The sequence below is a fragment of the Tessaracoccus sp. MC1679 genome, from assembly GCF_014164775.1.
In the GTDB taxonomy this organism is placed as follows: domain Bacteria; phylum Actinomycetota; class Actinomycetes; order Propionibacteriales; family Propionibacteriaceae; genus Arachnia.
Genome location: NZ_JACJGB010000004.1, coordinates 227,634 through 285,304, shown reverse-complemented (window position 1 = coordinate 285,304; position 57,671 = coordinate 227,634). Strand labels below are relative to the sequence as shown.

At 66.5% G+C, this 57,671-nt stretch carries 36 protein-coding genes, 1 tRNA gene and 1 other RNA gene (2 of these 38 cut by a window edge); 14 read left to right on the top strand and 24 right to left on the bottom strand.

Features of this window, described 5'->3' with window-relative positions; all coding sequences use genetic code 11:
• The 8 genes from pglX to H5398_RS08480 form a co-directional block, all read left to right on the top strand.
• Positions 1 to 2,419, top strand: partial view of a BREX-2 system adenine-specific DNA-methyltransferase PglX gene (gene pglX / locus H5398_RS08515; protein ID WP_220489261.1) — the 3' portion only. 1,142 nt of this gene lie to the left of the window's left edge; 2,419 of the gene's 3,561 nt are visible here — the last part of the coding sequence; its start codon lies beyond the left edge, outside the window; it ends in the stop codon at positions 2,417 to 2,419.
• The gene (locus tag H5398_RS08510) at positions 2,416 to 6,159 is read left to right on the top strand and encodes a DUF6079 family protein (RefSeq protein ID WP_182799709.1); all 3,744 of its coding nucleotides are present in this window, start codon (positions 2,416 to 2,418) and stop codon (positions 6,157 to 6,159) included. The genes pglX and H5398_RS08510 overlap by 4 nt, the downstream gene beginning before the upstream one ends.
• Positions 6,156 to 8,828: a BREX-2 system phosphatase PglZ gene (pglZ, locus tag H5398_RS08505; RefSeq protein WP_182799708.1), complete on the top strand. Its 2,673-nt coding sequence runs from the start codon at positions 6,156 to 6,158 to the stop codon at positions 8,826 to 8,828. The genes H5398_RS08510 and pglZ overlap by 4 nt, the downstream gene beginning before the upstream one ends.
• Before the next feature lie 89 nt (positions 8,829 to 8,917).
• Positions 8,918 to 9,313, top strand: a complete 396-nt coding sequence (locus H5398_RS08500; protein WP_182799707.1) for a hypothetical protein — start codon at positions 8,918 to 8,920, stop codon at positions 9,311 to 9,313.
• A gap of 36 nt (positions 9,314 to 9,349) precedes the next feature.
• A complete protein-coding gene (locus tag H5398_RS08495; RefSeq protein WP_182799706.1) occupies positions 9,350 to 9,808 on the top strand; it encodes a helix-turn-helix domain-containing protein in 459 nt (152 codons plus the stop codon).
• A gap of 8 nt (positions 9,809 to 9,816) precedes the next feature.
• Complete coding sequence (locus H5398_RS08490; protein ID WP_182799705.1) at positions 9,817 to 10,266, top strand: hypothetical protein; 450 nt, start codon at positions 9,817 to 9,819, stop codon at positions 10,264 to 10,266.
• Positions 10,263 to 11,603, top strand: a complete 1,341-nt coding sequence (gene brxD, locus H5398_RS08485; RefSeq protein ID WP_182799704.1) for a BREX system ATP-binding protein BrxD — start codon at positions 10,263 to 10,265, stop codon at positions 11,601 to 11,603. The genes H5398_RS08490 and brxD overlap by 4 nt, the downstream gene beginning before the upstream one ends.
• Entirely contained in the window at positions 11,603 to 13,738 is a 2,136-nt protein-coding gene (locus tag H5398_RS08480) for a DEAD/DEAH box helicase (protein WP_182799703.1), read from the top strand. Before brxD ends, H5398_RS08480 begins: the two co-directional genes overlap by 1 nt.
• A 61-nt stretch (positions 13,739 to 13,799) precedes the next feature.
• On the opposite strand, the gene H5398_RS08475 is transcribed toward H5398_RS08480, so the two are convergent.
• The 5 genes from H5398_RS08475 to H5398_RS08455 all read right to left on the bottom strand — a co-directional run bounded on the left by H5398_RS08475 (position 13,800) and on the right by H5398_RS08455 (position 23,835).
• The gene (locus H5398_RS08475; protein ID WP_182799702.1) at positions 13,800 to 14,219 is read right to left on the bottom strand and encodes a hypothetical protein; all 420 of its coding nucleotides are present in this window, start codon (positions 14,217 to 14,219) and stop codon (positions 13,800 to 13,802) included.
• A gap of 7 nt (positions 14,220 to 14,226) precedes the next feature.
• Positions 14,227 to 15,228, bottom strand: a complete 1,002-nt coding sequence (locus H5398_RS08470; RefSeq protein ID WP_182799701.1) for a hypothetical protein — start codon at positions 15,226 to 15,228, stop codon at positions 14,227 to 14,229.
• Positions 15,229 to 15,261: 33 nt separating this feature from the next.
• A complete protein-coding gene (locus H5398_RS08465; RefSeq protein WP_220489260.1) occupies positions 15,262 to 19,686 on the bottom strand; it encodes a DEAD/DEAH box helicase in 4,425 nt (1,474 codons plus the stop codon).
• Positions 19,687 to 19,922: 236 nt separating this feature from the next.
• On the bottom strand, positions 19,923 to 23,144 hold the full coding sequence (locus tag H5398_RS08460; RefSeq protein WP_182799699.1) for a hypothetical protein: 3,222 nt from the start codon (positions 23,142 to 23,144) through the stop codon (positions 19,923 to 19,925).
• 373 nt (positions 23,145 to 23,517) lie between these two features.
• On the bottom strand, positions 23,518 to 23,835 hold the full coding sequence (locus H5398_RS08455) for a hypothetical protein (RefSeq protein ID WP_182799698.1): 318 nt from the start codon (positions 23,833 to 23,835) through the stop codon (positions 23,518 to 23,520).
• Between the two features lie 459 nt (positions 23,836 to 24,294).
• Between H5398_RS08455 and mobF the strand changes: the two genes are divergently transcribed.
• Positions 24,295 to 29,985, top strand: coding sequence for a MobF family relaxase (gene mobF / locus H5398_RS08450; protein WP_182799697.1), 5,691 nt, complete (start codon positions 24,295 to 24,297; stop codon positions 29,983 to 29,985).
• A gap of 1,353 nt (positions 29,986 to 31,338) precedes the next feature.
• Here mobF and H5398_RS08445 read toward each other — a convergent pair.
• The 5 genes from H5398_RS08445 to H5398_RS17770 all read right to left on the bottom strand — a co-directional run bounded on the left by H5398_RS08445 (position 31,339) and on the right by H5398_RS17770 (position 34,785).
• Entirely contained in the window at positions 31,339 to 31,941 is a 603-nt protein-coding gene (locus H5398_RS08445; protein WP_182799696.1) for a phosphoribosyltransferase family protein, read from the bottom strand.
• Positions 31,942 to 32,308: 367 nt separating this feature from the next.
• Complete coding sequence (locus tag H5398_RS08440) at positions 32,309 to 32,899, bottom strand: hypothetical protein (RefSeq protein ID WP_182799695.1); 591 nt, start codon at positions 32,897 to 32,899, stop codon at positions 32,309 to 32,311.
• Positions 32,900 to 33,264: 365 nt separating this feature from the next.
• Positions 33,265 to 33,789, bottom strand: coding sequence for a hypothetical protein (locus H5398_RS08435; protein WP_182799694.1), 525 nt, complete (start codon positions 33,787 to 33,789; stop codon positions 33,265 to 33,267).
• Positions 33,786 to 34,424, bottom strand: coding sequence for a bis-aminopropyl spermidine synthase family protein (locus H5398_RS08430; RefSeq protein ID WP_255443644.1), 639 nt, complete (start codon positions 34,422 to 34,424; stop codon positions 33,786 to 33,788). The genes H5398_RS08435 and H5398_RS08430 overlap by 4 nt, the downstream gene beginning before the upstream one ends.
• Positions 34,425 to 34,455: 31 nt before the next feature.
• Positions 34,456 to 34,785, bottom strand: a complete 330-nt coding sequence (locus tag H5398_RS17770; RefSeq protein ID WP_182799757.1) for an S-adenosylmethionine decarboxylase — start codon at positions 34,783 to 34,785, stop codon at positions 34,456 to 34,458.
• 712 nt (positions 34,786 to 35,497) lie between these two features.
• Here H5398_RS17770 and H5398_RS08420 point away from each other — a divergent pair.
• Positions 35,498 to 36,777 (top strand): IS3 family transposase gene (locus tag H5398_RS08420; protein WP_182799692.1). Its coding sequence is split into 2 segments (ribosomal slippage): positions 35,498 to 35,771 and positions 35,771 to 36,777, totalling 1,281 coding nucleotides; the frame shifts between segments, so codons are not numbered across the junction.
• A 160-nt stretch (positions 36,778 to 36,937) separates the two neighbouring features.
• Positions 36,938 to 37,489 carry a hypothetical protein gene (locus tag H5398_RS08415; protein WP_182799691.1) on the top strand — a complete coding sequence of 184 codons (552 nt, stop codon included), beginning with the start codon at positions 36,938 to 36,940 and terminating at the stop codon, positions 37,487 to 37,489.
• Here H5398_RS08415 and H5398_RS08410 read toward each other — a convergent pair.
• The 11 genes from H5398_RS08410 to prfB all read right to left on the bottom strand — a co-directional run bounded on the left by H5398_RS08410 (position 37,486) and on the right by prfB (position 52,218).
• Positions 37,486 to 41,115: a hypothetical protein gene (locus tag H5398_RS08410; RefSeq protein ID WP_182799690.1), complete on the bottom strand. Its 3,630-nt coding sequence runs from the start codon at positions 41,113 to 41,115 to the stop codon at positions 37,486 to 37,488. The two genes, H5398_RS08415 and H5398_RS08410, sit on opposite strands and share 4 nt — an antisense overlap.
• 2,106 nt (positions 41,116 to 43,221) lie before the next feature.
• Entirely contained in the window at positions 43,222 to 44,406 is a 1,185-nt protein-coding gene (locus H5398_RS08405; protein WP_182799689.1) for a Fic family protein, read from the bottom strand.
• Between the two features lie 129 nt (positions 44,407 to 44,535).
• Positions 44,536 to 44,715 (bottom strand): helix-turn-helix domain-containing protein, encoded by a 180-nt coding sequence (locus tag H5398_RS17765; protein WP_370586097.1) that lies wholly within the window; start codon positions 44,713 to 44,715, stop codon positions 44,536 to 44,538.
• A gap of 112 nt (positions 44,716 to 44,827) precedes the next feature.
• Positions 44,828 to 46,075 (bottom strand): site-specific integrase, encoded by a 1,248-nt coding sequence (locus tag H5398_RS08395; protein WP_182799688.1) that lies wholly within the window; start codon positions 46,073 to 46,075, stop codon positions 44,828 to 44,830.
• Between the two features lie 153 nt (positions 46,076 to 46,228).
• Positions 46,229 to 46,596, bottom strand: a transfer-messenger RNA (tmRNA) gene (gene ssrA / locus H5398_RS08390).
• A gap of 14 nt (positions 46,597 to 46,610) precedes the next feature.
• Positions 46,611 to 47,204, bottom strand: coding sequence for a DUF1707 and DUF4870 domain-containing protein (locus tag H5398_RS08385; RefSeq protein WP_182782889.1), 594 nt, complete (start codon positions 47,202 to 47,204; stop codon positions 46,611 to 46,613).
• A gap of 64 nt (positions 47,205 to 47,268) precedes the next feature.
• The gene (gene smpB / locus H5398_RS08380) at positions 47,269 to 47,751 is read right to left on the bottom strand and encodes an SsrA-binding protein SmpB (RefSeq protein WP_182782890.1); all 483 of its coding nucleotides are present in this window, start codon (positions 47,749 to 47,751) and stop codon (positions 47,269 to 47,271) included.
• Between the two features lie 19 nt (positions 47,752 to 47,770).
• Positions 47,771 to 49,213 (bottom strand): M23 family metallopeptidase, encoded by a 1,443-nt coding sequence (locus H5398_RS17760; protein ID WP_182799687.1) that lies wholly within the window; start codon positions 49,211 to 49,213, stop codon positions 47,771 to 47,773.
• Positions 49,214 to 49,234: 21 nt separating this feature from the next.
• Positions 49,235 to 50,137 carry a permease-like cell division protein FtsX gene (gene ftsX, locus H5398_RS08370; RefSeq protein WP_220489258.1) on the bottom strand — a complete coding sequence of 301 codons (903 nt, stop codon included), beginning with the start codon at positions 50,135 to 50,137 and terminating at the stop codon, positions 49,235 to 49,237.
• 12 nt (positions 50,138 to 50,149) lie between these two features.
• Positions 50,150 to 50,836 carry a cell division ATP-binding protein FtsE gene (gene ftsE / locus H5398_RS08365; protein WP_182782892.1) on the bottom strand — a complete coding sequence of 229 codons (687 nt, stop codon included), beginning with the start codon at positions 50,834 to 50,836 and terminating at the stop codon, positions 50,150 to 50,152.
• Positions 50,837 to 51,105: 269 nt separating this feature from the next.
• On the bottom strand, positions 51,106 to 52,218 hold the full coding sequence (gene prfB, locus H5398_RS08360) for a peptide chain release factor 2 (RefSeq protein WP_182782893.1): 1,113 nt from the start codon (positions 52,216 to 52,218) through the stop codon (positions 51,106 to 51,108).
• 73 nt (positions 52,219 to 52,291) lie between these two features.
• Here prfB and H5398_RS08355 point away from each other — a divergent pair, with 73 nt between their 5' ends.
• From H5398_RS08355 to H5398_RS08345, 3 genes are all read left to right on the top strand, one after another.
• Positions 52,292 to 52,747, top strand: coding sequence for a GatB/YqeY domain-containing protein (locus tag H5398_RS08355; RefSeq protein WP_182782894.1), 456 nt, complete (start codon positions 52,292 to 52,294; stop codon positions 52,745 to 52,747).
• Positions 52,748 to 52,825: 78 nt separating this feature from the next.
• Positions 52,826 to 52,902, top strand: a tRNA-Val gene (locus H5398_RS08350).
• Between the two features lie 183 nt (positions 52,903 to 53,085).
• On the top strand, positions 53,086 to 53,784 hold the full coding sequence (locus tag H5398_RS08345) for a hypothetical protein (RefSeq protein ID WP_182799686.1): 699 nt from the start codon (positions 53,086 to 53,088) through the stop codon (positions 53,782 to 53,784).
• 21 nt (positions 53,785 to 53,805) lie between these two features.
• On the opposite strand, the gene H5398_RS08340 is transcribed toward H5398_RS08345, so the two are convergent.
• The 3 genes from H5398_RS08340 to aceE all read right to left on the bottom strand — a co-directional run.
• Positions 53,806 to 56,016 (bottom strand): 6-phosphofructokinase, encoded by a 2,211-nt coding sequence (locus tag H5398_RS08340; RefSeq protein WP_182782896.1) that lies wholly within the window; start codon positions 56,014 to 56,016, stop codon positions 53,806 to 53,808.
• Positions 56,013 to 56,408 carry a DUF3052 domain-containing protein gene (locus H5398_RS08335; protein WP_182783108.1) on the bottom strand — a complete coding sequence of 132 codons (396 nt, stop codon included), beginning with the start codon at positions 56,406 to 56,408 and terminating at the stop codon, positions 56,013 to 56,015. The genes H5398_RS08340 and H5398_RS08335 overlap by 4 nt, the downstream gene beginning before the upstream one ends.
• A 102-nt stretch (positions 56,409 to 56,510) precedes the next feature.
• Positions 56,511 to 57,671 carry the final stretch of a pyruvate dehydrogenase (acetyl-transferring), homodimeric type gene (aceE, locus tag H5398_RS08330; RefSeq protein WP_182799685.1) on the bottom strand. It continues 1,632 nt past the right edge of the window, so the window shows 1,161 of its 2,793 coding nt (coding positions 1,633-2,793); the start codon falls outside the window, past its right edge — the gene reads right to left on this strand; the stop codon is at positions 56,511 to 56,513.

Below are 57,671 nucleotides of genomic sequence, written 5' to 3'. Positions count from 1 at the left end.
CAAGTACCAGCTCACCGCCCCCTTCATGGAGCTGCTGTTCGCGCTCGCCAAGCGAGGCGACGGCGCTGCTCAGGCTGGATGGGTGGGCCAGATCACGTCGAACGCGTTCATGAAGCGTGAGTTCGGCACACCGATGGTCGAGGACCTCCTTGCCGCTCTCGATCTCAGACTGGTCATCGACACATCGGGGGCATACATTCCTGGCCACGGCACGCCGACGGTCCTTTTGGTCGGCCGTAACGACTCACCCGTCCTATCCTCGGTGAGAGCGGTCCTGGGGGTCGAAGGAGAACCGGGCCGTCCCGGCAAGCCTGACGACGGCTTGGTGTGGCGCTCGATTGTGAGAGGCCTCGACCAGCCCGGTTACGCTGACCGGTGGACCAACGTGGCCGACCTTGAAAGACGCTCGTTGGATCGACATCCCTGGAGCCTGTCTGGAGGTGGTGCTCTATCACTACTCGAGCGTCTGGAGAGCAATCCGCGCGGACGCCTAGGCGCGTTCGCTCTTCGAATTGGCATCTTCGGCGTAATGGGCAGTGATGACTCGATGATGTTGCCGGGCCACGTGAAGGGACAGTTGCGCCTGGAATCAGCGGCGACAGCTCCATTGGTGCTCGGCGAGGCCGTGCGGGACTTTCGAGTTGCGGCAACTACCCAAGCGTGGTTTCCATACAGCGAACAGAACGAATTGTTGCCCATGGACAGGTTCCCGGCGTGGGCCAAACGCCTTTGGAGTACGCGGACTGAACTGGGTAACCGTGCCACGTTCTCCAAAGGAACGTACTTCACCGACGGGCGGCCCTTCTACGAGTGGCACCAGCTGCCTAGAGACAACGGCTCTCACGCCTGGACCATCACGTTCGCCGAAGTCGCCACGCACAACCATTTTGTCCTCGAGCGCAACCGCGTTGCCATTGGGAGAACCGCTCCCGTGATCAAGCTGCCGGCCGGCGCCACTGAAGGCGACCACCTCGAACTTCTGGGTGTCCTGAACTCTTCGACGGCGTGCTTCTGGCTCAAGCAGAAGTGCTATCCCAAGGGTGGCGACCCAGTTGGCCAGGATGGTGCGCGCGTGTCGCAACAGCCCTGGTCCGACCGCTACCAGTTCAACGGGGCGAACGTTCAGGACTTCCCACTCCCCAAGACGCTGCCACTCGACCGTGGCCGGGTGCTGGACGACCTGGCGCAGGAGCTGTCCAGGAACCAGGTAGAGGCGCTGATCGCGTCGAACTCACCCACCGCCGACCTGCTGGGCGAAGCGGGGGCGGCGCAGTCCTCGCTTCGCGGGCGGATGATCGCGCACCAGGAGGAGCTGGACTGGGAGGTGTATGCCTCGTACGGGCTGCTGGACGAGGCGATCGTGTACGCCGGGGAGCCGCCGGAGGTGAGGCTCGGGGAGCGGGCGTTCGAGATCGTGCTGGCCCGGAGGATTGCGGCGGGCGAGGATGAGACCACGTGGTTCTCCCGGCACGGCTCCACCCCCATCACCGAGATCCCCGGCCACTGGCCGGCCGCCTACCGCGACCTGGTGCAGCGGCGGATCGATGCGATCGAGCAGGTTGACGCCATCCGGCTGTTGGAGACCCCCGAGTACAAGCGGCGGTGGGCTACCGAGCCGTTCGCCAAGCAGGCGGACCGGGCACTGCGCGGCTGGCTGCTGGACCGGTTGGAGGAGCGGTCGTTATGGTTCACGTCGCAGGGGCAGGTGCGTCCGCAGTCGGTGGGGCAACTCGCCGACGCGCTGGGTCGGGATGCGGAGTTCGTCTCGGTCGTCGACCTGTGGCAGGGGCGGCGCGATGCGGACCTGGTCGCGGCGCTGACGTCGCTCGTCGAGAGTGAGGCGGTGCCGTACCTGGCGGCGTACCGGTTGAAGGATTCGGGGCTGCGGAAGTTCGCGGAGTGGCAGCGGACGTGGGAGCTGCAGCGTCGCGAGGATGCGGGTGAGAGTGTGGGGGCGATCCCGGTGCCGCCGAAGTACTCCACGGCCGACTTCCGCAAGACCGCCTACTGGTCCGACCGCGGCAAGCTGGACGTGCCGAAGGAGCGCTTCATCCTCTACCCCGGCGCCGGGCGTGAGACCGATCCCACGCCGCTGCTGGGTTGGGCGGGGTGGGACCACGCGCAGCAGTCGCTGGCGTTGGCCACCATCCTCGCCGAGCGCACGGCTGAGGGCGTCGACGACGCCGCGCTGGTGCCGTTGGTCGCGGGGCTGGCGGAGGTGCAGCCGTGGGTGGAGCAGTGGCACTCGGCGATCGATCCCACGTTCGGGGTGAGCCCGGCGCAGTTCTCGGGTGAGCAGCTGCGCGACCATCTGGCGTCGCTCGGCCTCACCGTCGATGACCTGGCTGCGTGGCGGCCGGCGGCGGCCACGCGCGGACGCCGCGCAACCAGCGGTAATGAGAGGGAGGGAGCGCGATGAGCGCCCTGTTGCGGGACATCTTCACCATTCCGGAGACCACCAGCACTGCCGATTACGTGTTGCGGCTCACCGAGAGCGTCGACGAGGCTCACCTCGCCCGAACCCTGGACGATTACGTGGTCACCGAGGAGCTCGCCACCGCGTTCGACAGGGCGCTGGGCGTGGTCAGCGACGCGATCTCCGCCAACACCAGCAAGGGCGCGTTCCTGACCGGTTCGTTCGGCTCGGGCAAGAGTCACTTCATGGCCGTGCTCTACGCGCTGCTTCGGCAGCACCCGAAGGCGCGGGCCATCCCGGAGTTGGCGGGCCCCGTCGCCCGGCACGACCCGCAGCTCCAGGGGCGGAAGGTGCTGCCGCTGACGTTCCACCTGCTGGGGGCGCAGTCGTTGGAGCAGGCGCTGTTCGACGGCTACCTCCGCCAGATCGACGAGCTGCACCCCGGCTCCACCCCGCCGCTGCTGCACCAGACCGCCAAGCTGCTGGAGGACGCGGACTCGCTGCGGGCCCGGATCGGCGACGAGGGGTTCTTCGGTGGCCTCAACGAGGGCACCGAGACGGCGGACGTCTGGAGCGGGGTACTCGGCGGTGCCGCCACCTGGGACGCGGACAGCTATGATGCGGCTCGCGCGGCGTCCGCGCAGGACCGCCGTCGGGCGGAGTTGGTGAGCGCCCTGCAGGAGCGCTACTTCGCCTCCTACAGCCGGCACGCCTCCCACATCGGGCTCGACGAGGGCCTCACCGCCATCTCCGCGCACGCCCAATCGCTGGGGTACGACGCCGTGGTGCTGTTCCTCGATGAGCTGGTGTTGTGGCTGGCGTTCCGGATCCGCGACCACGCGTTCTTCGGCGCCGAGGCGCAGAAGATCAGCAAGCTGGTGGAAGGCGGGCAGGGCGGGCGCCGCATCCCGTTGGTGTCGTTCATCGCCCGCCAGATGGACCTGCGGCGGTGGCTGGCCGATTCGGGCGCCAGCGGTGCGGAGCAGCAGGCGCTGGATCAGGCGTTCCGGTTCCAGGAGGGCCGCTTCCCGGAGATCCGGCTGGGCGACGACAACCTTCCCTTCGTGGCCAACAAGCGCCTGCTCACGCCCCGCAGCGACGAGGCGGCGCGCGAGATCGACCGCGCCTTCGCCACGCTGGACCGTCAGGCCGAGTCCTGGGACGTGCTGCTCGACGGCGTCAACACCAGCGACCGGCACCGCGGCGCCGACGCCCGGCAGTTCCGGCTCACCTACCCGTTCTCCCCCGCCCTGGTCTCAACGCTGCGGTCCCTGGCCGGGGTCATGCAGCGGGAACGCACGGCGCTGAAGGTGATGCAGCAGCTGTTGGTGGACCGCCGCGACGCGCTCACCATCGACGACGTCATCCCCGTGGGCGACGCTTTCGACCACCTGGTCACCGGGGCGGCGGGCGATCAGCCTCTCGACGAGGCCTCGGCCGCCCTGTTCCGGGCCGCGAGCACGCTGTATCAGGAGCGGCTGCTGCCGATGATCCTGGAGCAGTACTCGCTGACCCCGGCGGACTTGGCCGATTCCGCGCCGCTGCCTGCGGGCGCCGTCGGGGATCTACGGCTGGCGAAGACGCTGCTGCTCAGCGCCGTGGCGCCCAACGTGCCCGCGTTGAAAGGGCTGACGGCGGGGCGGTTGGCGTCGCTCAATCACGGCTCCATCCGCTCCCCCCTGCCCAACGGTGAGGCCGCCGTCGTGCTGTCCAAGGTGCGGCTGTGGGCGGGGCGGGCCCCTGAGATCCGGGTGGAGACGGAGGGCCGCAACCCGCTCATCACGGTGGGGCTCTCGGACGTGGACTACGAGTCGGTGGTGGACCGGGCGCGCGGCGAGGACAACGACGGGCGCCGTCGGGACCTGATCAAGAAGCTGGTGGCCGAGGGCTTCGGGCTGGGCTCGCTCGGGCAGCAGGACCTGCTGGGCGCCCACGCGCACCGGGTGGTCTGGCGCGGCACCCCCCGCACGGTGGACCTGGTGTTCGGCAACGTCCGTGACGCCGGCTGGCTGAGCGACGACCACTTCCGCGCCCGCCCCGACACGTGGCGGTTCGTCATCGATCACCCCTTCGACGAGCCCGGCCACTCCGCCTCCGAGGACCTGGCCCGGATCGATTCGATGCGCGCCCGCAACTGGGACGAGCGCACGATCGTGTGGCTGCCGCGGTTCTTCAGCCAGGAGCGGATGCGAGACGTCAGCCGCCTGGTGAAGCTCAACTACCTCCTCGACGGCGCCGGCGACCGGTACGCCCAGCACGCCGACCACCTCTCCGAGATGGGCCGCATCCAGGCCAAGACCATCCTGCAGTCGCAGCGTGATTCGCTGGCCCACGCCCTGCGCCGGGCCATCCAGGTGGCCTACGACCTGGAGTCGCCGCTCGGCGCGAGCGACGTCGTCGGCGACGCGTCGCACCCGGAGGTGCTCGCGTCGCTGACGCCCAGCTTCACCCCGCGCCCGCCCGCCGGGGGCACGCTCAAGCAGGCGTTTGAGCACCTGGTGCGCGAGGCCTTCTCCGCCACGTACCCGGCGCACCCGCGCTTCGAGCCCGGCGACGAGGAGATCCGCGTCCGGGAACTGGCCGCCACCTACGGCTACATCGAGCAGGCTCTGGCCGACCGGGAGAACCGGGTGCCGCTGAGCTCCGACGCGGCGGCGGCGCGGAGGATCGCCAACCCGCTGGGCGTCGGGAAGGCCGCCGAGACCCACTTCCTCATGGGGGACGAGTACTTCTCCGCCTGGGGGCCGGAGTTCGAGCGGCGCCTCGGCGCCCGCGACGCGGACAACAACGGGCCCGTCCAGGTGGGCGAGGTGCGCGGCTGGATCTCCGCGATGGAGCCGCAGGTGGGCCTGACGCGGGAGGTGGCGGACCTGGTGATCCTCGCCTGGGCGGCGCTGCGCCGTCGGGCCTGGTTCCACCACGGAGCCGCGATCCCCGCGCCCAAGCCGGGTGCGGTGCGCGACGAGATGGAGCTGCGCGTCCAGCCGATGCCCACCGAACAGGAGTGGGCAGACGCCACCCGCCTGGCGGGGGCAGTGTTCGGGGTGCCCGCCACCGCCCACGCCACGCCGGTGGCAGTGGCCAACCTCGCCGACGCGGTGCGGGCAAAGGCCCTGGAACTCTCCGACCCCGCCGCGCGCCTGGTCACCGCCCTGGAGGGCGCCGCGGGCAAGCTGCGGATCGACGGGGGCCGCCCGGCCCACCGGTTGGCCACGGCGCGGGCGGCGGCGGAGCTGTGCGACGCGCTGCGCGGCCTGGGCGGGCTGCCGCTGATTCGCCGGCTCGCCGCCGCGGAGGTCGCGGAGCCGACGACGATGGGGCGGTCGCTGTCCTCCGCTTCTGCAGTGGCGGGGAGGGTGGGGGCGTACGAGTGGTCGCGGTTCGAGCCGCTCAACGCGGGTTCCTACGGCGAAGGCCCGCGGGCCGACGACGCAGCCGCGATCCTCGGCCGGCTGCACGGGGCGCTTCGCGCGGACGAGTTCGTCACCCCGCTGGCGCCGGCGCTGCAGAAGGCCGAGAGCGACCTGTTCCGGTGGCTGGCGGATGGCTCTCCCGTCCCCGCCCCGGCCCCCACTCCCGTCCCGGCGCCCGAGCCCAGCCCGGAGCCGGCACCTCGGAGGCCCGCCGCGGGGCGGGCGCGGATCCGCGGGTCGCGGGGGCTGCGTGAGGTCTCCGAGGAGCTACAGAAGTTCGCCGCTGAGCACCCCGAGGCGGACGTCGTCGTCGAGTGGCGGCTCGAGTGAGCGTCGAGGTCGCGGCGAGCGCGCCGGTCACCCCGGCGATCGCCCGCGCCTTCGTCGACTACGCCCGCCAGAAGAACTACTCCAAGGGCGTGATCGGCGTGCGGGCACGGCCCGAGGCCACCCGCGAGGCGAGCTTCCAGCACGGCGCGCAGCAGGTGCGGATCGTGCCCGCGGGCTCCGCGCTGGCCATCCGCGAGGCCATTCGGGCCGCCGACCCCGACGGCTGGCTGGTGGTGGTCACCGACCGCAGCGACGCCGACCTCGGCGCCGGCCTGCTCGCCCACTTCCTCTGGCAGCGCCTCCGCCACCCCGACCCCTGGCAGGCCGTGCAGCAGGCGTTCGCCGCGCACAGCGTCGACGCCCGCCTCCTCCAACTGCCCAACGCCCGCGAAGTGGCCTCCGGGCTGCTGGAGCTGGCCCCCGTCGACGGCTGGCCGCCCGCCCCCGCCGGTGTTCTCACCCGCGACCACGCGCTGGCCTCCGCCGCCCGCGCCGAGCTGGGGTTGCCGCCGGGGCCGGTGGATCTGATCGCGGTCCTGCACTGGTCCACCGACCCGGGGCTGCCGTCGCAGATCGCCCGGCTGCGTCCGCGCGCCGGGGAGGCCACCGTCGATGCCCTGCTGGAGTGGGTGGCCGACTCGTCCGGCGAGGCGAAGCCCGTGGTGGCGTCGCTGCTGCGGAGCGGGACGGTGACGGATCTGGTGCCGTTGGGTGTCGCGGTGGACTGCCTGCTGGCCGCCGACGCGCGGCACGACGCCGAGCTGGCGCTCGCCCGGCTGCAGCACCGCTGGGGCGACGTGCCCCGGGGCGCGCTGGCGGCGGCAGGGCGATTGTCGCGGATCGTGCTGTCCGGGCTGCTGGGCGGCCGGGCATCAACGGAGTCCGCCCGGCGGCTGCTCGCCCACGCCGACGACCTCATGGCCGAGGCGCAGGCCCAGCACCTGGCGGAGGGGTCGCGGCTGCTGCGCTCCGGGCTGACCCGCCGGCTGCGGGCCTTGGCCGCGGTGCTGGACCGCGGCGCGGGGGCTGACTCGGCCGAACTGGGGAACGCGTGGGCGCGGGTGACCGAGCACGAACTGGTCGACGACGACGTCCGCGTGCCGCCCACCCGGGCGGCGGTGCGGTTGGCGCGATGGCTGGAGGCGGCTTCGTCGGAGCTGGCTCCGGAGGGGCTCGCTGGGCTGGCCGGGCGGCATCTGCGCGTGGACGCATGGGTGGACTCGGCGGTCAACGACGCCGAGACCGGCGTGGACGAGCCGGTGCTGGCGGCGGCGCTGGAATCGGTGCTGGCGGCGGTGCAGGAGCGGCGAGACGCGCACGATCTGCAATTCGCCGCCTCGCTGGCGCGGGACGGCTGCGAGGAGCAGCTCACCGGGGTGCTCGGCCTGGAACAGGTGCTGCCGAGCGTGGTGGTGCCGCTGGCCAGGCAGTACCCCACGCTGCTGCTGGTGCTCGACGGCATGAGCGCCGGCGTGGCCACCGAGATCATCGCGCACGCCACCTCCGAGCTGGAGTTCGGGATGGTGGAGTGCCTGGTGCCCGGCTCGACGGCGCGGCAACCCGCGCTGACCGTCCTGCCGAGCGTCACCGAGTTCAGTCGGGCGTCGCTGCTGGCCGGGCGGTTGACGAGCGGGCAGCAGGACGCCGAGCGCCGCACGTTCGCCCAGCACGCGTCGTCGTTCGGGCTGGGTGAGGCGCCGCTTTTCCACAAGAAGGGCCTCGACACCGGCCGCCAAGGCTTCGCACTGGCGGACGACGTGCGCCTGGCCATCGGCGAGGTGGAGCGGTTCCGGCTGGTGGGCTGCGTGCTCAACACCATCGACGACGCCCTCGACCGCACCGACCCCGGCGGCACCGACTGGACCGCCGAAACGGTCAAACACCTGGGACCGCTGCTGCGCGCGGCCCGCGCCGCGGGGCGGCTGGTGGTGCTGACCAGCGACCACGGCCACGTCGTCGAACGCCGGCGCGGCACCCAGCGCGGCGTCGGGATCGGTGGTCGGTACCGGGCAGCCGGTTCGCCGGCGGAGGCGGACGAGGTGCAGGTGTCGGGGCCGCGGGTGCTGACTCCGGATCACCGGGCGGTTCTGGCCGTGAATGAGCGGCTTCGGTACGGGCCGCTGAAGGCCGGCTACCACGGGGGTGCCGCGCCCGCGGAGGTGGTTGTCCCGGTGGCGCTGCTGGCGCCGTCGACCCTGACCCACTCTCTGACCGCCGCCCCCGTGGCCGAGCCCGAGTGGTGGGAGGTCACCGCGCCCGTGCGGGCCGAGGTCGTCGCGGCGGTGGTGGAGCCGGTGCCGGCGGACGTGCCCCAGCCCGACCTGTTCTCGGCGGTGCCCGAGCCCCCGTCGCCCGGGGGTGCGGGGCGCGCACTCGTGTCGTCGTCGACGTACAAGGCCCAGAAGAAGCTCGTGGGCCGTCTCGCGGTATCCGATGACGCGGTGTCGACGCTGGTCGAGGCGCTGACCGCGGCCCCGGACCACCGCCTGAGCGCCACCCGCGCGGCCGCCCTGATGAGCGTGCCGCCGAACCGGGTGCCCATGGTGATGAGCCAAGTGGGGAAACTGCTGAACGTGGAGGGCTACCCGGTGGTGGCCACCGACCCGACCACCCAGGCGGTCACCCTCGACGTCGCCCTCCTGGCCGAGCAGTACGGAGTGCGCGCGTGACAGGGCCCCAGCCGGACTCGAAGCCGGATGCCGCGTCCGGAAAGGCGCGAGTCTGGCATCCCCTCTGCGAGTCTGACGGGACGGACCTGGTGACCCCAGAGATCGTGCGCCTGATGAAGGCAAGCGACGCCGACGCACTGACCTCATCCGAGATCCAGATGCGCTACGCGGAGTTCAAGGCAATCCTGAGGCGGGCGAGCGCCGGGACTCTGCGCGGCGACGAGTGGAAGCCGGTGTCACGGGACCCGCTGCTCTGGGAACTGCGGTGGTCCTGGGATGGGAGTCATCTGCGCGGCTACTTTCATGAGCCTCCATTGGAGCCCGATTCAACGATCCTGGCCAAAGTGCACGAGAAGCAGATCGTGCAGGGGGATGACCGCGCCACGAAGCAGCACCAAAACGCGGCCATCGATACCGCCGGGACGCGCATTCGGCGCTGCCAAACTCATCGGTGGGGGTTGGGCTTCAGCAAACCGCTCTTCTAGGCACTTCAGCTTGACACCAGTTATAGACTCAAGTCTATGAGCACGCTAGACGAGCTACTCGGCCTCGACCCCACGTCGCCCGAAGCCCTCCGCGCCGACCTGCTGGTGGAGAACGACCAAGAGCTTCTGGACGCGCTGGTTCGCGTCCGGAAGGATCGCGGGCTCAGCCAGGCCGACGTCGCCAAGATCTTGGGCGTGAAGCAGCCGACCGTTGCGGACTTCGAAGCTCACGACAGCAACCCCACGCTCTCGCGGATTCGTCGGTACGCCCACGCCGTCGGGGCGCTCATCTCCCACAGGGTGGAGCTCGATTCAGGGCAGCTGCTGGACCACCGCCGAGACGAGTGGGTACCCGCATCCATCACCGTGAAGGTGGCGGCATCGCCGACCCGCCAGAGGCCCGTGGGGGTGACGCGGTCCCCGGGAGTCCGCCTCGGCACCTTTCGCTCCGCGGAGGTGGGGCACCGCGACCACCAGTTCACACCGGCTGCCTGAGGCTACGCATGGACGTCGTTGAACTCCTAGGCGCTGTCCGCCTCGTCGATGTACGCACCATCCAAGAGGTTGCTGAGCTCAAGCTCGATCCAGCTCAGGGGAATGGCCTCTCGGCGCTCGACGAAACGAGCACGGACGGAGAACTCACCATCGACATCAACCCCGTGCACTGGGGTGCTCGGATAGAGATCTGGTTCCGCGCTCGATTTGAGACTCCATCAGCGAATCTCGTCGCGGCGGTTGCTGTCATCTACGAGCGCGACATCGACGATGAGGTCCCAGAGGACACGCGAACCGACTTCATCGAGAAGGTCGCCATCATGGCCGCGTACCCGTATCTCCGCGGAGCCCTGCAAGGGCTCGCCGGCAAGATGCGGATGGGGACCTTCACCCTCGACGTCCTCCGTCAGGGGGAGTTCACCATGGCCGCGTCCGAAGCGGACGACTCGGGCCAATGAGCACCGCCGTCTCGCCGCGACGTCGGCGTGAGGTGATCGATGCCCTCCGCCGCGGGACCGTGCCCGCGAACGGGCTGGACCTCCTCGCCGTCGGGCTCGACCGGTTCGGGTCCGCCCTCGACGCGGAGCTCGCGGCCGTGTCCGGCGGCTCCGCGACATTTAAGGCCGTCCGCGGCGAGTACGGCTCCGGCAAGACGTTCTTCACCCGGCACCTGGCCGAGCGGGCGCTGAGGCTCGGCTGGGCCACGGCCGAGGTGCAGATCAGTGAGACCGAGACGCCCCTCCACCGCTTGGAGACGGTCTACCGACGGATCACCGAATCTCTGCGGACGGCTACCGTGCCGCCGAGCGCGTTCCGCTCGGTGCTGGATGGCTGGCTGTTCACGCTGGAATCTGACGCGGTGGACGCCGATCCATCGCTGGCGTCCGCCTCCGATGTAGAGCTGTCGGCCGCCGTCGACCGGCTGATGGAGGGGCGGCTGGCTGCGGTGTCGAGTAAGACCCCGGCCTTCGCGCAGGCCTTGCGGGCCTACCGGGGGGCGTCGCTGACGGGCGATGCCGCCACCGCCGATGGGCTGGCCGCCTGGATCGGCGGGCAGCCGCACGTGGCGGCCTCCGCCAAGCGGGCCGCCGGCATCAAGGGTGACCTCGACCACTTCGGTGCTATGGCGTTCCTCCAGGGGCTGCTCACTGTGCTGAAGGACGCCGGCCACCCGGGGCTTCTGGTGGTGCTCGACGAGGTGGAGACTCTGCAACGCGTCCGTGGAGACGTCCGCGACAAGGCCCTCAACGCGCTGCGCCAGCTCATCGACGAGGTGGACTCCGGCCGCTACCCCGGCCTTTACCTGCTCATTACCGGCACGCCGGCGTTCTTCGAGGGCCCGTCCGGCCTGAGCCGCCTCCCACCGCTGGCGCAACGCCTCCACGCCGACTTCACCACCGACACGCGTTTCGACAACCCCCGCGCGGTGCAGGTGCGGCTGCCCGGGTTCACCCGCGACAGCCTCGTCGAGCTGGGCGGCAAGGTCCGCGACCTCTACGCCGACGGCGCCGCCTCAGGTGGGCGGGTCCGAGCCGTCGTCGACGATGGGTACATCGGTGCGCTGGCTGATGCTGTCGCGGGGTCGCTGGGCGGGCGCATCGGTGTCGCGCCGCGGGTGTTTCTCAAGAAGCTGGTGGGAGACGTGCTGGATCGCGTGGACCAGTTCCCCGACTTCGATCCCCGCGCCCACTACGCGCTCACCGTCGGCGACGGCGAGCTGACGGCCGTGGAGCGCAACGCCGCCCGCGGCGCGGCGTCCCTGGACGACATCGAGCTCGACACCTCCTCCGGGTGATGGCCGGCTTCGACGCCCTGCACCCCGTGGTGCAGCACCACATCGTCAACACCCTCGGCTGGCGCGAGCTGCGCCCGCTGCAGGAGCAGGCCGTGGGCCCTGTGCTCGCCGGCCATGACGCCCTGCTGCTGGCACCGACGGCCGGCGGCAAGACGGAGGCGGCCCTATTCCCGATGCTGACCAGGATGGCCGAGGGGTCGTGGAGCGGCACGTCGGTGCTCTACGTGTGCCCGTTGCGTGCGCTGCTCAACAACCTGGAACGAAGGGTCGACACCTATGCGGCCTGGCTGGGGCGCGCGGCGGCTGTCCGGCACGGCGACACCCCCCAGGGGGTGCGCCGCCGGATCGCGGTGGAGCGGCCGGACATCCTGCTGACCACGCCCGAATCGCTCGAGGCAATGCTCGTCTCCGCGACCCTCGACCCCCGCGTCCTGCTCGGCGACGTGCGCGCCATCGTCGTCGACGAGGTGCACGCGTTCGCCGGCGACGACCGCGGCTGGCACCTGCTGGCGGTGCTGGAGCGGCTCGGCGTGATGACCGGGCGACGGCTTCAGCGGGTAGGACTGTCGGCCACCGTCGGTAACCCCGACGAGCTCCTCGCCTGGCTGCAGGGCTCGAACCGAGCGGCGGGGAGTGCCGGGCGGGTCGTGGCGCCTCCGGTCGGTCCGGCTGCGGCGCCGGAGGTGTCGCTTGACTTCGTCGGGTCGCTGGACAATGCGGCAACGGTGATCTCCGCGCTGCACAGGGGCGAGAAGCGGCTGGTGTTCGCCGACTCTCGCCGCTCCGTGGAGCAGCTGGGGGTGCGACTGCGGGAGCGTGAGGTGGACACCTACGTGTCGCACTCGAGTCTCTCGGTGGAGGAGCGACGGCGCTCCGAGACCGCGTTCGCCGAGGCGCGCGACTGCGTGATCGTCGCCACGTCCACGCTGGAGCTGGGGATCGACGTCGGGGACCTGGACCGGGTGCTGCAGGTGGGGGCGCCGACGACGGTGGCGTCGTTCCTGCAACGCCTGGGGCGCACCGGCCGCCGGCCGGGCAGCACACGCAACATGACCGTGCTCGCCGCCGACGACGCCGAACTGCTCCGAGGCGCGGCGCTGCTGCTGCTGTGGTCAGAGGGGTACGTCGAGCCCGTCACTCCCCCGCCCTCGCCCGCGCACATCGCGGCACAGCAGGTGCTGGCCATCGCGCTGCAGGAGCGCGCCGTGGGGCGACGGGTTTGGAAGGACTGGCTGGGCGGCCTGACCCTGGTGCCGGACGAGGCGTCCGAGCGGATCGTCGACACACTCCTGGACCGCGGCCTCCTCGACAGCGACGGCGACATGATGATGGTCGGACCGGAGGCGGAGCGGCGGTACGGTCGGCGGCACTTCATGGAGGTGATGAGCGTCTTCACCTCCGACCCGCAGGTCACCGTCCTGCACGGCCGAACCGAGATCGGAACCGTGGACCCGATGGTGCTGCTGACGAAGGTGCAAGGCCCGCGACCGCTCGCGCTCGCAGGGCGGTCGTGGACCGTGACGGCCGTGGACTGGACCAGACGGCGGGCGTTCGTCGAGCCCTCCGAGGGGGCGGGTCTTGCCCGGTGGTTGGGGTCATCGGCGCCGCTGCGGTTCGAGCTGGTGGACGCTATGCGTCGGGTGTTGCTGGGCGCCGATCCGGCGGGGGTCCAGCTGAGCGCCCGGGCTCGCGGCCGCCTGGACGGGCTGAGGTCTGAGTGGGCCAATCGGGTGGACGCAGAAGGAACGGTTCTACTCCACGAAGAGGGCGCTACAAGGTGGTGGACGTGGGCCGGAGGTCGAGCCAACGCGGTGCTGCGAGCGGCGCTCGACGAGGTGGCGCCAACTCTCGGAGATCCGATCGCTACGTTCACCAACGACCACGTGGTGCTCCGCCCCGACGCCGGAGCGGCCGAACTCCGGGAAGCGCTGGGTGAGGCGCGGCGACGCTTCGGCGACGACCTCGCCCGGATTCAGCCCGAGATCACGAAGCGCGCGGTGCAGGAGTTGAAGTTCTCCGACATGCTGCCCGACGGCCTTGCGGTTCGGACCCTGGCGAGCCGCGTAGCGGACCACCCTCATGCAGCCAGCGCGGCGAGCTTGCACGTCGCCGAGGTACACACCACAGCCGGCTGACCGCGTTGGGGCAGCCGGCTGCGCATGCCCTGGCCGAGCGACCTGCCCCCTCAGCGCCCGCTCACAGTTCGTGCACATACTCCGTGTCGAAGAGCGCTTGACGCACCTGACTTAGATCAGCCAAGTTGCCCAGGGGGGACGCTTGAGCGATCTCGACGACCCCCTTGAGGGCCGCCGTCGCGGCGGCACCATCGCCCCGCTCAATGGCGTCGTCATAGCGCGCGAAGAGTTCGTCCGTGTGGTGACGTCGCTCGGCGAACGCACGATCCAGATAGTCCTTCACCAGCTCCGAAGCGGCACGAATCTTCTCGATCTCGGCATCCCGCCGAGCGTTGATGTCACTGCGCTTGGTCTGCTCGAGTTCTCTGAGCTTCAGGTAATCCGTCGTCGACTCGACCATGGTCTTCAGCGCCGCGAACGGGTCACCGACGCTCACCGTGTTCGCTGCCTTCTTGACCGATGACTCGACGATCTTGCCCACGAGCGGCTTACTTCCCGCCATCCTCCACCAACTTTCTGTACTTGACGTGGAGGCGAACAGCCTCCCCGTTCAGCTGACCCTCAGGGTTCAGGACCGGAGTGACGACCATGTCACGAACGGCGACGGCCAGGGCCATGGCCCCTTGGAACTCGGAAGCGTCGACCGCGGGATCGAACCCTCCCTCCTTCTGTTCAGTGAACTCAAGGCGCTCCAAGGCCGCTTCGCCTCTCTCAGCCAACTCAGCGAGCAACTCTCGGAGCTCAGCGATCCTCTGCTCGATCCCGCCGAAAACTTCCCTGGTAGCAGCGAGTTCGGCACAATGCTGCTCGGTCTTGGCTGCGAAGCGGGCTGCGTGGGTCAGTTGCCTCTCCCCGCCCGCGTTGATAGCCATGCCACCTACCAACACCGCAGGTCCCACCATGACGAAGTTGAGGGTGAGTGCACCGAGCGCCATTCCGCCGCCGCCAGACGCCAGTGTCCCTCCACCCAGGACTGCAAGGGTCGCACTCTGTGCCGCAGCGCCCGAGAGGGCCGCGATGGGCGTGCCTGTGCCCGCGGTGGCGAAAGCCGTGACAGCGGCAGCAGTCCCCTGCGCGGCTCCCATTCCGGTTCCGCCGGCCCCCACGAGGGCCGCGATTATTGACCCCGCCTCGCGGGCGAGGCCAGGCACACCTGCCAGGTTGCCGATCGCGATGTCAAGGCCGTCGACAAGAGTCCTCTCAGACTCGGCGACCTGTCGACGATTGCGGCGGATGAACTCCGCCATCCGCAGCAGTACACACTCCAGAGCTCGTTGCTGGTCGGCACCATAGTTCTTGAGCTGCTCATTGATCTCCTCCGCACGAACTTGAGTGCGGTGATGATCCAACTCGCTCCGGGCCTGTGCATCAGCGATCTGGGCTCGCGCCCGCTTCGCCTTCAGGAGGCCGAGTCCCCCGGCAACCGCACCTGTCCCGCCCGAGATCGCCCCGGCCGCGATCAGAACAACCGGTATCAGCGGAAGTACCATAGATTCCCCTTGTATCGCCTTGCCACGCATACATCAGTCGGCCCCCACGCCGAGCGACACGAGCAAATCAGCAGCTGCCCCACGGGACAGTATTTCGTGGTCACGTTGGTTGCGGTAACCGCGCAGGCAGCCATAGCAGGAGGTCTCCGGGCCACACTCGCAGTTCAGTACTCGGATGAGGGCGCCTCGGAGCACCCTTTCGAGGCTTTCCTCTATCCGCAGCACGTTGCCGCCGCCGCCTGGCACGGTGTCGAACAGCACCAGTGACTTGGTCATCGCTCCAGTCGGTGACAAGGTGCCGCCGATGTCGTCGCGCGCGATTTGAAGCGTCTCCGAGGCTGCCTCCAGGAGGGAGTACAGGACGGACTTCCAGGCTCCCTCGTCCAAGACCGGCACATTCGGGCGGACATCGAGCCAGAGGAGATCCGTCTCGTAGGGGTGCGCGAGATCGACCCATTCAAGCGGTCCGGTGCAGTCGTGGCCCGCTCTCAAGAGATGGGCGTGCTTGACCGGCCGCTTTGGGGTGGTGGCCACGGCTGCACCCCATCCGCACCATTGACAGAGGTGGTAGCCGCGCCCAGATGGCCCGTCGGCGATCGAGATCAGGCGCCCTCGCGGGCCGACAGATGCCTCGATCAGTCCCCCTGGGAGGTGCAGCTGCCGTGACTTCGTGAACTCGGACAGCTTGACGACGTGGGTGGCCCCACCCCAGGCACCCTTCGGTGGGCGTGCCCCTGGGCGGATTGGGTCTGGAGCCGCGACGAAGCCGAATTCAGGAATGATGACTCGTCGCGCCGCGGAGGTGGCGACCTCCCCGCACGTGGGGCAGTGCGGATCCAGTTCACCCATTGACTCGCGATACTTTCCGCACCGTCGGCAGACGAGGTAGCTGTGTTCAACGAGTTCCTTCCCCGGAAGGCGATAGACCCCCCTTGACGTCCACTGCATTCCGCCGGCGACCAAGGATGCGTCAGGAGCGTACTCGTGGATGGCTTGTGAGAGGTCTCGGGAGAGGTCCAGCTTCGCGCCGACAGAATACTGGGCACTGCTGAAGTCTGTGCGCAGCTCGACGGAGTCCACGGGGAAGCCGTACTTGGGGATGACGTTGTGATTGGCAAGATAGCCCAGTAGGTCGCGGCCGAGGATGGTCTTCAGGACCTTTTCGAAACGATCGGCTACGTTGAACTTCCGAGCCGCCACTGCCTCGTCTTGGACCGACCTCAGGATTGTCACGTCGGCTTCGAGCAATACGCGCACCTCGTCAAGCAGTTCAAACAGGGCCGTCGTCCAAGAACCAGAGTCGACGCCCATGTATCCATGCACACTCTCTGGCAGCACCCGCCGCAGCGACTCGGTCAACTCCGGCGGCACCGGCGTCAGGAATGACGGGACCGACCGCACCGGAGCCTCAGCGCTCCCGTCGTCCACGAAGAACTCACCGGCCGTTCGCGCGATCGTCCGGTAGTTCTCGAAGTACCAGCGGAAGAATGAGGCCAGCGCGACCGAGTGAGCGTGCCGTCGATCGATCCGAAGGTTCTCCAAGGGCACGTACGGTGCGCGGGTGCGGCCAGTCATCATGGCTTCGGGCGAGGCGAACTGTGTGAGGTCGTGGGAGCGTCGCTGAGCGTAGGTGACCACGAGCGCTGCTGCACCGACCCGACGTCCGGCACGTCCCGCGCGCTGAATGTAGTTGGCCGTGGTCGGGGGCATGTTGCGCAGCATGACAGCCTGGAGTTCGCCGACGTCCACCCCGAGTTCGAACGTGGTTGAGCATGAGAGCGCGTTGATGCTTCCACGGATGAATTCCTGCTGAATCCGCGCGGCTTCGGTGTTTCGCCACTGCGCAGTGTGCTCGCTAGCAGACAGGGGGATGGGGTGCATCGAGCGGTAGACCGTTCGATAGTGGTCGTTGTCCGACTCGGCCGTCGGCGGGACGAATGGCCGAAGCGTCCCTGGGCATCCCATGGCAGGGCAGACACCGGCCACGGAGACCGGTGCGAGTCTCTGACAAATCGCGCAAACAAACACAGGTGACTGATCGCGCACCAGCTCGAAGCGCAACATCTGATGATTCACCTGGCTCACCGTGCCAAGGCCCCTGGGAGTGCTGGCTTCGAGCCAGTCCACCTCTCCATTCGAGAGGAAGCGCCAGACACCTTCGAGGACGCGGCGCGGATCCTCGGCGCTCCCGATGGCAGCGAGCACCCTGGATGTGTAGTCGATCCGTCGGTTGCTGCCGCGCCCAGGCAGCCACGACAGGACCTTCCGCTTAGGTTCCGGACCACTCAACCGCGCGAAGATCGGTCCCAGGCGCGGCGCGAAGATCTCATCATTCGGGGGAACGTCCTGTGGCATTGTGACCGCGCCCTGCGACCGCAGAGTCCGGACCAACTCAGCGACGAAGTCCCACGCCTGATCTGCGCTCATCCCCAATGACACGAGAGGCGTGGGTGGCTGCCACCGAGGATCACGCCTCAGACTGATGCGAAGTAGGCCAACACCCTCAAGCGACTGGCGATCGTCCACGCTGGCTACCTCGGCCATCACCCAGGGAGCAATGGTTCGTTCCTGCTCAGCGGCCGACATGCCCGGAGTGAAGTACTGAACCTGCTCAGCGCTGCGCCGCACGTTGAAACGCGTGTCCGCGATGTTCACCGGCTCGTCGCCAGCGCCGGCCGCCTCCAGCCCTTGGTGGATCAGGCGCCGGCGCTGGAGGCGGCGATAGGAGTCCTCAAGGTACGGCGCGAAGTACGCGGCGGCCTGGCGGCTGTCACTGAACATGAGCAGCTTCCGACCCTCGCCCGGACGACCCACATCCCTTGGGTCGTCGCTTGCCGGAATGCTCTGATAGAGGGACGTGGCGATGACAGCGCCCGCTGCGTCCGCGCCTGTCTCGAACGCGCGCACCGTACCTGCTCCCCGCGCGCCACAGACGAGGCATCCCAGCAGCTCTTGACCCCTCTGCTGGAGTCTGCGCACACGACGCAGGGAAGTGGCAGCGCAATCTGGGTCGGAGCAGCTGCGCGAGTTGACCGCGCTCAGGGTGCCGCACCGCGTGCAGAGCCTGGCTTCGTCTCCGTTCACCCCGCCCCCGTCGTCGGCAACAGCCTCCTCATCCTCATCGACCACGTCCGCCCCGTCGTCCAGAACGAGCCAGGACGTTGAGGCATCCGCCTTCCGATGCTTCAGTACCTGCCGACCGTCGACAGCCTCGACGACCCCTAGTAGATGCACAGCGCCACAGCGCTTGCAGGCGCCCAGTTCAAATACCGGCGATTCACATTCGCGGCACTCCGCGTGGCGGGCGAGGTGCACGTGCGGACCACTTGGCGACAGGCAGCTGAAGGCGCCCTCGGTGGCACGGAGGAAGAGATGGTAGCGAGCGGATAGGGCCGGAGATCCGTCAGCTCCTCGCAGGCTGCTCGCCACCGCAACCATGGCCACGAGCCCCGCCTCTCGGTGAGGATCATCGGCGAAGACCCTGCTCGGCAGGCTGGCGAAGGTCTGCGGCGCGTCCGCCAGGAGGCTCCTGAGCTTGGCCAGGCCTGACTCATGTGAGAGGGCAGTTCGACCGTCGCCGGCCTCGAAACCAGCCTCGCGAGCAACCTCGACGACCTCCTTCTCGACGTTGTCAGCATCCATCAGCCGCAGCCAGTCCTCGGACGAAAGTGGTCCCCAGTAGGGTCCCGGCGGAGCGGGGACGCGCTCGCTTGTGATGATGTCCTGTCTTGACGGATCACTCGGCTCCCACTCGAAGGGGGAGCCGAAGAGCCTGGTGGCGAATTCGGCGACCTTGAGGCGGTCCGCATCCGCACCGACCGTCGCGGACGTCGCGATGCACTGGATCGACCGATCGGGGGCAACTCGGTCGCGGAGCCTTCGCACGAGCATCGCGATCTCGGCGCCCTGCGTCCCGTCGTAGACATGCGCCTCGTCAATGACGAGGAAGCGCCAGGCAGATTGCGCATCCCCCGGGAACAGTCCCATGTCCTGCGGCCTCAGCAGCAAGTACTCCAGCATTGCGTAGTTCGTCAGGAGCAGGTGCGGGGGCGTCGCACGCATCGCCTCTCGGCTCAGAAGTTCGTTGGGGAGGAGTGGCTCACCCGGGTTCAGCTCCTGGAAGCGGTCCAGCGCCTTCTTCGGGTCGGTCTCCGTGTCGCCCGTATAGCGCCCGAACGTGATCTGCGGAAAGCCTGAGAGGAGGGCGCGCAGCCGCTTCATCTGGTCGTTGGCCAGTGCATTCATCGGATAGAGGAGGAGCGCTCGCACACCATCTCGTAGCGAGCCGTTCTCCAGCTCGCGGATGAGACTGTCGAAGATCGGCAGCAGGAAGGACTCGGTCTTTCCTGAGCCGGTGCCCGTAGCGACAACGACATTGCGGCCCTGGCCGGCCTTGCGAATCGATGTCTCTTGATGGCGGTAAAGCGGGCGGTCCAGCGGAAGCGCGTCGCTGCCCAAACCTCGAAAGTGGCTGGACAGGACTCCCTCATCGATCAGTTCGTTGAGCGTCTCCCCAGACGCGTACGGCGGCGTGGCTTCAAGGAATGGGCCCTTGTCCAGCAGCGGAGAATCGTCAATCGCTCGAAGCAGAGCGGATGAGATCTCGGGGTCTCGCGCCGCGAGGAGGGACTTCAGGTAGCGGCGGTACGAGCTGGTGATCCCGGCCGAAGACTCGACGGGATTCAGACGGTCTGTCATGACCCCTCCTTGGTCTGGCGAGCGTGGCTGGCCGCCTGCAGCAGTTCGGCGATGATGAGGTCGATGGTGACCAAATCCGGGGCAAACCGCGCGAACTCGATCCAGAGCCCCTGCAACTTCTGAATGAGGGTGACGCACTCGCCATCACCACGGGCACCCCGACGAGCCACCCACGCGAGGGCGATCGACAGTGCCGGCAGGGCCCTCCACCCCGTCTGCTTGGCGGGGGGACGTCGATCAACGATGGCCTGCAGGCCCGCCTGGTCCCCCCGCCTACGCAGGTGCGCCTCGATCGCCGTGAGGACGTGGGCCGCTTGCGCCTCGACCTTCGGGTTCATCCGGCCCAACTGATCGAGGAGATCGAGCGCTGCACGCACCCGTGTGTCCCTGTCCAGCGAGCCCTTGGGCACGAGGGCGGCCTGCCTGCGGAAGTCAGATCGTTCCAGGGAGTCGAGCCTCTGGTACACCTCAGCCCCGGCGTCGAATCTTCCCGCGCGAGGACTCGGATCCACACCCGAGAGCAGGCTGTGGACGGCGTCGCCGAAGAGGGCCTCGGCCCGGGTGAGATCCTCCGAGTGACTTCCAGCCTGCTCGACAAGTCGGCTGCTTCCCAGGAGTACTGCAGGGAGTCCGGACGCACTGCCCCAAGGCAGTCGTGCGCGGGAGGCCAGGTCCGAGGCCTCCCAGACCAGGCCAGACCTGATGAGCACCTGAGGTAGGCGATGGACTTCGACCTCACTCTCCTCCAGCGCCATGAGGGATGCCGCTGGGTCCTCGCGCAACACGGTCTGGCAGGAGCGGGCCACGGCGGGCGCGACGTCCGCCGGCAACCCCAACGCGTTCCAGCGAGTCACGATCGCCCATACCCACGACAGTTGCGCGGTGTGCTCAGGGAACTGTCCTTCGCCGGAGAGACATCGAGAGAGCTGCGACTCAGCCGCATCGTCCGTGGACAGGAAACCCGGAGCGTCAACAAGGCGGCAGCCGAACGAGTCGGGCCACGCAGGGATGGGCACGGGTGCCCAGGGATCGACGATTCGCAGAACCACCAACAGCGGGCCGGCGTCTCGCAGCCCAGAAGGCAGAGGTGCTTGGTCATCCTTCACCTCGAGAAGGGTTGCGCCCCTCCAAGGAGCACGTTGGGGGTACACCAGCGCGGTGAGTCCATCTACGTCGACGCCATCGACCAGCTGGAGTGCTCCGTCCTCCAGCACGATGTCTGAGCAGAGCCTCCTTGGGTTGACCTGGGCAACGATCATCTCAGCGCCTTCGTCGAGGGCGATCTCGATCCGGGCGTGTGAAGCGAGAGTGTCTGAGAGCTGCCCGAGGTTGAACCGGTAGACGCCCCCACGCGTACCACCCGTCGGCTCCAGCTCCTGGACGCAGTGCCTTCTCACGAGGGCGTGCAGACAGGGCTGGCCCGACTCGCCCAAGTCCACAGCCAGGAATCCCTCGGACTCTCGGACATCTTCCGAGTACAGCTGAAGTGGGCGGATCGATGGTGCCGTTGACATGGTGGCCGACTGGTAGGACATGGTCATGTGCGGCGGTCGGACGGTCACCCGGAGCCGAGCGGCACCCACTCGAAGTTCGATCGGTTGTTGTTCTTCATCCTCTGCCAGCGTGATCGAGGCCGTATCTGCTTCCATCCCTTCGGGAAGCTTGAGACGCACCGATGCGGGTACAAGGCCCGCGCGATTGATACGGCGCCACTTGGGGTCCGAGTCCGAAGTGAGGCCCTCGGCCAGGTTGAGATCCCTCACAACGCCTCGTCCCCATGGGCCGCGAACGCGGACACGATACTTCCCGATCAGGGGACGGTGAACCCCTGCCCAGACCTCCTCCGGTGCGCCTGATTGGAGCGGGCGGTTCTCGATAGCCACCGATCCATCCGCAGAAGTGATCGATAAAGACCAGGCGGCAGCCCCATCGCCACCGTCGGGCAGCTCCACACGGGGAACGTCACCGAACACGGGGGCGTCGCCGCAGGTAAGTCCGCGGATTGGCTCCCCCGTGACGATGCGAGCAGCCGTTACCCTGCGGACTGTACGTGCTCGCTCAGTACCCTCCACTCGAATCGCGTCGGCATGCTTGAGATCGAGCAAGCGCATAGTCCATCCCACCCACCCCGGCGGGACAGCGCCTTCAGACATCAACTCCGCGTGACCAGTCACGTGGAGCGCATCGGGATTCCCGGGGTACAGCAGCCACACCGGTGCACCGGGGAGCGGCAGCCCTGGTAGCAGGAATCTTCCGTCCTCCGAGAACGCCAGCAGTGGATCCTTGTCATCGACGACTGCCACGCTCATGGCTAGGTCCGGCCGAGTCCGCAGCGACGCCGACACAGATCGAACCGGTGAAGGGATCGGCACCTCGGTGGGTGGTGCCGGCTCGCCAGGCCATACGGCACTGCTCCGCACGCGTTGTGCGTTTAAACCCACGGTGACCGTCCAGTCTGCCTGGCCCTCGGCGACCGCCGGGAGCCACAGAAGAGGACCACGCCCGTAGGGGTCCAGGACAAGCTGAGCCCGCTGCTCCTGATCTGCGACTCGACCCCGTGTGGGGATCCTGCGATCCAACTCTCCGCGCCGACGCAGGTCGATGACAGCTTGTCGGTAGCGCTGCGGCAGAGGAACCCCTTCCCCGCTCCCACCGGCCGCGACGACGTCAAGCAGTTCGAAGACGCGATCGGTCACGTCCACTGCATAGTCGCCGCCGTACCGGAGAAACCGCTCCACTGGCTTGTCCGTGTTGTAGAGCCTGCCCTCTGCAGACCTCGCAGACGCCCAGGCAACGAAACCCTCAGGGGTGAGGCTGCCGTCGCGTGCGCGCTGCTCCGTGACCAGTCTGAAGTAGTCCCCGAGGCAGTACGTGGGCATTCCGGCATGCATCAGAATGGGCCCGACGAACCGCAACCCGGGGTCGTCGATGTCGTCGAATTGAGGCATGCCCAAAGCCTCCAGGTTGTCGAGAAACGCGCTTCCCCATTCCTGGCTGAACAACTGCCCCGGCCGGATCTGCATCGCCTCAGTGAGCTTCGGCCAGAAGGTGCCGTGCTCATAGTGGTCCACGGCGATGCGAACTGTTCCCATGATCTGGATCGCCGGAAATGTCCTGATCCATCGCACTCGGGCCGAGGCAGAATTCTTCCAGTACAGGGTGCCCATCGCGCTCAGGGCTCTCAGCGCCTCCTCTGGATCCGCAAGCTTCTCAGCCACCAGAGAGACTGACCGCAAGGCTGCGGCCCAATCGTCCTCGAGGTCGTAGATGGACCATTCCGACACCGTCGTCGACAGGCGCCCTACCGTACCTGCCATTCCGGACGGTTTGTCGACCGGGCTCCTGACATTGCGTCCCCATCCACAACTCAAGGGCTGCCGGTACACCGCCATCAGTGCACCGTCTGCAGGGATAAGCCCAGACGGACACCTTGCTATGGCGTGCGGCTGCGCAGTTGGCAAGCGGTCGTCGTGTCCGAAGTTCTCCGCCGAAACGGCGGGCGCCGACGTCGTTGCCTGCCAGCACCGGACAGGCTCTCTCAGCCGGGTGCGGAGCGGTGGTCGAACTCTTCGGAGAGCACTGAGAGGGCAATCAAGCCGGCCCATCCGACATCACCGGCGGTGATGCGTCGGGCCGTGTTCGCCGAAGCCTCTTGACCTCGCGGACTTCGAGTCCGCACAAGGCTGCGGCTTCTCGCACAGGCACCATGTCGTTAACGGTGAGCTGGTGAACAGCCTCACTGATACGGCGCTCGGCGTCCGCAAACGCGCGCTCCCTATCAAGGACGGCCGCCGACACTGCGAGCACCTGCGCGCGGATGCGTACCTCGCGTTCTGCGAGCTCCTCACGGCGCTTGACGATTCGCTCCATAACCCGACGCCGGGCGGCCTGACGATCAGTCTGAGTCATCACTACCTACTCTCTCAACGCGGGCCAGGCGACGCCTCCCGCTCTTCCTACTCACAAGAACCCCCTTACCCGGGGTCCCCAGCGTGAAGCCAACTGATTTCCGGGAGTCCATGAGCCGGCAGCGGCTGCAGCGTCGTCGGAACTCCGCTCTTTGCTGGCCGGCTCCGGGCCAGACCGAGGCTAGAGTCACGCCGCAGCTGGGCCATCCAGAGCCGGGTCGGGCCCTCGCCGACTGCGGCGTCTTCTCAGACGCCCGTGGCTCGGTGATCTGCTCCGACTGCGATCCCCCCTTTTGAGCGATCCCCCTGCCGAGCCCCTCCCCTGGACTCCTGATTTGACTCCGATGCGAGTCCAGCCCGACGCCTCGGACCGCCGGGTACCCCCTCCGCATCCGAATCCGATACACCCCTTGCACGATCGGTCCGCTGTGGCGGGGGCGAGTGCGGGTTATTAGGGGGTATGACGGCGTCTCTCCACAAGCTGACGGCCGGGTCGGGCTATGACTACCTGACCCGGCAGGTCGCTGCGCAAGACTCCACGGAGAAGGGCCACGCCTCGCTGACCAGCTACTACACCGAGAAGGGCGAGGTCCCGGGCAGGTGGGTCGGGACAGGTCTCGCCGCGCTGGAGATGGAGCTGGGGAGTCCGGTGTCGGAGGTGCAGATGCGTGCCTTGTTCGGGGCGGGGAATCATCCCGACATGGAGGCCCGACTCGCCGCCCTGCCGAAGGGGGCCACCGTGGAGGAGGTCCGTCACGCGGCGCGGTTGGGGTTGCAATTCAAGGTGCATGAGGCGGTCACCGAGTTTCAACAGGAGGTCGCGATCCGGTGCAGCCAATGGGCTGCTGCGAACGGTCTCGGCAGCGATGCCACGGTGCCTGTCGACGTCCGCGCAGAGATCCGAAACGAGCTCGCCACCGCACGCTTTCAACAGCGAATGGGGAGGTCTCCGAGCAGTCTGGAGTTGTCGTCGGAGGTGGCGCGGCTGACGCGGAATGCGACGACGGCGTGTGCGGGGTTCGATGTGACGTTCACGCCGGTGAAGTCAGTCTCGGCGCTGTGGGCCGTCGCGCCACCGGCGATGGCCGGGCAGATCGAGGAGGCTCACAACGCCGCCGTCGCCGACGCTCTGGCCTACTTGGAGCAGCGGGTGTTGTACTCGCGACGCGGTGCCGGTGGGGTGCGGCAGGTTGAGGTGACCGGCCTCGTGGCGGCCGCGTTCACGCATCGGGATTCGCGTGCGGGTGATCCGAATCTTCACACCCATGTGGCGATCGCGAACAAGGTCCAGACGCTGGATGGGGCGTGGTTGGCGATCGACGGGCGGCCTTTGTTCGCGGGGATGGTGAGCGTCTCGGAGGTGTATAACACGCAGTTGGAGGCCCATCTGGTGGAGCGGCTGGGTGTGCGTTTCGCGGCCGATGCTGCGCGTGATCCGGCGAAGCGACCGGTGCGGGAGATCGTCGGCGTGCCGGCTCAGTTGCGTGAGGCGTGGTCGAGCCGTCGGGCGGCGATCGTGGCCCGTCAGGCCGAGCTCGCCGTCGACTTCCAACACGACCATTACCGTCCGCCGACACCTGCTGAGGCGATCGCCCTGGCGCAGCGGGCGACGTTGGAGACCCGCCAGGCCAAGCACGAACCCCGCACCCTGACCGAGCAGCGCACCACCTGGGCGGCACAAGCTGCGGCGGTCCTCGGCCCGGATGGGGTGACCCAGATGCTCGCCGACGTGCACGCCGCACCCCGCGTGGTGGGGCCGGCGCCGACGGCGGAGTGGGTCGAGCAGGTGGCCGGCGAGATGGTGACCCGGATGGGTCTGTCGCGGGCGTCGTGGACGGTGTGGCACCTGCAGGCCGAGGCCTCCCGGAGGGCCAGGGAACGCGCCACCAACCCCGACCAGTCCACGCAGCTCACAGCCCAGCTGCTGGCTGCGGCGACAGATCGCTGTGTCGCGTTGGGGGGGTTGGTCGATCCGATCAGCGACCCGCAGGTCCTGCGCCGCACGGACGGAGAATCGGTGTACACCACCGTCGGGAGCCGACGGTTCACCTCCACCGCCGTGATCGGCGCCGAACAGCAGATCCTTGACGCCGCGACACTCCTGGGTGGCCGGACAGCGAGCGAAGCGGACGTGTCCCTGGCACTGCTCTCTTCCACTGCCAACGGTATGACTCTGACCGCGGGGCAGGTCGCGTTGGTGCGTCAGATGGCCACCAGCGGACGCCGGGTCCAGCTCGCCCTCGCCGCCGCCGGCTCCGGGAAAACCACCGCCCTGGCCACGCTCGCGCGCGCCTGGAAGGACAGCGGAGGCGACGTTGTCGGGCTCGCCCCCTCCGCCGTCGCAGCCAGAGTGTTGGGAGACCATGTGGGGCAGGCGTCGACCTTGGCGAAGGTCGCCTGGGACCTCCACCACCTACCAGGCGACGCGCAGGATCTGATCGGACCAGACACCCTGCTGATCGTCGATGAGGCGGGCATGGCTGACACCCCCACGCTGGCGGCGGTGATCGGGTTTGCGATGGCGCGTGGCGCTTCGGTGCGGTTGATTGGGGACGATCAGCAACTCGCCGCAGTCGGTGCCGGCGGGGTGCTACGGGACATCGCCCACACCCACGGCGCCGTCCATCTCACTGACGTGATGCGCTTCAACGACCCCGCCGAAGCAGCCGCCTCCCTCGCGCTACGAGACGGCCGACCCGAGGCACTCGGCTTCTACCTCGACCAGCAGCGCATCCATGCCGGCTCGGACGAAACCGTCCTCCGCGACGCCCTCAACGGCTGGCAGACCCACCGCGCGGCAGGGCTCGACACGGTGATGCTGGCTGGCACCCGCGACCAGGTCGCCCAACTCAACCGGTGGGCCCGCGACCACCGCCTCACCGCCACCGGCGGCCTCGTCCAGGGTCCCGTCGCCGTGCTGTCGGATGGGAACCTCGCCTCCGTGGGAGATGTGATCGTCACGCGACTCAACGACCGTCGACTCTCGATCAGCGCCACCGACTGGGTCAAGAACGGCGACCGCTGGACCGTCGCCGCCGTCACCCCCACCGGAGCAATCCAAGCCGTTCACCGTCTCTCCGGATCCCGGATTGAACTGCCCCCTCCCTACGTCACCGAAAGCGTCGAGCTGGGGTACGCCGTGACCGTCCACGGCGCCCAAGGTGTCACCGTCGACACCACCCACGCCGTCCTCACCGGGACGGAGAGCAGGCAGCAGCTCTATGTAGCGATGAGCCGCGGCCGACTGTCGAACCACGCCTACGTTCAGGTGGTCGACGACGGCGGGGAGAACTCCCCCATCCACCCCACCACCCTGCGGCCGGTCACCACGGGTGACATCCTCGAGACGATCCTTGCCCGCGACGGATCCTCCCGCTCCGTCACCACCGAAACCCGCACTGCCGTCGACCCGCACACCCGTCTCGGACTTGCCGTGGCCCGCTACACCGACGCGCTCAGCGTCGCGGTCGAACACCTCCACGCCGGCGCCGCACGCGAGCTGGATCGGCATGCCGACGAGGTGGTCGATCAGTTGAGCTCCTGCGCGGCGTGGCCAACCTTGCGCGCCCACCTCCTCCTGCTGTCGGCCACCAGCAAGACGTCCCCTTCACCGCTTCAACTGCTGCGTGACGCCGTGGATGCGCGCGAGCTGTCGACCGCACAGGATCCGGCGGCAGTGCTGACCTGGCGACTCCCCCACCCCGACACAGGAGGGCCACTCCCCTGGCTCACTGGCATCCCGGGAACTCTCGCCAACCACGATCAGTGGGGCCCGTACCTCACCGCCCGGGCAGCCCAGGTCCGTGCGTTCGCCGTCGAAGTCCGCGACGCGGCCGGTGCCATCGGGCGGCCGGTATGGGCGTTGCCTGGGCAGACGTTGACCTCGTCCAGCGTGGCCGATGTCGAGGTGTGGCGGGCCGCGTGGCAGGTCGAACCCGCCGACCGCCGCCCCACCGGCCCCGCTCAACTCGGGGCCGCCGCGCACCGCTGGCAACGACACCTCATCGACCGGCTCCGCCCCGCCCATCCCGTGGTCATATGGACCGATCTACTACGCGACATCCGCCACGACCTCCCCCGCGACCCCTACGCCCCGGTGCTCGCTCACCGCCTCGCCTCACTCCACAACGCAGGCGTGCCGATCACCGAGCACCTCGCCGCAGCCGTCGCCGACGGACCGCTGCCCGCGGAGCAGCCGGCCGCCGCCCTGTGGTGGCGCCTCAGCCGACACATTGCTACCGCGGACGCGCCCGCACTGCCTGCTTGGGAGGGGTCGCTCGTCGAGCGTCTCGGCTATCAGGCCGCGGCCGATCTGGAAGCTAGCCCCTGGTGGCCCCACCTCGCTGCCGCCATCAGCCACGGTGTCGATCAGGGGGTCCGGATCGAGGACCTGATCGCTCCCGTGGCGGATGTGTCCGGGTTCGATGATGCGTGTCAGGCGCTGCTGTGGCGCGCCCACCACCTCACCACCACCCCACCCCAGGACGAAGTGGAGCCGCCGCATCCCGACGAGCTACCCCCCGACGGGATCGAGGACATCGACTGGTCCACCCGCACCGCCGAGCTCCCCGAAGCCGCCCGGCTGCGGGAGCGCACCCAGCCGGACTTCACCGACCTCGAGCTGCGGCAGGGATTCGCAGCAGCCGACCGCTGGGCCGACACGCCACACACCCCGCAGCGGCTCGCCCAGGTCACCGAAGCCGCGGCCGGGTTCTTCGAGACTCAGTTGCCCGGCAGCTGGAGCCACCACTACTTCTCCCAGCGGTTCGCGCAGGATCTCGCCGGCGACTCACGGTTCGAGATCGGGCACGCACCCGCCGGCTGGACCCACCTCGTCACTGACCTCCGGAAGCAGGGGTTCACCACCGCCGAGCTGCTGGCCGCAGGAGTGGCCACCACCACCCGGCAGGGCAACGTGATCGACCGGTTCCGCGACCGAGCCATCATGCCCATCCACCACGACGGCGTCATCGTCGGGTTCGTCGGCCGTCGGCACCCCGACGCCGGCGACGAGCAGGGCCCGAAGTACCTCAACAGCCCCGCCAGTCCACTGTTCGCCAAGCGCGACGTGCTCTACGGCCACCACCTCCTCACCCACGATGCTGTGCCAGTGATCGTGGAAGGGCCAATGGATGCGATCGCGGTCACCCTCGCCGGCCGAGGCGCCTTCATCGGCGTCGCACCACTCGGCACCGCCCTCACCCCCGAACAGGCACTACTGCTGCGCGGCGGGGTCACGCCGGTGAGTGCAACCGACTCCGACAATGCCGGCCACGTCGCAGCCGAGAACGCCTTCTGGCTCCTTGCCCAGCACCGCCACGACCCCCACCGCCTGCTCCTGCCCCCCGGCAGCGACCCGGCACAGCTCTTCGAACAGCACGGACCCGACGCCCTCCACGACGCCCTCACCACTGCCACCACCCCCCAGGCGCAGCTGATGCTCCGGGACCGCGCCACCTTCCTCAACCCCATCGAGGCCGGCCGCCAGATCGCCGAGATCATCGCCGCCCGCCCCGCCACCACCTGGGGCGACTCGCAGCACCTGGTACCTGAGGAGCAGACCCGCCTCTGGGTGGCGCGGGTCAACGCCTGGACCACCACACCCACCGCAGCCGCGGACAAGGCCCGGGAGCAGACGCGGGCAATGCGACGCCGCCTCGAGCAGCCCGCCGCGGAACGCTGGCAGCGGTGGGCCGACACCACCGGACTCGTCGGCGCGGCGGAGTGGCCATCGATCGCTGCCAGGCTCGACGAGCTCCACGACGCCGGCGCCAACACCAACCTGCTGGCCCGACGCCTCGCCAGGGTCCCAGCCGCCGTGATGACAGCGACCCTCGCCCTGCACCGGCCCGGGACTGCGGTCGAGGTCGACTGGCGCCCCTGGGCCGAAGCCGTCAACCCCGCACTCTGCACAGCCGATACATGGCCAGGCTCGCAGGCGAATCTGACCCGGCTCCAGGCCACCGGCACCAACCTCACAACACTGGCCCAGACACTGACAGGTCGAGACCCCGAGAAGGTAGCAGCTGCGCTGCAGAACGTGCTCCGAAACCACAGCACGCAGATCGCTCAGGAAACGTCGAGGTATCCCGAAATGGCACACCTGCAAGTGAGGAGACGTGTGGGCCGTGAAGGATCACGCAGTCTCTGACCTCAGTTGGGGCGCTTCATGTGCGTTGCCCATAGCCACCACGACGGCGCGTTGCCCAAGGACGCCCAGTGTCGCAATCGGGGTCCTTGGGCAGTTCGTGCGTTCGCGCCAACCCAGGCACGATCAGGCTGCTGGATGGCCGCCGAGAAGCTTCAAGCCGCCCCGGTGCGTAGGCGCTGTTATGGCAGCAGCTCAGTGCGTGTGGGTTGTTACGACGCACCTGCACGTCTGCAGCGGGCAAGGAGCGAATCAGCTTTGCTCACTGCACCGCGACTGGGCCATTCGCCACCTTCCCTTGGAGGCCCTCGCGGGCAGCGGCGAAGTCGTGGCCGCAGTTGTCACACTCATCGGCCTGGCTTGGAACTATGAGGTTGCACTGTCGACAGACCTTCGTTTCCCCAGCATCGGCGCGCCGTAGGCGCTTCGTGGTCCCGCCGCCCGAGTCACGGGAGTGGGATAGCCTGATCCGCTGGTCGCGGCTGGTATCTGCATCGTTGGGCCAAGCATGTAGGAGACCGACGTGCATCACCAATCCATTGACTGGCATGTCGCGATAGGCGCTTCGGTTCGGTCCAGCGTGGCATCCAACGTAGCCCCCAGAGGGTGGGACATAGAACTCGGTCACACCCGTCTTCTGAACCCCATGCGCGGGCCTCAATACGGTCCCGGGGAGTCCATTGGGGGAAGTAGCTGAGGGCTTCCGCGAGTGTCAGGATTAGAGCACCTGCGGGAATGGACGCCATGGCGCAAGTATTGCGCAGGTCGTGATCGGATCGCGAGTCCATCACTCCACGAGGGAAACGGTGTCTGGTCGCGCCGGATCACGAGTCCCTCCATCGATCCCCGAAGGAAGTCCCGCCTGGCGGTGCAGGCCTTCGACGGCGCGGTCACCGCCCGCGCAGAGGTGAGGGGGCGACGTTCGGACTGCATTGTGCCCGACCCCAACTCACGTCACGGAAGTGCCGGTCTCGCTGCGCCGTCACCCGCTGGTCGGATCCGTGGGGAAAGCCGGAACGAGCGCGGACAACGCCTCCGTTCCGGACTCATGCTTCGCGTCCCTCCAGGACAGCGTCCCGACCGCCATAGCTGGCCCCTCGGCAGGCAACTGCAGATCAAGATCGTCACCCGGCTCGAACTCACCAACCAACACCACCGCAGACAGTCCCACCCCTGCCGGTTGGTGCGCACCGCTCACCCCGGCTCTTGAGAGGTCTCGAACCCTCACCAACTTTCCGGTAGAGCCAGCTCAGGACGAAGAAACCGACATCCAAGCGATGACGCCTGAGTCCGGTCGACAATCTGGTCATTCCTCTTCCCCATCGAGCGTCAGTGATTCCCACGTCGGCGAATAACTCAGCACTGCGGCCCAACCGATCTAGATCGAGACCTTTGCTCATCCAAAGGGCTGAACTCAGAGGTTGCCTCGTTCCAACACAAGAGATACGAAGCGCGAATACCCTCACTTGCTAGGCCATCAACACCGTCCGTGACAATGCAACTAAGTCCACAGACGTCTGCGCCGAATGAACGAACGATATTGGCGATAGCCCGCACATGGTTCCCCGTGGTCAGCCAATCGTCGACGATGCCGATCACCGCTCCAGCCGGAATGGAGTCGGCGGACATCTCATACCGAACTTGTTTGCCTTCCCAGTCCGGCGCGGTCAACGCGCCAACCGTTCTTCCGGGGAGATATTTTCCAGCCCTCCGGGCAGGAATAAAAGGCAGACCGAGACGGCACGCCACCATCGGACCAAAAATGAAACCTCGCGCCTCGGGTCCGACAATATGAGTGATGTTGCATTCGTCAAAACCATCCACGAGCCCGTCAATTACTGCATTGAACAATTCCGGGTCTTCCGTTATGCCCCACAGGTTGTGGTCGCGTTCCGGATAGCCCGATAACAGGCACTCCGCCAATTCATCCCCCCTGTTCCACACTTCAACGCCCTGCACCGTTGAGCGAGCTTCCTGCCCAACCAGATCGATAGGGTTCGCTTGCGGGCGTTACAGTCACTTGCACGAACCGGGAGTCTGTCACACGAGTTCACCGCTTTGAATGCTTGACGATTGAGATGGAGGATATCCGAGCCGCCAAATCGGGCGAGTCATCTGTACAGAAGGATACCGCCGCATGGGATCGACCGCAGTCACCGACGCTGAGAAAGAGCCCACCGGTGAATCCTCAAACATACATTTGGGTATCACGCGATCAGCGGTTTGTGCGAACCGCCGGCGAGTTCGCCGCCGCGATCCTCCGGAGCGCTGAGACCCAGAGCCTGACCTTACCCGGATTTGACGGCGAAGGAGGGGCGACTGATCATCACCATGTAGCATCTCGCCACCAGCTTATCCAACGGGGCCTCGCACCCAGTGACCGCCAGAAGGGGCCGGAGATCGGGCTTCCCTCGGAGTAATGGAGCAGAAGGTCAGAACGCCCCGAATTCACGACCTTCTGCCGCACTGACATGGCAAGATCATGCCCAATGCCGCTCTTGCGGTGGCTCTGCAGTACAAACGCTGCATCCGCATACCAGGCCGAACCTACCGCCACCCTTCGATAGAGCTGGTCATCTGGCGCTAGTGTGTGCGCGGCAGAGAAGCCCACAGGGATCCCACCAAGGCGGGCAACCGGCACGAAAACGGCAGAATCGTCCAACCACTTCACAACACGCTGAGCGATCAAACCACGCGTTGAACTACGTGGCCATACGGCTCCGTAGGCGGCTTCCTCAAGGATGAGCTCAAGCCAAGAATCGACTACGAAGTCGACTTCCGCATTCGTCATCACACTGATGTCACAGCGAGCCTGGTAGTTCGCGTCCGCCGCCACAGTCAGCGGCGAGGTGGCAAACGAGGCAAGCGTTGTCATCGGGCTGAATTGCATCTTGCGCATCGAATCCGTCACGTTCATGAACGCGGGCCAGGAGATGGATAGGTTACATCCCAGAGCAGGTTCACAATCACTAGATTTGGGGTCTTCGGTTCGGAGCATCTCGAGTCGCTGAACCAGTTCAGCAATGGCTTCATGCGTTGGCGGGCCTGCGCTTATTGGAATGGCCTTCCAAGTCACGGCCGGACCCCAGGTAGCCCCAAGGTCTCCATCAACGTCTAGCCGTTGGCTATACAAGACGGCCCCAAGCTTTCCATCCGTACTTAGGAAGCGTTCACCAGAAACGTCGCCCGTTTGTCTCCTGACATCGGGAAGCCATGGAGCCTGGATGGCGTAATAAGCATTCGCTTGGGAAACACATCCTTCCCAGATACTGCCCCTTGCACTCATTCCGCGTCGCGATCAGCTAAAAGGCGAAGTTCATCAGAATACCATCGATGTCGCCGATCGAGCGCGCTGCGCAATCCGGGAAGTTCAGTGAACAGATCAGCGAAGTAGTCAGATAGCTGAGGTAAACCTTTTCGCCCCATGAACTCTTTGGACCGTAGGAGTTCAGTATCGATGAGGTCAAGTATGCCTTCGGCCAACAACTGGCCGGCTTCGCTCTTGACTGTGCCAACTTGGAGTTCGCGATGGCTCGCTTGGTTCTCAAGCAACAAACGTGAAATGGTGACGATTCGCGTCGCCGTCGCTTCGAACTGCGCATACTCTCGCATGCGCCTAGAGTTTTGGAGCTCAAGTAGCGCCAAAGTGCCGCCAATTACCGCAATGATGGGAAGTGAAATCTGCGTCAGGTAGTAGAGCCTCTCAAGCAGTGCCGTGCTGGGCGTATCGGCCGAAGCCAAGTAGACAGCCACCACGGCTAGCAGCAGGCTCACGACAAGGCCCATCACGACGTGGATCGTCTTCATCGATAGATCCCTTCGCCTTGGCGCGCTTGCTCACTCAACCGCCGCTGAGGGTCTGTTCTCTGCATATGAACATTTTGGGAGTAGAGACCTGCTTGGTTCGTGTGTTCGTACTGGCAGCGGACCGCGTCGATCTCCACCCATCGGAGACCGTTCTGAGCAGAGTACTCCTGCATGCTGAGCCAGTTGCTATTGATCCAGCCGAGATCGTTACCGGGAAGGGCGAGCACGCCGGCACAAGAAGGTGTGCAGAGATCCAATGCTCGCGACAGCCAGTATCGGAGTCCATGGCCACCATTCTTCGATGACCAGGGTGGGTTCGCGTAGAAGGCCTCAAACGCACCGGGGGGGCGCGCATAGTTCCTTAGGTCAGCATGGATCAATTCGACATTACCTATCTCTAGCCTGTTGATCCATTGAGCAAGTGACGCGAGAACTCGGTGATCCGTGTCTATAACCAAGACCTTACGTCGCGGATCAATCAGCGCTACCGGGATAGATATGTGATCATCGTCACCCAGGATGACTAGGTCGCTGCTCAAAGTCCTGCTGAGATACGCTGCCTGATGTTCAACCGCCTGGGTCGTCATGAGAAACTGCTCCAGTCGAGCGTCAGGCGCAGGACGCTCAGCACACATCTGACTGATGTCGAGAGACTCGCTACTCATCTCAGAAAGTGATTCTGTGACAACGGAGACTCGACGGCTCAAATATCTCTGCAAAGAGATCCGCTAGGCGCACTGGGTCAACCCCTCGTTTGGTACATGTAATGATGTCCAAGTTGAGGTATCCCTTATCTGGCCATGTGTGAATGGCCATGTGGCTTTCACTGAGCACCAAGACGACGGAGAGACCGGGATCGAAGTCGTAGAATACTGAGTCGAGAACGCTCAGTTGGAAGGTTCTGCATATCTCTTCGCAGCGCGTTTTAATTTCGTCAATGGACCGCAGGGTCTCTGCTGAGATCCCCGTCCCTTCAATAACCGTCTGCTGCACCATGGGGATGTTCTCATCCCATACTCCCTCGATCCTATCTGAGAGATTTAGGTCGAAGATCCGTTTCCCAAATTTGAGGCTTCGTCGCGGCGCACTTCTTCTGGCTATTTGTTTCGGTTGACCCGGGATTGCGGGAGTGACGTCTCCCTTAGACGCGGGTGCTCCAACGTTCTTGTCGGAACCCTCACCTTGGCGACCCTTCGACATTCTCCCCCCGTTTCCGCAGCGGCACTGCTGGCCCAACGATATCTGAGGTAGCGCTCCGTTTGGCGGCGAAGGTGACGAAACCCGCACGCAGGAGTGGGCCGAGAGTCCTATGCGTCAAGACGGTCCGGTTGACGGCTTGGGTGATCAGGCGGGACCGGCCGTCGGGGATGAGGCTGCGACCGCTGACCCGGTTGCCCCTGGTCCTACTTGAAGACCAGGCCTTCGATGATGCCGCCGGCAGTGAACCCGTGTGGCAGGTCGGTGACGGGGCAGTAGTTCTGGCGGGCGCAAGGAGAACATAACGTGCTCGAGTCACCGGGCTGGTTCCGTTCTGGGGAGGGGTGAGCTCGTGTCAAGGGACACGGGGAAGTCCCTGTGGGCGGTCATGGGATCTCCTTGTAGGCGGACAGCTCATCTCCCTGTCTGCGGTCAGCTGATCTCCCCGTGTTGGTGTTGAAGCGCCCCAGGTTTGATGCCGCTCCTGTTTGAGTCAAGGAGAATGAGCACCATGCCCAAGATGATCGATCCGGAGCTGAAAGCACGAGCTGTGCGTCTGGTGACCGAGCACGTGTCCGAGTATCCGTCGCTGACGGCCGCGGCAGCGGCCGTGGCGAAGCAGCTGGGGGTTGGGAAGGAATCCGTGCGTCGCTGGGTGATCCAGGCCCAGGTCGATACCGGCGAACGCGACGGGATCACCACCGAGGAGCAGGCCGAGGTGAAGCGGTTGAAGGCCGAGAACCGACGCCTCCGAGAAGACGTCGCGATCCTGCGAGCGGCAACGACTTTCTTCGCGGGGGAACTCGACCCCCGCAACCGTTGATGGCCGGTTTCATCGACCAGATGAAGTCCGAGGGGTTCGCGGTCGAGTCGATCTGCCGTGTCCTGCGTGAGCAGGGCTGTCAGATCGCCGCGAGGACCTACCGCTCCTGGAAACGAGGTGGTGTGGCTGCCCGCACCCTCAGCGATGCGCACGTGGCCGACAAGGTCCGTGACCTGGCGTGGACCACCACCAGGCAGGCGCAGCGTCAGATGACCCCAGAGGGCCTCTACGGGCGTCGGAAGATGACCGCCCTGGTGCGTCGCCAGCCTGCCTTCGGTGACGCCTCGGCCGGCAGCGTGGACCGGGCCATGACCGCTCTCGGGCTCTCCGGGGTGCGGCGCGACAAGGGGATCCGCACCACTATCCCCGGCAAGGGCGCAAACCGGGCAGGTGACCTGCTGGACCGGGACTTCACCGCCCCGCGGCCGGATCACACGTGGGTGATGGACTTCACCTACGTCCGGACGTGGGCGGGGTTCTGCTACGTCGCGTTCATCGTCGATGTGTTCTCGCAACGCATCGTCGCCTGGCACGCCGCTGGCAGCATGCACACCGACCTGGTCCTCAGCCCGCTGCGGATGGCCGTGTGGCAGCGAGACCGAGATGGCCGCCCGATCCAGCCCGGATCGTTGCGGGCGCACTCGGATGCCGGGTCGCAGTACACCTCGCTGCGCTACACCGAACGCCTGGCTCTGGAGCAGATCCAGCCCTCGATCGGCAGCGTCGGGGACGCCTACGACAACGCCTTGATGGAATCCATCAACGGTCTCTACAAGGCCGAGTGCATCCGTACCACGATCTTCCATCCCGGCCCCTACAAGACGGTCACCGACGTCGAGTACGCGACCGCTGGCTGGGTCGACTGGTACAACCACCGTCGCCTCCACTCCCGCCTCGGCTACACCACCCCGGTAGAGTTCGAGCACGCCCACTACACGGCCCCCCTCACCGAGGGCCAGCCCAGATAAGCAGCGGCATGAATCTCGGACGCTTCACCCCCTGTCTGAACGGGTTCATGAGGGCCCCTCGAGGGCTCCAGGATGACGGCGGCAAAGTACCCAGGTCGCGGCATGAGCCGGTGCGAGTGAAGACCTCCCCGACGGCCTGACCCGGGGGTAGCGTGAGTCTGTGACCGAGAACCCGTGGTACTCGCAGCTTCGTGAAGCATGGAAACCGAGCCATGTGCGGCTCCTGCTCATCGCCGAGTCCGCCCCTGACGATGGCGGCGACCCGAGCAACAGGCGATTCTTCTACTCTGAGCGGCTCGGCCACGACAATCTCTTTCGCGGAGTGGTGGAGGCATTTTACGGGGCCACCAGAGACGACCTAGCAAAGCGAGGAAAGCGTCCGTGGCTCGAACGCCTTCGCGACGACGGCTTCTACATGATCGACCTGGTGCCCCATCCTGTGAACGCCAGTCAGGCACACCTGCGCAGGAGGCGCGCAGAGTATGTAAACGACTGCGTGCAGCGCGCGTCTGAGCTCAACCCCGACGGGGTCATCGTGGTCAAGAAAGACTTGTACCCTCTTCTGAAAGACCCTATTCGAGCCGCGGGGCTCACGCTCCTCCACGACAGCGGCATCGCGTTCCCTCTGGGGAACACAAGAGGTGAGTTCATCACCGGATTCAACACCGCCCGCGGGCGGCTTCAACCGTCAAGCGGCGGTCCAGGCGACTAAACAACGGCGTTCGGGCAGTGCTCCAAGTCATACGTGAGCACTGCTTCCCAGAGCAGCTGAAACTGTGCCCGTGGCAAAGACACCGAATCGGCACTCGAAGTTGCCCTGGCCACCCACACGTCTCGCACTGAATTAGTCGGCTGTCTCGTCTCGGACAATACAATGTCGACTGTCTCAGCTCTCCAGACCTCCCAATCCTGCCCCAGCGACGAACCAGTGAGTGCGGCGCCCACTAGTCCCACCTCGTGCGCCAATTGGGCGGCGAGTTCGGGTGGCAGGTCCTCGAAAGTGTGCGGCATCTCTCGCAGACGCGCTCGCAGAGTGAGGGTGGACATCGCCTGGAGGACACTCCATAGTCGCTGAAGGGCGTCAGCAGTCGGAGTACCGATGAGTATCCCTAGGCCAGTCCCCCACGCCAAAGCAGCATGCGCCGCTGGATAGAGGCAAGACCAGGACTGGATCCCCAAGGCAGGTACGACGAAACCATGAACTGCAGGGACCAGTATCGGATGTCCCAAATCGATCGTGCTGCCTTTGGTGGCGAGCAACGCGTGCATAGTGGACGCCGCCGCTCCCCAATCATCGACTACTTGGACATCGACGATTAGCGCGACCTCGATCGGAGGCCAGTCGACTGCGGACGGGGCGGCCGTGTCTCGATGGACCCAACGAACGCTCAGACCCAATGTGGCTGCCTCAGAGGCGACCTGGTCCAGATGCTCGCGCAGCCGATCAGTGGCCCGTTTAATCGACCTCTCTGCACATCTGGATAGGGCGGAGGTACGACCACCCAGTGAGGCGACCCCGAGAACTATGTCCTTCGGCTCGTGCCCAAATGCGATGTCGGCGAGCACAGCATGGAGGTGGTGCAGTGTGCGTTCAATGTTTTCCAAGGCTACCTGTGGATCCACGTCAGAACTATCTTGCCAGTTCTCCGCTGACCGGGCCTTTGTAACCAGCTTGAGAATGGTGTCGCCCACGTAGGCCGCCAAGGCGTTGTAGTCCTCCCCTTCCAGTAGCCGGGTCGCTATGTTCGAGCAGATCCCGTCCACTAGGGCGTGGAAGTCGTCGTTATCGAAGACGTTCGGGTCGCTCTTCGAGGGCTCGTCATAGACGGGTTCCGCGATGTCAGGGGAAGCGTGCGCAGGCAGCGCGTCGTTTGCTTCGATGATGCGTTTCTGAGTCTCTGCGAAATCCCGGATCGAGGCGCGGTTCACAGCTTTGCGGGCCCAGGCCGAGGTCAGCTCAGACAGGAAGCGATCGACCTCCGGGACGAGTCTGGTGACCGCCTGAGCCCTCTCGACGTCAGATCGCCGCAAGGCGAGTTGCAGAGCCAAGCGCGCACGCTCGCGGTTCCAGCTGATCTCGCGGGGATGCTGGTTGTATCTGCGGAGCAGTTGGCTCCGCCCCGGCTCATGGTTCTCTTGCGTCAGGAGATCCCCAGTCGCGTTGATGGTCCGCACGTTTACTGTGCACTCGGGATACAGGTTCAGCAGGGTTCGAGCGGCTTGGACTGCTTGCTCGTGCGGGTCGACTCCAAACCAGTCGCCGCCGTGTAGCAGGGCGGCGGATAACTCAAGATCGCCGTCATCCGAGTAGTGTCTCTCCGTCTGCACGATCCAGGGATTGAGCGAGAGCAGGATGGATCTTGCCCACTGATCCGACCCCAGAGTCTCGCGCATGCTCTGGGCCGCGCGCGGGTCGATCGTCCCGAGCAGACCCATGAATTTGCTGGCCGCCTCGGGCGCTGCGTCGGCAACGAAGCTCACCACAGTCGGCAGTTGGGAAATCGCGCGGGCGAGCTCGGGTGCTGCGGATGCGCCCTGAAGTGCTGCCACTAGGGCTTCGATCTCAGTCAACGTGGGCGCAGCGTCAGCGAAAGCAAGCAGAGTCTCCGCTCCCACGCCGGCAATGAACTCGTCCCGCCACCTAGGCTGCTGCGGTGCAGCCTTCATCTCGCGAATCGAGGCGGCGATGCCCGGTTTCCATAGGTGCTCTGGTACCTCAGTGTCCGAATCCGTGAGGGCTAGCCATACTGTGACGGGTCGATAGGCCTGGGCAACCACGTGTGCATCAAGGATGTTTGCCCAAGACGTGCCGTCCCGGCGAAAGTCGGCGGCTCGAAGGGTGCGAAGCGCGATGGTCAGAAGCGCGAAATCTGGGTCTGTCTGCACCCGTTCACGAAGGGCTCCGATCACAGTAGAGGCGGCGCCAGGCTGCTCGAGAAGGCACTCAAGCACGAATGTACGAAGGTCCGTCGGATCGACGACCCGCACAAGATCCGCCGCCGTGGCTTCAAGAGACGGTGGCGGAGTCTCGTGCACTGCCGACGAGAGCACGCTCGCCCGGAGTTGATGCAGGCCGCCATAGTGCGCTCCGTCATGAGTGATCAGGTGTTCACCGATCAATCGCCTCAATGCCGCCCGGCGTGGGGCGGCGTCGGGCGCGATTGCCGCCAGAGCATGTGCCGGGACACGGGCCCCCCATCGTGCCGCGGTGGTGACGAGCCGAAGCACCTCCAATTCGATCGATCGGTTTCCGCCTTCCCTGCGCCGGACTTGCTCGCCCAGGACAGCCGAGAGCCTCTGGCCCTGAGTGAGGAGGTAGGTGTACTCCATCGTTAGGTTGCCGCTTGCCTCGTAGGCATCCTCCCATGCATGCAGGGAAGTTCGCCCTTGCTCTCTCAGCGCTTCGAATAGCTCCCGAGCGACAAGCTCGTCCATACGGCACTCGACAACAGCCGAGCTACGCGCACCTGCAATCAGGGACAGGTCCTCCGTGCGAACGGAGCCAATCATCAGCACCGAGCCATCGGCGGGAAGCCGATCGCACAAGGCATCCCAGGCTGCAGGGTCCTTAGTGCCCACAGAGTCCACGACCAGGCCGACGGGGGAGGACGGCTTCGGGCCCAGCGAGACGAGCAGGCGCAACACGGCTTCCACATCGCTGCACTCAAGGCGCGTCACTTCGTACCAGATTACGTCCCGCATCGCATATGCCGTGCTCCACATCACTGTGGATTTGCCCACTCCCGAGGGACCAGTCAGGAGGACGACGTGCTGCCGCCTGAGTGCATCCGATGCGAACTCCACAAGTTCTATCCGCGGCGCGGGAAGCCCAGCGACGACATGGCCAGGACGTACGTCGATGCCCTCGAAGAATCGCGGATCTTCAATCGACGTGTCGAAGTCGACCGGGACGCATCCGCCACTTGACACGGCGGATGTCAGAGCGCCCTGGTCGATCAGCAGCGTCGTCCTGGTGATCAGGAGCTGAATCGACTGCCGATTGAGCGCCTGCCGTTCCGCAAAACTCCGCGAGGCGTTATTCGAGGTGCAATGGGACACCGCTTGTCGCAGAGTGTGCAGGAGCGGTTCCGCAGCACCGGACATCAGTCCACTCGCCGAGGCTAGTCGGGCTAGCGTCTCGCTATCAATCTGGCCCCACGGAAGCACGACGATCGCGGTTTGCTTCAGCAAGGACGTCACGCTCATATGCCCGTCTGCTAGCGGCCCGAGGAGCCCCTCCGCGCCCAGGCGAATGCGATTTGTAGGCGTGAGATCTGCTAGCGACTGCTCCCACCGGACCGACTGCGCGCCATCGATCGGTCGTTCCAGCACCAGCACGAGTCGTTCCGACAAGGGGTCGCGAGGCTGAGCCATCCGCGTTTCTATCATCGTACTTAGGAAGCCGAGCACTTGGCGAACCGTGAAGTCCCCCTGTGATGCCTGGCGTGACTTTGCCTGGATAAAGATGGGCTCGGCCCCCGTGACTTGTGTGTCCTCAAGACCCTCAGGTATTACTTCGGTTGCGGCAATCTCTCCGACGGCGACTTTGGAACACACCCACGCTCCGACCGCATGCTGATAGCCGAATCCGCGGCTCGCCCGAGCGCCGGCGCGGGAGGCTGAGTAAGCTTCCGACTCCGAAACTGGCGTCTGTCGCCGAACAGTGGGCTTAGTCGTTCTTCGCGTGCGCTGTTGTCCAGTCCGCGCGCCTCCAACCCCGCGCTGATCGCGCGTCGGTGGGTCTACTGGACCTACTGCCACAGCGACAGACCTCCACTGGCAAGCCGAGCACTTCTCCGCATCCTAGCCGCCTCCACTGTCAACAAACGCGGGAGCGGGAGCGGGGGACTGCACGGCTTTCGGTGCATCTCCTGATAAAGGAGATACCCGATGTTGACGCTGGCGACGGTAGTGAGGGTTCCCCGACCTCGACGCGGTGCCGCCCCAGGTGCAGGCGATGGGTTCCGGTGGCGTCGCGCCGACGGGACGACGCTGCATTGGACAAGGTCACACCGGCCAGCCTCAAGAGGATCAACACCGCCCATGCCCTTGTCGGGCGCCAAGTCTGGTCAGGACACGCGGCCGCGGGCGATGTCGGGAGTCGAAAGTCACCGGGCCCCGACAGGGTGAGGTGGTCTAGACACGAGGCTCGGCGTCCATGGACTCATCCGCAGAGCGATCCGCTCAAGTGACGCAATGGTAACGAGACACACTCAGAGCCGAAACCCCGAGCTGTCAGGCGCCCCTCGGAGCCTGACACGGCGCAGATCCGGCAGCCTGACATCAAAGAGCCACCTCTCGCGCCGTACGCTGGGATCGTTCGGTTCATGCTGCGGCGGCTCCAGATTGATGTTGTCGTCCTCGAATAGGGCGTCGACCTCCCTAAGTACAACGTCGGTCAGATAGTCGACAGGAGCCGCAGAGCCTTGGGTGTGGATCGCGCCATGTCCCGAAGGTTTGCGGGCGCCGAAGACCCCGTCGGTGGATATTTCCATAGCGACCACCCGGCCGTCGTTGCACACGTCCTGAACTCGGCATGACCGTGAGGTCACGCCCCAGGGCCAGAATCGAGGCTGCCGGGACCACTGATAGGAGACTCGGCGGGGAAACCGACCAGCGGCCCCGTGGGCGGGCCAGCTGATGCACAACCACCGACACCGACACTGGGTACCCCGAAATCGTTCGCAGGTGTCACAGCCGAGATCTCGACGGTCTGCCGGGAGGCAGTTCGGACCCTGCGCTGGCACCTAGCAGCCCCGCGTCCTATGCGCCGGAAGCCACCCGAGTGGGGAGTTGCCAGCCATGGTCGTCGGGGGTTGGCGTTGCAGGTGACGGCGTGTCGACGGCGGACCCTCGTGGTTCATATGGAAGTAGTGCTCGGCGTACGCGCTCACCTGTAGAGGGCCCTTTCACAGTTGCCCGATACTTGCCCAGGTTGCAATGAAGAAGCCGCTCCGACTGGTGTTTTACCTAGTCAAAGCGGCTTTCGTGCTGGCTCTCCGGACTGGACTCGACCAGACGCGGGACGCCGCCTTCTCACCGTTTCGCACAAGTCGCTTCCTGGGCAGGCGAGGATACGGATCCTGCTGGCAGGAGCCTGCAGCAGTCGCTCGAGGCGACGATCGCCGAGCCGGGACTCCTCAGCTCGGACGATGTGAACAAGATCAGGTCTGGAAGAAGTGAGGCTGGAGCTTGGGGAGTCGTCACAGCCAATCCCCACGGGGCTCGGGCAGCTCGTTGCCCATGTTGAGTCGCAGTCCCTAACGAGTTCCTGTCGGCTCCTGCGCTACTCGTGGGGGTGGCTAGCTATGCCTACTTACGGCCGCTTCAGGGTGGGCGCCGGAATCGGATCTGGCACGTATCTGGCACGCGACCCGATTTGCGCCCTCCGAATGCGGTCCTGACTAGTCAAAGACCTTGTCGGGCTGACAGGATTTGAACAGGTCAGCCACTGCTGAACGTTCGCCGTCCTGCCCGTTCGGCGAACCGGTCAAGCGCCGAAAGCAGGTCAGGGACGGTCCAGACCCTGACGCCACCGATCGGCTTCTCGACACATATGACCCCGTTCTCCGCCATGCGGTCGAGGATCCGGTAAACGCTGGCCACCGGTACACCGAGGTCGGCCACCATCTCGGCGGTGAGCGCCGGCTCGGCCGAACACAGGTCCGCGACCTTCACCAGGTTCGCGGTCCGCCGGTCAGCCGTGGCGAGAATGCGGTCGCGGAGATCGTTGATGTCGGAACGCAGGATGTTGGCATTCGCGATGGCCCGGCGGCCGGCCTCGACGAATGCCTCGACGATCGGTGCAAGGTCTCCGCCCCGGTATGCGGTCAGCGCCGCGAAGTACTCCTCCGTGTCCGCCAGGAGGCCCGACGAGATCGGCACTGTCATTCGCGGAGACACCCCACGGTGCCGAAGGATCGACGATACGAGAGCCCGACCGGTTCGCCCGTTGCCATCGGTGAACGGATGGATGGTCTCGAACTGGGCGTGCGCGATCGCGGCCTGCACCATGGGCTGCAGGTCGGTACGCCGCGCGAACGAACACAGATCGTCGATCGCCGACTCCACCTGGGCATGCGGGGGCGCCACGAACGTGGCGGTCACCGGAGACCGGCCGCCGACCCACACGCTTTGGTCACGGAACCTGCCGGCATTGGCCGGGTCGTCCCCGCCATTGAGGCGCTCGTGCATGGCCCTGATCGTGTTCGGGCTGATCCTGTCGGCCAGCTCGACGGCTGCTCGCATCGCGTCGGTGTTGGCCGCGATCATCACCGCGTTCGCGCCGGTCCTGCCACCCAGGGACGCCAGGGCGATCGCCCGGGCCCCGGCCGTCAGATTCTCAATCTGCGAACTCGAGGCGGACTCCGTGCGCAACAGGACCGACGCGAACGGGACACCCCACGAGGCCGATTCGGCGTCGAACGCCCGGATGTCTGCACAGACCTGGTCCGCCTCGTCGGCCAGCCCGGGATCCACCCGCGGTTCCAGGTCGCCGACGACCGCGGGAACCGCGAACCGGAAGGCGCCCCGGTTCAAGGCCCGCTGGCGCCTGCTGGCAGCCGGATCATCGGCGTGCCACGTCGCCTCGATGTATCCGACGCCCGGCCAGGCTTCCCCGTTCTCCATACGCTCCGCGTCCTCCTAATGAGAGAATCATAGCTCGCGATTCTCATTAGCCTACCTGTTGAGAAAATGGAGCCGTCCACTCTCACCAGTGCACTCGGGACCAGGTGCCTGGCTCTACAGATGCCCCTGTCAGTAGTGGTGACGCGACAACTGGCCAACCGCGGGAATCCGGCGGAACTGGCGGTCGAGGTCCTTGACCCGGACTCTGATCAGTCGGGGGCCATACCTGGCCGCGGGCAGGTCCCCCGACGAGATGCTGCGTCGCAGCGTGTCGACGCTGATGCCGTAGATGTGGGCGGCCTGCTGCAGTGACAGCCACTGGGGGTCGGGCTGACTCGTGTGGACGGAAATGGCTGACTCCTTCGGTTGCTTGTCCTCTAGTAACCCGATCCCGGAGGCGATTGCGCGTGAGCGGCTTTGCTCAGCCCTGTGCCCGTTCGCTGGAGAGCTTCTCGACCAGGGAGTGCAGCCTGGTCTTGGTCGCGTGCTGGTAGCGCTGCGCGACCTGGACGTCGCTGTGGCCGCCGAAGGTCAGCAGCTCCTCCGTGGTCGCGCCGGCGCCGGCGATCATCGTCAGGGCAGAGTGGCGCAGGCCATGCCACACGAATCCGTTCGGGACGGGCGGGTGGCCGGCTGCCGTCAGCTTGGCGTTGGCCGCTTCGATCGCCTTGGTGAAGTGTTTCCGGAGCACGTTCGGGTGCAGGTAATGCATGCCGCGGGCGGCCCTCGGGAACAGCGGTGCGTCGGCTGCGTCAGCGACCCGAGCGCCGAGCTGCGCTTGGAGGGCTGCCCTCAGCTCGGAGTCCGGGGCGAGTGGAAGCTCGCGAATGCCAGCTTTGGTCTTGGGCGTGTCGAGCACGAGCCCGTTGCCCCGGCTCTGCAGGGCTCTCGAGACGGCGAGCCACTCCCCTCGTACGTCGCGCCGCTGGAGCCCCAGGACCTCGCCGATGCGAAGGGCCATCCATCCAGACAGCAGGACGGCCAGCACCTCCCCTTGCGGCATCTCGGCCGCGATGGCACTGATCTGGTCTCTGGTCACCACCTGGTCGGACGCCTCGGCGCGCTTGACCGGCCTGTGTCGCGCTCCCCCGACCACCTGGCACGGTGACCGGTCAATCTTGGGTTTGAAGCCCGATGGGAGTCCCTTGAGCTGGCCTGTGGCGTAGTTGAACATTCCGCTCAGCTGCATGTAGGCGCCGCGCGCGGCGCCGTTGCCGTGATCCGACATGAGGCGGTCGAACCAGCGCTGCACCTCGTCTGGCGTGACCGAGTCGATCGGGTGCGAGCCGAAGGCGGGCAGGACGTGTGTTTCGACGCGGCGGCGATAGTCGTAGATCGTCGAGTCCTTACGGCCCAGCCGCCGGACGTGCTCGAGGTAGTCCTCGGCCAGCTCCCCCACGGTGTAGCGGCTGGTCTGGGCCGCCTCCCGGACGAGGCCCTGCTGCTCGCGGAACTGGGCCCGGAGCGCGGCCGGTGGCACGAACACGCCCCGCAGCATGTCCGCCTGGGCGATGATGAGGGCGGCCCGCGCGTCGCGGAGCGTGTCGAACCGGCCCAGCAGTTCTCGACGGCCCTGCCAGGTGACGCGGACCTGGTACAGGGTCACGTCGCGGCCGCGACGTGTCCGATGCACGGTGGACACGCCCTTGGGCAGCAGCTCTGCAGGCATGTGGAGATCCCCGAATCCGATCGAAACCTGCGGTACCTAGGTACCGTTTCTGGGCCTAAGTGTGCCTATTTGTGCCCTCTTCTGCAAGAGGGCCGGATCGGGAAACGCTTCTGACAAGGAAAAAGGGGCCGTCAGCGAACTGACGGCCCCAGGGGGTGGAGGTGGCGGGAATTGAACCCGCGTCCTCGAGAGATGAACCAGGGCTTCTCCGGGTGCAGCTGACAAGGCGTTTTACTCGGCTCTTGCACTCACGTCAGCATGTCGCAAACGAGCCCAGTGGCAGTAAAGTCCCGAGCTACCCCTGACACACAGGAAGCTCAGCAAGCCTTCTAGATGAGGCCAGGAACCGGACGGAAGGCACGTCCGGGCTGACCCTTCGGTCGCTGATCAGGCAGCGAGAACGAAGTGAGTGCTCTTGTTTTCGGCACTTATTGGTTTCCATGCATCGTTTACGAGATAAGCATGGATCCTCGACCCGCTTCCCCTGGAACTACCGTCCCAAGTCGAAACCAGTCACCCCCCTGTTGAGTTGTACTCACCCATGATAGCGCGTCTGCTGAAGCTGACCACGCGGCGGCTGGGGACGGGCCAACAGGACCTTCTCGAACCGGCCGGTGCCGGACTGCCCGTTGAACGCGCGGACGCTCGCGGCGAGGGTGGCGGCGAACCAGGCCAGCCACACCAGGCCCATCAGGCCCTCGAACCCGAGGACCAGGCCGATCACCAGGGCGGCGAATCCTGCCACCATCATGGTCACCTGCAGGCTCAGTGCCCTCGCCGCCTCCCACCACACCCGCGAGCCCGGTGTGGCCACGGCCTTGACGACGGCGGGGCCGACGAACGAGGTGAAGAGGCCGGACAGTTGCGCAAGCCCGGCACCGACGTTGTCGGCGGGGGCCGGAATTCCAGGTGCGGGAGCGCGGAGCGCCGCAGGCGCGATGCGGGCCAGCCCCGCCAGGGATCGGTTGAGCTCCGCCCGGTCCCGAGCACCCAACGCCTGATCGAGCCGCCGGTCGAGATCCGTCTCGTTGAGCTGACCCTGCGCGTAGCACGCCTGCAGGTGGGCGATGGCACGGTCCCGGGCCGCCTCAGTGACGTGGGTGGTGGGGTGCTGGGGGTAAGCGGTCATGGGATCAAGTGTGGTGCCCAGTGGGGGTTCAGCACACCCGGAAGGCCCCTGACCGGACCCCGACTCACCCCCGGTTGTACCGGTTCCTGCTGGCCAGCGCCCGCTCGGCCTCACGCTTGGCGTCACGCTCGGCGAGGGTGTGCCTCTTGTCCCAGTCCTTCTTGCCGGTGCCGATGGCGATCTCCACCTTGGCGTACCCGTCGTTGAAGTAGATGGACAGCGGAACAAGAGTCTTCCCGGACCCGTCGAGTTCTCGAGAGATCTTGGCGATCTCCTTGCGGTGCAGCAACAGTTTGCGGGTCCGCCGCGCCGAGTGGTTGCGCCACGTGCCGAATTCGTACTCGGGGATGTGTGCGTTGATCAGCCAGGCCTCGCCGTTGTCATCGACGGTGGCGTACGCATCGAGGAGGGTGGCACGGCCGGCGCGCAGCGTCTTGACCTCGGTGCCGGTCAGCACCAGGCCGGCCTCGAACACGTCACCGATGTGGTAATCGTGCCGAGCCTTCTTGTTCTGCGCAATCAGCTTGCGCCCGATCTCCCTGGGCATTCGACCAGTATGGCACGGGTCAGCCGAACCACCGGGCCATCGGATTGACCACCGAACCGTTCTGCCAGACCATGAGGTGGAGGTGGCAACCGGTGGAGTATCCGGTGCTGCCGATGTAGCCGATCACCTGTCCACGCGAGACCCGCTGGCCCACGCCGACGATGTAGCGCGACGCGTGGTTGTACCCGGTGGTCACGTAGTATCCGTCCACCCGCCCGTGATCGATCATCAGGCGGTTACCGTAGCCGGCGTTGTAGTAGCGCTCCGAGACCACCCCGGAGGCAGCGGCGCGGATGGGGGTGCCGCACGAGGCGCCGAAGTCTGTGCCGTCGTGCAGCTTCCAGTATCCGAGCACGGGATGCAGCCGCATCCCGTAACTCGACGTGATGCGGGCGGCCACCGGGAACATGAACCCGGACCCGGTGGAGGTGCTGGTCTTCGCGGGCGCCGGTGCCGGGGCTGCGGCGGGGGCGGGTGCCGTGGTCTTGGTCGCACTGCGCGACGCTGCCTGTTGCTTAGCCGCCGCCTCTCGGGCAGCCGCTTCACGGGCGGCCTTCTCCGCCGCAGCCTTCTCGGCGGCCTGCTTGTCGGCCTTCTCCGCGGCCGCCTTCTGCGCGGCTATCCGGTCCTTGATCCGCTGCTCCACAGCAGCGTTCTCCTGGGCGAGCGCCGCCTGTCGCCTCTCCTCCGCAGCAAGCTGGGAGGTGGCGTTGTCCTCCGCGGCGCTCGTCTGAGCCACCAGGCGTGCCACCTGTGCGCGCAGTGAGGCTGCGGCCTCGGCCGCGGCCTTGCTTGCCGCCAATTGATCCGCGGCGGCCTCCCGCGCGGCCTGCGCTGCCTTTTCAGCGGCGTCGGCGGCCGCCTGAGCATCCTCAAGCATCAACCTGCGCATCTCGAGCTCGTCCAGCTCAAGAGCCGACGAATCGAACAGTGTCTCAGCGAGTTGGGCGCGCTGGTTGAGGTTGGCGACGGTGACGTCGGAGAACAGCATCGCCAGATTGAGGAGGCCGTGGCTCGTCTGAGTCGTGACGAGGATCTCCTCGTTCAGCCTGCCGTTGACCGCTTCCAGAGCGGCCACGGCGGCCGCCACATCTGCCTTGGCCTGGGCCAGCTCGGCCTCCGCCTCACTCAGTTCGGCTGCGCGCTGCTGGTCCAGCTCCGCGGCGGCACGCTCGGCGGCCTCGGCCTCGGCCAGCTGCGCCTCGGCGTAGGACAACTCATTGCGTGCAGCCTCGTGGGCCTGGACCGCCGAGGCCAGCTGGGCGTTGGCGCCCTCCACCACAGCGGCCTGCTCGGCCATCTGCTGACGAAGCTGCGCCTGCCGATCATCGAGCTCGTCTGCTGCCGAGTGCATCGCCATTGATGCGGTGAGCGCCAGTGCGAGAACCGCGGCTGCGAAACCGCGCGTGATCCTGGTGAATGGGCGTCGGACGTGGGGCAGGTCGGGAAGTTCCCGGGTCACGCTGGTCCCTCCTTTGGGCTGCTAAACGCGCAGGTACTTTCTGGTGGCCAACAGCGTGGGAATGACAGACAAGGCTATTCCCACAGCCGCGATGGCAAGAATGGCAGTGACCAGGTCACCCCAGCCAATCCAGGGTAAAGCCGTGATTGAGGTTTGCGCGTTCTGCACAATGACCACCCAGTAGCCCAGCGTCAACGCTCCGGCAGCCAGGATGATCCCGATCACTCCTGCCACCAACGACTCCAAGAGAAAAGGCAGCAGGATGTAGAGGTTGGATGCCCCGACAAGGCGCATGATCCCGATCTCGCGCCGTCGGGTGAACGCCGCCATCCGGATGGTGTTGGCGATCTGCAGGGAAGCGGCCAACAACAGAAGCACGCTCATGGTGATGGTTCCCCATTGGAGGGCGCCGAGCCACTTGAACATCGGCTCCAGCACGGTGTGGAGATCCTGTACGTTCTGCACGCCCTGAAGTCCCTGCGCCTCGCTGACCACACCGGCGTAGTTCTCCGGGTTGACCAGGCTGACCCGGAAGGAGTCCTGCATGTCTTCTGCGGTGCGCGACGCTACCACGGGCGAGTCCTTGAAGACCTCCTGGAACTCCTCGAACGCGGCCTCCTTGGACTCGTAGACCACAGCGCCGACCTCAGGGTTGGCCTCGAGCGTGGCACGAATCTCCTCCCGCTGTGCCTCTGTGGTGCCCTTGCCCGGCTCGCACCGGCCGCCCTGCGTGTTCTCGGTGCAGAGGAACACGGAGATCTCGATCTTGTCGTAGAGGCTCCGCTTGGCCAGGTCCACCTCCATCGAGGTCAACACGCCAGCGCCGAGAAGGGACAGCGAGACGCCCATTGTCACGATGACCGCGATGGTCATCGCCAGGTTGCGCTTGAGCCCGGACCAGGTTTCCCGTAGTGAATGCCGCATTGTCTCTCCTGCCTAGGCCGAACCGTAGACGCCCTTGGCCTGGTCACGCACGAGCTCACCGTCGCGCAACTCAAGGACCCGGCGGCGCATCTGATCGACGATGGACGAGTCGTGGGTGGCCATGATCACGGTGGTGTCGGCCTTGTTGATCCGGTCGAGGAGCTTCATGATGCCCACCGACGTCTCGGGATCGAGATTGCCCGTGGGCTCGTCGGCGATGAGGATCTTGGGCCGGTTCACGAAAGCCCTGGCGATCGCGACACGCTGCTGCTCACCACCGGAGAGTTCCTCGGAGGGCCGGTCAGCCTTGCCGGCCAACCCCACCAACTCAAGGGTGTCTGGCACGATGCTGCGGATCTCCCGGGCGGGCTTCCCGATCACCTGCAGTGCGAACGCGACGTTCTCGTAGACCGTCTTGCCCGGAAGCAGCCGGAAGTCCTGGAACACGGTCCCGATCTGGCGCCGTAGCGCGGGCACCTTCCACTGGTTCATCGTGGTGAGATTCTTGCCGGCCACATAGAGAGTGCCCTTGGTGGGCCGGTACTCCCGCAGGATCAGACGGATGAATGTGGTCTTGCCCGAGCCGGACTGCCCGACGAGGAACACGAACTCGCCCCGGCCTACCTCGAGGTTGATGTTGCGCAGGGCAGCCCTGTCCTGCCCTGGGTAGAACTTGGTGACGTCCTCGAACGTGATCACGCGGCACTCCGACGGTTGGGGAAGATCCTGAGAAACTCTCAGTCGCAAGGCGAGTTTAGATCACGCGGACAAGTCGGCCTAACCCGACACGCAGGCGGCTGGCGCTAGGAGTGTGCTGAACAATGCTGTCTCCGGCGAGGACGTGCCGGGCGGGATGAGGTGGCACCACTACATCTGGTGCGTGTACTTGACGTCCATATCCAGATGGAGGGGTGCCAGATCGCCCGATCCGGTGCGCCGCAGCCGAGGCATGATTGCTCAGCAGGCTCCTAGGCCTCGACCTCGGACCGTTTGCGCCAGCGGATACCGGCGTCGATGAACCCGTCGATGTCACCGTCGAAGACAGCCTCCGGGTTGCCCACCTCGTGCTCGGTGCGAAGGTCCTTGACCATCTGATAAGGGTTCATCACATAGGAGCGCATCTGAGCACCCCAGGAGTTCCCGCCGTCGCTCTTGAGCGCGTTGAGTTCCTTCTCCCGGTCCTGCCGGACCCGCTCCAACAGCCTCGACTGCAGCACCCTCAGGGCCGCGGCCTTGTTCTGGAGCTGGGACTTCTCGTTCTGACAGCTCACCACGATGCCAGTGGGCAGGTGGGTGATCCGCACAGCGGAGTCTGTGGTGTTGACCGACTGCCCACCCGGGCCAGATGACCGGAAGACGTCGATGCGGAGTTCGGCCTCGGGAATATCGATGTGATCGGTCTCCTCCGTGACCGGAAGGACCTCCACACCGGCGAAGGACGTCTGCCGGCGCCCCTGGTTGTCGAACGGGGAGATGCGAACGAGGCGGTGGGTACCCTGCTCGACGGAAAGGGTGCCGTACGCGTAGGGTGCCTTCACCGCGAAGGTCGCAGACTTCAGTCCGGCCTCCTCCGCGTAGGAGGTGTCGTAGACCTCGGTGGGGTATCCGTGCCGGTCCGCCCAGCGCAGGTACATGCGCATGAGCATCTCCGCGAAGTCGGCCGCGTCGACTCCCCCAGCCTCAGCCCTGATCGTGATGAGCGCATCCCGGGGGTCGTACTCACCGGAGAGCAGGGTGCGTACCTCAAGCGACGAAATGTCCAGGGCGAGCTTGCGAACCTCCGTGACGAGGTCTGCCCGGGCCTCGGCGTCGCCCTCTTCGTCGGCGAGTTCGAGCATCATCTCCGCGTCGTCGAGCCGCGAGCGCAGCCGCAGGAGCCGATCCACCTCACCCTGCTTGAATGAGAGCTGTGACGTGACGCGCTGTGCGTTGCTCTGGTCGTCCCACAGGTCCGGTGCGGCCACCTCCTCCTCAAGCGAGGCGATCTCGGAACGGATCTTCTCGATGTCCGCGACCGCCTCGATCGACGCTAGGGACCGACCGAGGTCTGAGAGCTGCTGGGAGAGGTCATCGTGAGCCACAATCGATCATCCTACCGGCAGTTGGCCTCCCTGGCCCTGACACAATGGGGCGCAACAGAGAAGAGGATGACGAATGGGTGCGACGAAAGACCAATTGAAGCAGGACCTCGCGGCAGCGCTGCGCGCAAAGGATGAGGCGGCCAAGACCACCATCCGGATGGTGATGGCCGCCATCGGCGTCGAGGAGGTGGCGGGGGAAACCGCACGTCAGCTCAGCGATGCGGAAGAACTGGCGGTGGTATCCAAGGAGATGCGCAAGCGCCGCGAATCGGCGGAGACCTACGCTGCTGCGGGACGCTCGGACTTGGCCGCCAGGGAGCAGTCGGAGGCTGAATTCATCGCCGGATATCTCCCCGCGCCGCTCAGCGAGCAGGATTTGGCAGCTTTGGTGGACGAGGAGATCGGGCGTCTCGCGGAGCCGCCCACGATCAAGCAGATGGGCGCGCTGGTGAAGGCGGTCACGTCACGCGCGGAGGGTCGCGCCGAGGGAAAGGCCATCGCTGCCCTCATCCGCAGCCGTTTGGTCTGACGGCGGAGACCCACTTCGTCGGCGTCCCACTTCCACGGTGGCTGGCCTCGCCGCCATTGGCTAGGGTTGGTCCACGCCGGGCGCATAGCTCAGTTGGTTAGAGCACCTGCCTTACAAGCAGGGAGTCGGGGGTTCGAGTCCCTCTGCGCCCACCACCGCCGGAGGGAGGCACCATGGACACCGGTCGGCGCGCCCTGCCCCCCGAAGGGATGCCATCTCCGCCCCCCACCCCCAGAAGAGGCCCTCTCCCCGACCCGCCGAGGAGCCACCCGCATCCCGGCCGTGCCCGACGCGCCGTCGCCACCCCGCCGGAGGACGAGGGGGCCAGACTTGCATGGATGTCGCTGGCTGCGCTGGGCGTCGCGATGACAGTGCTGATCGGTGGCCTCTATCTCATTCTCGGCCCCCGGAGCACCGGCACCACGTCCCCGGCACCCTCCCCGTCGTCGAGCAGGGTCGAAGCGTCGACCTCGTCCACGGAGTCCTCCGACCGCGGATCCAGCCCGTCGACGGAGCCGTCACCCTCCCTGGACGAGTCGTCCCCGGGCCCCTCTCCCCCCGCTGAACTGGACCTGGGCGATGTGCGCCTCACCGTCCCGGATGGATGGGAGGTGTACGCCGACGAGGTGGTGCAGGATGATCGCAGGCTGGTGCGCCTGCGCGAGCCGGCCACAGACGTCCGCGTGCAGGCTGTCACCCTGACCACCGTCGGGGAGGATCTCACCCAGGCCTGCCGCGATCTCGTGACCGACCAGCAGCAGGCGTTCACCGGTGTCGCCGAGTCGGTGGTCGTCGATGTGCCCCTCACCGGAGGTGCCAGCGGTGTCTCGTGCGCCTTCACGGGAACCCGCACCAGCGACACGGTTGCGGCGAAGGTGGAGTTCACGATCATCCGGCGCGACGCGGACGCTCAATCACTGGTCTTCCGCGACACCGTGCCCGACAGTGTCGCCGAGGGCTCACCCGTCCTGGCTCAGCTCGCAGACATGGAGTGCGCGGCCACGGAGACCTTCGGCGTGGTCGTCGGCACCTGTTAGTGAAGCACCGATTTCAGAGGTCTACTCCTGACCGGGGCGTCGGCTCAGCTTGTCGAACACCGGCCGGAGGCTCATCCACCACTGCTCGCTGGGCCGTTGCAGGTCCCAGTCCATCGCGTCGGTCACCTGCCGGAGCGGCGCCATCAGCCCAGGAGTGGGGCTGTGCGCCGCCACATAGGTGGAGGTGCCCTCCCTCAGCTGCTGATCCAGGTTCACCAGGGCCTGGTAGGCGAGACGGGTGGCGTTGATGCGATCGAACGGCGAGGGGTTGCCCCCCTGCTGGATGTGGCCGATCACCGCCTTGCGGACGGAATACATACCGTGGCCTTCGGCCTCGAACACCTTGGCCAGGACATCCGAGGTGTAGTGCTCACTCGTCTCCTCCCCCATCACAGCAAGGTAGAAGCTGCGCCCCGTCTCGAATGCGTCGACCAACGCTTCCACGTCTGTCGACAGCTCTTCCAGGGAAATCCCGGTCTCGGGGAGGTAGGCCTTCTCCGCGCCGCCGGCGATGCCACCGAGCAGAGGGAGAAAGCCGCACGTGCGGCCCATGGTCTCAACGACGAAGGCCCGCTTGCTCGCCGAGGCGGACATGCGCACCATGTCGATCGAGTTCACCACGGTGTTGAGCGCAGTGTCGGCGCCGACGGCCATCGGCCACCCGGGCAGGTTGTTGTCGATGCTGGCGGGCAGGATGGCGACCGGGATGTTGAAGGCGGGGTAGCGACGACGCTCACGCTCCATCAGGTCCACCGTCGCGTAGGCATGGAACCCGCCCATCACCAGGAGCGCGTCGATCCGATGCTCCTCCAGTGATCGCGCCATCTGGTAGAGCTCGTGCTCCTGGGCCACGTAGCGCCGCGTCCCGAAGGAGGCCCCACCTGTGTGCGCCATGCCCTCGACGTCCGACCAGTTCACCTCGCGGAGGTCTCCGCCGACGAGGCCCGGCACGCCGCCTTGGACGGCGAACATCTCATGGCCGAGATCGAGGCCGGACCTGACCGCGACGCGCGCGAGCTGGTTCATGCCGGGCGCGAGGGCGCCGGCGTGCATGATGGCGATGCGCTTCGGCTCCGACGACGGCGCGACGCTGGGCCTGGCCTCAGAGAGCATCCGGTAGATGTCGATCATCGTGGTGAAGCCGTGGCCCCGGGCCGTCACCGCCGATTCGTACTGACCCTCGGCGATGAAGTTGCTGATCCGGTGGGTGGCTTCAACGGCGCCGAGAAGTGGCGTGCCATCGACGCTGTCCCGGCGGACGCCCACGAGCACGGGTTCGCTCTCATCATCGGCCTCGAGCACTCGCCGGACCGCCTCGACGCCGCACGCCGTCGCCATCCAGCGGTCGTAGGCGGAGGGAGTACCCCCGCGCTGCACGTGACCGAGGATCGTGATCCTGGCCTCCTCACCGGCACGCTCGCGCAGCACCGCCTGGATCCGGTCCGCCGTGATCGGGGCGCCTTCGCGATCCGCCGCCCCCTCCGCGACCACCAGGATGGAATCGCGACGTCCGGCGGCGCGTCCGCGGGCCAGCACCTCCACCATTCTGTCCTCCCACCCCGGTCTGGGCGGAGACTCCGGTAGGAACGTGTAGTCGGCCCCGCCCGCGATCGCGCTCATCAGGGCGAGGTAGCCGCAGTGCCGACCCATGACCTCGACGATGAAGGTGCGGCGGTGCGACTCCGCGGTGGAGCTGATCGCGTCGATCGCCTCGGTGATGCGGTGCAGCGCGGAGTCCGTACCGATGGTCATGTCCGTGCCGACCATGTCGTTGTCGATGGATCCCACGAGGCCCGCGATGTGAAGTCTGGGATGCGCCTCAGCCTGTTCCGGGCTGATCCGGCCCGCCTCGGTGAGTTCGGCCATGTAGGTCGGCCAGGCGACGCACAGGTTGCGCGCCCCGGTCAGCGACCCATCTCCGCCGATGACGATGAGCCTGTCGATTCCCCGCTCGACGAGGTTCTGCGCGGCCGTCAGCTGGCCTTCACGGGTCCTGAACTCCATGGATCGCGCGGTGCCGATCACCGTGCCACCCTTGTTCAGGATCCCGGAGACATCGCTCCACCCCAGTTGCGCGATCTGCGCACCACCCTCAATGGCTCCCTGCCATCCTTCGCGGATGGCGAACACCTCGGCGCCCTCGTGGATGCCGGTCCTCACGATGGCGCGCACCGCGGCGTTCATGCCCTGCGCGTCACCGCCGGACGTCATGACGCCGATGCGCGCGGTCATCTGCGTGAGCCCTTGGGTCGGACGACCTTCGTCGCCTGCCAGTCGGCCGCCACGTTGGCCGTCTTCGTCAGAGACAGGCCCGCAATCGTGACTGCCTCCGCCACCGAGCTGGGGCCGATGAATCCCGGCCTCCCGACCTTCGGGGTGAGCAGCCAGATGTATCCCGAGTCGGTCAGGTCCGTGAGCGCGTCCACAAGTCCGTCGACGACGTCGCCGTCCTCGTCACGCCACCAGAGCAGCACGACGTCCACGGCCTCGAGGGGCTCATCGATCATCTCCCCGTCGATGATGTCCATCACGCCGTCGCGAAGTGTCGCGTCGACGTCCTCGTCCCATCCCAACTCCTGCACCACCAAGCCTGGCTCCAGCCCCAGGAGCTCCGCTCCGGTCACTCCTTCGTTGGTCGATGCGAGGCCCTTGACTTCTGCGTTGTCCACAGGGCAAGCCTGCCAGAAGACCAGGGTTCTCGCATCACACCCCCTCGATAGCTGAGATCAGGCGTCTCCACCAGCGTTGCCTGAGGACCCGGCGGTGACGTCGTCCAGCCTGTACTTGGCCGCGGCCTCGGTGGCCCACTCCGTCGGGACCTCGCCTGCAACGGCGAGACGCTGGAGGACGGCCACTGCGATCGACGGTCCGTCGATGTTGAAGTAGCGCCGCGCCGCCGCCCGAGTGTCCGAGAATCCGAAGCCATCAGCGCCGAGCGTCATGTAGTCGCGAGGGACCCATTGCCGGATCTGATCAGGGACGGCGCGCATGTAATCGGAGACGGCCACCACCGGACCGGCGGTCCCACCGAGCTTCTGCTCCACCCAGGTGGGGCCGTGCTCGCCGAATGGATCGGAGAACCTCTCCTCGTCCAGCTGCAGACCCTCGCGACGCAGCTCTCCCCAGGAGGTGACGCTCCACACGTCCGCGACGATGCCGTAGTCAGCCTTGAGAAGGTCCTGAGCCTCGAGCGCCCATGGCAGAGCCACCCCCGAGGCGAGGATCTGCGCGCGGCGCGCATCCTCTCCCAACCCGTCGAAGCTACCGGTCCGGTACAGGTACATCCCGCGCAGAATGCCCTCAACCTCGACGCCCTCCGGCTCGGCCGGCTGGACGATGGGCTCGTTGTACACGGTCATGTAGTAGATGATGTTCTCCGGATCATCCCCGTACATCCTCCGCAGACCGTCCTTGACGATGTGCGCGATCTCGTAGCCGTAGGCCGGGTCATAGGAGACCACCGCAGTGTTGGTGGACGCCAGGATGGGCGAATGTCCGTCCATGTGCTGGGTGCCCTCGCCAGTGAGCGTTGTCCGCCCCGCCGTCGCGCCGATCAGGAAGCCGCGGGCCAGCTGATCAGCCGCCGCCCAGATCGCGTCGCCGGTGCGCTGGAACCCGAACATCGAATAGAACACGTAGATGGGCACCATCGGCTCACCATGGGTGGAGTACGCCGAACCGGCGGCCGTGAACGCACCGAGCGAACCCGCCTCGTTGATGCCCGTGTGCAGGATCTGTCCGGTCTTGGACTCGCGGTAGCTGAGGAACAGCTCATTGTCCACGGGAGTGTAGTTCTGGCCGTGCGGGTTGTAGATCTTGATGGTGGGGAAGAAGGCGTCCATGCCGAAGGTGCGTGCCTCGTCGGGGATGATCGGGACCACCCTCGG

Coding starts and splice junctions, on each gene's coding strand:
- H5398_RS08480 (WP_182799703.1), top strand. CDS start 11,603: ATGGCCGGCTTCGACGCCCTGCACCCCGTGGTGCAGCACCACATCGTC.
- H5398_RS17770 (WP_182799757.1), bottom strand. CDS start 34,785: ATGGTGCAGCAGACGGTTATTGAAGGGACGGGGATCTCAGCAGAGACC.
- H5398_RS08405 (WP_182799689.1), bottom strand. CDS start 44,406: ATGGAGAACGGGGAAGCCTGGCCGGGCGTCGGATACATCGAGGCGACG.
- H5398_RS08430 (WP_255443644.1), bottom strand. CDS start 34,424: ATGTGTGCTGAGCGTCCTGCGCCTGACGCTCGACTGGAGCAGTTTCTC.
- H5398_RS08340 (WP_182782896.1), bottom strand. CDS start 56,016: ATGACCGCGCGCATCGGCGTCATGACGTCCGGCGGTGACGCGCAGGGC.
- H5398_RS08345 (WP_182799686.1), top strand. CDS start 53,086: ATGTCGCTGGCTGCGCTGGGCGTCGCGATGACAGTGCTGATCGGTGGC.
- H5398_RS08455 (WP_182799698.1), bottom strand. CDS start 23,835: ATGACTCAGACTGATCGTCAGGCCGCCCGGCGTCGGGTTATGGAGCGA.
- H5398_RS08470 (WP_182799701.1), bottom strand. CDS start 15,228: ATGGTACTTCCGCTGATACCGGTTGTTCTGATCGCGGCCGGGGCGATC.
- H5398_RS08510 (WP_182799709.1), top strand. CDS start 2,416: ATGAGCGCCCTGTTGCGGGACATCTTCACCATTCCGGAGACCACCAGC.
- smpB (WP_182782890.1), bottom strand. CDS start 47,751: ATGCCCAGGGAGATCGGGCGCAAGCTGATTGCGCAGAACAAGAAGGCT.
- H5398_RS08490 (WP_182799705.1), top strand. CDS start 9,817: ATGGACGTCGTTGAACTCCTAGGCGCTGTCCGCCTCGTCGATGTACGC.
- brxD (WP_182799704.1), top strand. CDS start 10,263: ATGAGCACCGCCGTCTCGCCGCGACGTCGGCGTGAGGTGATCGATGCC.
- mobF (WP_182799697.1), top strand. CDS start 24,295: ATGACGGCGTCTCTCCACAAGCTGACGGCCGGGTCGGGCTATGACTAC.
- H5398_RS08495 (WP_182799706.1), top strand. CDS start 9,350: ATGAGCACGCTAGACGAGCTACTCGGCCTCGACCCCACGTCGCCCGAA.
- ftsX (WP_220489258.1), bottom strand. CDS start 50,137: ATGCGGCATTCACTACGGGAAACCTGGTCCGGGCTCAAGCGCAACCTG.
- H5398_RS08385 (WP_182782889.1), bottom strand. CDS start 47,204: ATGACCGCTTACCCCCAGCACCCCACCACCCACGTCACTGAGGCGGCC.
- H5398_RS08355 (WP_182782894.1), top strand. CDS start 52,292: ATGGGTGCGACGAAAGACCAATTGAAGCAGGACCTCGCGGCAGCGCTG.
- H5398_RS08395 (WP_182799688.1), bottom strand. CDS start 46,075: ATGCCTGCAGAGCTGCTGCCCAAGGGCGTGTCCACCGTGCATCGGACA.
- H5398_RS08435 (WP_182799694.1), bottom strand. CDS start 33,789: ATGAAGACGATCCACGTCGTGATGGGCCTTGTCGTGAGCCTGCTGCTA.
- H5398_RS08440 (WP_182799695.1), bottom strand. CDS start 32,899: ATGAACGTGACGGATTCGATGCGCAAGATGCAATTCAGCCCGATGACA.